This is a genomic window from Endobacterium panacihumi, assembly GCF_050847465.1.
Classification (GTDB): domain Bacteria; phylum Pseudomonadota; class Alphaproteobacteria; order Rhizobiales; family Rhizobiaceae; genus Neorhizobium; species Neorhizobium panacihumi.
Genome location: NZ_JBOZRA010000010.1, coordinates 1 through 57,463 on the forward strand (window position 1 = coordinate 1; position 57,463 = coordinate 57,463).

At 55.8% G+C, this 57,463-nt stretch carries 48 protein-coding genes and 6 pseudogenes (1 of these 54 cut by a window edge); 25 read left to right on the forward strand and 29 right to left on the reverse strand.

From position 1 onward, the window contains the following. The first annotated feature begins 214 nt into the window (after positions 1-214). Positions 215-940, forward strand: a complete 726-nt coding sequence (locus ACRQ1B_RS27080; protein ID WP_432297284.1) for a FadR/GntR family transcriptional regulator — start codon at positions 215-217, stop codon at positions 938-940. A gap of 84 nt (positions 941-1,024) precedes the next feature. Here the strand turns inward: ACRQ1B_RS27080 and ACRQ1B_RS27085 are convergent, their stop codons facing one another. Continuing rightward, positions 1,025-1,273: a hypothetical protein gene (locus ACRQ1B_RS27085; RefSeq protein ID WP_432297285.1), complete on the reverse strand. Its 249-nt coding sequence runs from the start codon at positions 1,271-1,273 to the stop codon at positions 1,025-1,027. Between the two features lie 194 nt (positions 1,274-1,467). Between ACRQ1B_RS27085 and ACRQ1B_RS27090 the strand changes: the two are divergent. Then, positions 1,468-1,647 (forward strand): annotated as a pseudogene (locus tag ACRQ1B_RS27090) (integrase core domain-containing protein); the annotation flags it as partial. A gap of 337 nt (positions 1,648-1,984) precedes the next feature. On the opposite strand, the gene ACRQ1B_RS27095 reads toward ACRQ1B_RS27090, so the two are convergent. Further along, complete coding sequence (locus tag ACRQ1B_RS27095; RefSeq protein ID WP_432297286.1) at positions 1,985-3,052, reverse strand: hypothetical protein; 1,068 nt, start codon at positions 3,050-3,052, stop codon at positions 1,985-1,987. A gap of 339 nt (positions 3,053-3,391) precedes the next feature. Here ACRQ1B_RS27095 and ACRQ1B_RS27100 point away from each other — a divergent pair, with 339 nt between their 5' ends. The 4 genes from ACRQ1B_RS27100 to ACRQ1B_RS27115 all read left to right on the forward strand — a co-directional run bounded on the left by ACRQ1B_RS27100 (position 3,392) and on the right by ACRQ1B_RS27115 (position 6,976). Continuing rightward, positions 3,392-3,754: a winged helix-turn-helix transcriptional regulator gene (locus ACRQ1B_RS27100; RefSeq protein WP_432297287.1), complete on the forward strand. Its 363-nt coding sequence runs from the start codon at positions 3,392-3,394 to the stop codon at positions 3,752-3,754. A gap of 529 nt (positions 3,755-4,283) precedes the next feature. Further along, a complete protein-coding gene (locus ACRQ1B_RS27105) occupies positions 4,284-5,378 on the forward strand; it encodes a vWA domain-containing protein (RefSeq protein ID WP_432297471.1) in 1,095 nt (364 codons plus the stop codon). 40 nt (positions 5,379-5,418) lie between these two features. Then, a complete protein-coding gene (locus ACRQ1B_RS27110) occupies positions 5,419-6,345 on the forward strand; it encodes a sensor domain-containing diguanylate cyclase (protein WP_432297289.1) in 927 nt (308 codons plus the stop codon). 289 nt (positions 6,346-6,634) lie between these two features. Beyond that, positions 6,635-6,976, forward strand: coding sequence for a winged helix-turn-helix transcriptional regulator (locus ACRQ1B_RS27115; protein WP_432297290.1), 342 nt, complete (start codon positions 6,635-6,637; stop codon positions 6,974-6,976). A 138-nt stretch (positions 6,977-7,114) separates the two neighbouring features. On the opposite strand, the gene ACRQ1B_RS27120 is transcribed toward ACRQ1B_RS27115, so the two are convergent. The 4 genes from ACRQ1B_RS27120 to ACRQ1B_RS27135 form a co-directional block, all read right to left on the reverse strand. Continuing rightward, on the reverse strand, positions 7,115-8,059 hold the full coding sequence (locus tag ACRQ1B_RS27120; protein ID WP_432297291.1) for a helix-turn-helix domain-containing protein: 945 nt from the start codon (positions 8,057-8,059) through the stop codon (positions 7,115-7,117). Between the two features lie 263 nt (positions 8,060-8,322). Continuing rightward, on the reverse strand, positions 8,323-10,236 hold the full coding sequence (locus ACRQ1B_RS27125; RefSeq protein WP_432297292.1) for a potassium transporter Kup: 1,914 nt from the start codon (positions 10,234-10,236) through the stop codon (positions 8,323-8,325). A 455-nt stretch (positions 10,237-10,691) separates the two neighbouring features. Next, entirely contained in the window at positions 10,692-11,363 is a 672-nt protein-coding gene (locus tag ACRQ1B_RS27130; protein ID WP_432297294.1) for an RraA family protein, read from the reverse strand. A 31-nt stretch (positions 11,364-11,394) separates the two neighbouring features. After that, on the reverse strand, positions 11,395-12,396 hold the full coding sequence (locus ACRQ1B_RS27135) for a hydroxyacid dehydrogenase (protein WP_432297295.1): 1,002 nt from the start codon (positions 12,394-12,396) through the stop codon (positions 11,395-11,397). Positions 12,397-12,544: 148 nt separating this feature from the next. On the opposite strand from ACRQ1B_RS27135, the gene ACRQ1B_RS27140 reads away from it, so the two are divergent. The 6 genes and pseudogenes from ACRQ1B_RS27140 to ACRQ1B_RS27165 form a co-directional block, all read left to right on the forward strand. Next, positions 12,545-13,246 (forward strand): IclR family transcriptional regulator, encoded by a 702-nt coding sequence (locus ACRQ1B_RS27140; RefSeq protein WP_432297296.1) that lies wholly within the window; start codon positions 12,545-12,547, stop codon positions 13,244-13,246. A 180-nt stretch (positions 13,247-13,426) separates the two neighbouring features. Beyond that, entirely contained in the window at positions 13,427-14,248 is an 822-nt protein-coding gene (locus ACRQ1B_RS27145) for a tripartite tricarboxylate transporter substrate binding protein (RefSeq protein WP_432297297.1), read from the forward strand. After that, complete coding sequence (locus ACRQ1B_RS27150; RefSeq protein ID WP_432297298.1) at positions 14,248-14,706, forward strand: tripartite tricarboxylate transporter TctB family protein; 459 nt, start codon at positions 14,248-14,250, stop codon at positions 14,704-14,706. The genes ACRQ1B_RS27145 and ACRQ1B_RS27150 overlap by 1 nt, the downstream gene beginning before the upstream one ends. A gap of 22 nt (positions 14,707-14,728) precedes the next feature. Next, positions 14,729-16,237: a tripartite tricarboxylate transporter permease gene (locus ACRQ1B_RS27155; protein WP_432297472.1), complete on the forward strand. Its 1,509-nt coding sequence runs from the start codon at positions 14,729-14,731 to the stop codon at positions 16,235-16,237. 70 nt (positions 16,238-16,307) lie between these two features. Next, positions 16,308-17,498 (forward strand): alpha-hydroxy acid oxidase, encoded by a 1,191-nt coding sequence (locus tag ACRQ1B_RS27160; RefSeq protein ID WP_432297299.1) that lies wholly within the window; start codon positions 16,308-16,310, stop codon positions 17,496-17,498. Between the two features lie 55 nt (positions 17,499-17,553). Next, positions 17,554-18,132 (forward strand): annotated as a pseudogene (locus ACRQ1B_RS27165) (IS66 family transposase); the annotation flags it as partial. A 275-nt stretch (positions 18,133-18,407) separates the two neighbouring features. Here the strand turns inward: ACRQ1B_RS27165 and ACRQ1B_RS27170 are convergent. The 6 genes from ACRQ1B_RS27170 to ACRQ1B_RS27195 all read right to left on the reverse strand — a co-directional run bounded on the left by ACRQ1B_RS27170 (position 18,408) and on the right by ACRQ1B_RS27195 (position 30,017). Next, the gene (locus ACRQ1B_RS27170; RefSeq protein ID WP_432297301.1) at positions 18,408-19,442 is read right to left on the reverse strand and encodes an IS110 family RNA-guided transposase; all 1,035 of its coding nucleotides are present in this window, start codon (positions 19,440-19,442) and stop codon (positions 18,408-18,410) included. A 270-nt stretch (positions 19,443-19,712) separates the two neighbouring features. After that, positions 19,713-22,109, reverse strand: a complete 2,397-nt coding sequence (locus tag ACRQ1B_RS27175) for a membrane-bound PQQ-dependent dehydrogenase, glucose/quinate/shikimate family (RefSeq protein ID WP_432297302.1) — start codon at positions 22,107-22,109, stop codon at positions 19,713-19,715. A 658-nt stretch (positions 22,110-22,767) separates the two neighbouring features. Further along, entirely contained in the window at positions 22,768-24,753 is a 1,986-nt protein-coding gene (gene parE / locus ACRQ1B_RS27180; protein WP_432297473.1) for a DNA topoisomerase IV subunit B, read from the reverse strand. A gap of 339 nt (positions 24,754-25,092) precedes the next feature. Continuing rightward, positions 25,093-25,404, reverse strand: a complete 312-nt coding sequence (locus ACRQ1B_RS27185) for a BRO-N domain-containing protein (protein ID WP_432297304.1) — start codon at positions 25,402-25,404, stop codon at positions 25,093-25,095. A gap of 210 nt (positions 25,405-25,614) precedes the next feature. Next, positions 25,615-28,731 (reverse strand): efflux RND transporter permease subunit, encoded by a 3,117-nt coding sequence (locus ACRQ1B_RS27190; RefSeq protein WP_432297306.1) that lies wholly within the window; start codon positions 28,729-28,731, stop codon positions 25,615-25,617. 2 nt (positions 28,732-28,733) lie between these two features. Further along, entirely contained in the window at positions 28,734-30,017 is a 1,284-nt protein-coding gene (locus tag ACRQ1B_RS27195) for an efflux RND transporter periplasmic adaptor subunit (protein ID WP_432297308.1), read from the reverse strand. Between the two features lie 251 nt (positions 30,018-30,268). Between ACRQ1B_RS27195 and ACRQ1B_RS27200 the strand changes: the two are divergent. The 4 genes and pseudogenes from ACRQ1B_RS27200 to ACRQ1B_RS27215 all read left to right on the forward strand — a co-directional run. Continuing rightward, positions 30,269-30,529, forward strand: a pseudogene (locus tag ACRQ1B_RS27200) (transposase); the annotation flags it as partial. Between the two features lie 203 nt (positions 30,530-30,732). After that, positions 30,733-32,094, forward strand: a complete 1,362-nt coding sequence (locus ACRQ1B_RS27205; protein WP_432297309.1) for an IS110 family RNA-guided transposase — start codon at positions 30,733-30,735, stop codon at positions 32,092-32,094. Positions 32,095-32,102: 8 nt separating this feature from the next. Beyond that, positions 32,103-32,987: pseudogene (locus ACRQ1B_RS27210) on the forward strand (IS3 family transposase); the annotation flags it as partial. Between the two features lie 488 nt (positions 32,988-33,475). Beyond that, positions 33,476-34,051, forward strand: coding sequence for a hypothetical protein (locus ACRQ1B_RS27215; protein ID WP_432297311.1), 576 nt, complete (start codon positions 33,476-33,478; stop codon positions 34,049-34,051). A gap of 207 nt (positions 34,052-34,258) precedes the next feature. On the opposite strand, the gene ACRQ1B_RS27220 is transcribed toward ACRQ1B_RS27215, so the two are convergent. Beyond that, positions 34,259-34,858 (reverse strand): TetR family transcriptional regulator, encoded by a 600-nt coding sequence (locus tag ACRQ1B_RS27220; protein WP_432297313.1) that lies wholly within the window; start codon positions 34,856-34,858, stop codon positions 34,259-34,261. Positions 34,859-35,084: 226 nt separating this feature from the next. Here ACRQ1B_RS27220 and ACRQ1B_RS27225 point away from each other — a divergent pair. Then, positions 35,085-36,196 (forward strand): annotated as a pseudogene (locus ACRQ1B_RS27225) (IS3 family transposase); the annotation flags it as partial. Between the two features lie 195 nt (positions 36,197-36,391). After that, entirely contained in the window at positions 36,392-36,682 is a 291-nt protein-coding gene (locus ACRQ1B_RS27230) for an IS110 family transposase (RefSeq protein WP_432297315.1), read from the forward strand. A 5-nt stretch (positions 36,683-36,687) separates the two neighbouring features. Here the strand turns inward: ACRQ1B_RS27230 and istB are convergent, their stop codons facing one another. Together istB and istA are read right to left on the reverse strand one after the other, a co-directional pair. Beyond that, positions 36,688-37,581, reverse strand: a complete 894-nt coding sequence (gene istB, locus ACRQ1B_RS27235) for an IS21-like element ISRel5 family helper ATPase IstB (RefSeq protein ID WP_432297316.1) — start codon at positions 37,579-37,581, stop codon at positions 36,688-36,690. After that, positions 37,578-39,083, reverse strand: coding sequence for an IS21 family transposase (gene istA, locus ACRQ1B_RS27240; protein WP_432297318.1), 1,506 nt, complete (start codon positions 39,081-39,083; stop codon positions 37,578-37,580). The genes istB and istA overlap by 4 nt, the downstream gene beginning before the upstream one ends. 312 nt (positions 39,084-39,395) lie before the next feature. Between istA and ACRQ1B_RS27245 the strand changes: the two genes are divergently transcribed. Together ACRQ1B_RS27245 and ACRQ1B_RS27250 are read left to right on the forward strand one after the other, a co-directional pair. Further along, on the forward strand, positions 39,396-40,070 hold the full coding sequence (locus ACRQ1B_RS27245; protein ID WP_432297320.1) for a transposase: 675 nt from the start codon (positions 39,396-39,398) through the stop codon (positions 40,068-40,070). A 16-nt stretch (positions 40,071-40,086) separates the two neighbouring features. After that, a pseudogene (locus ACRQ1B_RS27250) lies at positions 40,087-40,299 on the forward strand (IS3 family transposase); the annotation flags it as partial. 60 nt (positions 40,300-40,359) lie between these two features. On the opposite strand, the gene ACRQ1B_RS27255 reads toward ACRQ1B_RS27250, so the two are convergent. Further along, on the reverse strand, positions 40,360-41,274 hold the full coding sequence (locus ACRQ1B_RS27255; RefSeq protein WP_432297322.1) for a LysR family transcriptional regulator: 915 nt from the start codon (positions 41,272-41,274) through the stop codon (positions 40,360-40,362). 131 nt (positions 41,275-41,405) lie between these two features. Between ACRQ1B_RS27255 and ACRQ1B_RS27260 the strand changes: the two genes are divergently transcribed. Continuing rightward, positions 41,406-41,912 carry a hypothetical protein gene (locus tag ACRQ1B_RS27260; RefSeq protein WP_432297324.1) on the forward strand — a complete coding sequence of 169 codons (507 nt, stop codon included), beginning with the start codon at positions 41,406-41,408 and terminating at the stop codon, positions 41,910-41,912. Between the two features lie 147 nt (positions 41,913-42,059). On the opposite strand, the gene ACRQ1B_RS27265 is transcribed toward ACRQ1B_RS27260, so the two are convergent. Both ACRQ1B_RS27265 and ACRQ1B_RS27270 read right to left on the reverse strand, forming a co-directional pair. Continuing rightward, positions 42,060-42,590, reverse strand: a complete 531-nt coding sequence (locus tag ACRQ1B_RS27265) for an antibiotic biosynthesis monooxygenase (protein WP_432297325.1) — start codon at positions 42,588-42,590, stop codon at positions 42,060-42,062. Positions 42,591-42,592: 2 nt separating this feature from the next. After that, a complete protein-coding gene (locus tag ACRQ1B_RS27270; RefSeq protein ID WP_432297327.1) occupies positions 42,593-42,916 on the reverse strand; it encodes a DUF3861 domain-containing protein in 324 nt (107 codons plus the stop codon). 57 nt (positions 42,917-42,973) lie between these two features. Between ACRQ1B_RS27270 and ACRQ1B_RS27275 the strand changes: the two genes are divergently transcribed. Continuing rightward, positions 42,974-43,429, forward strand: coding sequence for a MarR family winged helix-turn-helix transcriptional regulator (locus ACRQ1B_RS27275; protein WP_432297328.1), 456 nt, complete (start codon positions 42,974-42,976; stop codon positions 43,427-43,429). 1,003 nt (positions 43,430-44,432) lie between these two features. On the opposite strand, the gene pqqE is transcribed toward ACRQ1B_RS27275, so the two are convergent. From pqqE to ACRQ1B_RS27300, 5 genes are all read right to left on the reverse strand, one after another. After that, the gene (gene pqqE, locus ACRQ1B_RS27280; RefSeq protein ID WP_432297475.1) at positions 44,433-45,533 is read right to left on the reverse strand and encodes a pyrroloquinoline quinone biosynthesis protein PqqE; all 1,101 of its coding nucleotides are present in this window, start codon (positions 45,531-45,533) and stop codon (positions 44,433-44,435) included. A 41-nt stretch (positions 45,534-45,574) separates the two neighbouring features. Beyond that, entirely contained in the window at positions 45,575-45,811 is a 237-nt protein-coding gene (locus tag ACRQ1B_RS27285) for an MBL fold metallo-hydrolase (RefSeq protein ID WP_432297330.1), read from the reverse strand. Then, a complete protein-coding gene (locus tag ACRQ1B_RS27290; protein ID WP_432297332.1) occupies positions 45,787-46,332 on the reverse strand; it encodes a YceI family protein in 546 nt (181 codons plus the stop codon). Before ACRQ1B_RS27290 ends, ACRQ1B_RS27285 begins: the two co-directional genes overlap by 25 nt. Before the next feature lie 277 nt (positions 46,333-46,609). Beyond that, positions 46,610-46,705, reverse strand: coding sequence for a pyrroloquinoline quinone precursor peptide PqqA (gene pqqA, locus ACRQ1B_RS27295; protein WP_132279243.1), 96 nt, complete (start codon positions 46,703-46,705; stop codon positions 46,610-46,612). Positions 46,706-46,929: 224 nt separating this feature from the next. Further along, positions 46,930-49,308: a glucose/quinate/shikimate family membrane-bound PQQ-dependent dehydrogenase gene (locus ACRQ1B_RS27300; protein WP_432297334.1), complete on the reverse strand. Its 2,379-nt coding sequence runs from the start codon at positions 49,306-49,308 to the stop codon at positions 46,930-46,932. Between the two features lie 416 nt (positions 49,309-49,724). On the opposite strand from ACRQ1B_RS27300, the gene ACRQ1B_RS27305 reads away from it, so the two are divergent. Next, complete coding sequence (locus tag ACRQ1B_RS27305) at positions 49,725-50,381, forward strand: TetR/AcrR family transcriptional regulator (protein ID WP_432297335.1); 657 nt, start codon at positions 49,725-49,727, stop codon at positions 50,379-50,381. 149 nt (positions 50,382-50,530) lie between these two features. On the opposite strand, the gene ACRQ1B_RS27310 is transcribed toward ACRQ1B_RS27305, so the two are convergent. The 3 genes from ACRQ1B_RS27310 to ACRQ1B_RS27320 all read right to left on the reverse strand — a co-directional run bounded on the left by ACRQ1B_RS27310 (position 50,531) and on the right by ACRQ1B_RS27320 (position 52,350). After that, positions 50,531-50,836, reverse strand: a complete 306-nt coding sequence (locus ACRQ1B_RS27310; RefSeq protein WP_432297336.1) for a hypothetical protein — start codon at positions 50,834-50,836, stop codon at positions 50,531-50,533. 17 nt (positions 50,837-50,853) lie between these two features. Next, positions 50,854-51,300 (reverse strand): NUDIX hydrolase, encoded by a 447-nt coding sequence (locus ACRQ1B_RS27315; protein ID WP_432297337.1) that lies wholly within the window; start codon positions 51,298-51,300, stop codon positions 50,854-50,856. 393 nt (positions 51,301-51,693) lie between these two features. Next, positions 51,694-52,350: a TetR/AcrR family transcriptional regulator gene (locus ACRQ1B_RS27320; protein ID WP_432297338.1), complete on the reverse strand. Its 657-nt coding sequence runs from the start codon at positions 52,348-52,350 to the stop codon at positions 51,694-51,696. Between the two features lie 193 nt (positions 52,351-52,543). Here ACRQ1B_RS27320 and ACRQ1B_RS27325 point away from each other — a divergent pair, with 193 nt between their 5' ends. Both ACRQ1B_RS27325 and ACRQ1B_RS27330 read left to right on the forward strand, forming a co-directional pair. Further along, positions 52,544-53,086, forward strand: a complete 543-nt coding sequence (locus ACRQ1B_RS27325; protein ID WP_432297340.1) for a TetR/AcrR family transcriptional regulator — start codon at positions 52,544-52,546, stop codon at positions 53,084-53,086. 102 nt (positions 53,087-53,188) lie between these two features. Then, positions 53,189-54,091, forward strand: coding sequence for a DMT family transporter (locus ACRQ1B_RS27330; RefSeq protein WP_432297341.1), 903 nt, complete (start codon positions 53,189-53,191; stop codon positions 54,089-54,091). Positions 54,092-54,517: 426 nt separating this feature from the next. On the opposite strand, the gene ACRQ1B_RS27335 is transcribed toward ACRQ1B_RS27330, so the two are convergent. The 3 genes from ACRQ1B_RS27335 to ACRQ1B_RS27345 all read right to left on the reverse strand — a co-directional run. Continuing rightward, positions 54,518-55,141, reverse strand: a complete 624-nt coding sequence (locus tag ACRQ1B_RS27335; RefSeq protein WP_432297343.1) for a TetR family transcriptional regulator — start codon at positions 55,139-55,141, stop codon at positions 54,518-54,520. After that, the gene (locus tag ACRQ1B_RS27340) at positions 55,138-56,400 is read right to left on the reverse strand and encodes an alpha/beta hydrolase (protein WP_432297344.1); all 1,263 of its coding nucleotides are present in this window, start codon (positions 56,398-56,400) and stop codon (positions 55,138-55,140) included. The genes ACRQ1B_RS27335 and ACRQ1B_RS27340 overlap by 4 nt, the downstream gene beginning before the upstream one ends. 78 nt (positions 56,401-56,478) lie before the next feature. Then, on the reverse strand, positions 56,479-57,463 hold the 3' portion of the coding sequence (locus ACRQ1B_RS27345; RefSeq protein WP_432297346.1) for an efflux transporter outer membrane subunit. It continues 524 nt past the right edge of the window; the window shows 985 of its 1,509 coding nt (coding positions 525-1,509); its start codon lies beyond the right edge, outside the window; its stop codon occupies positions 56,479-56,481.

Consider the following 57,463-nt stretch of genomic DNA (forward strand, 5'->3'; position numbering starts at 1 on the left):
GCCGGCGCTCCACAGACGTGATGACTTCAATCGAATGCTTGGTCATAGGACTACTCCTAGTGTTTGCACTAGGACTTCCGATGTTCGCATCAACCTCGCAAGACGGCCCTCACCGGAGGCTTACCCCGTGTCGCACTGTTCCTAGCTTGCGAAGACTCGAGCTTCATTAACGGCGCCGAAATAGCCGTCGACAACACTTTTACGGCGATTTGATATGTTTTGGTCAGGCCGCCAACTCGAACAGGAGCCGTTTCATGGCGCCGCGTTGCATCTCATTCGCCGCCAGATTCATTTTGGGCTGCTTCTGCCTGAGGAGCAACTGCCGCCGGAGCGAAAGGTCGCCGAGACCCTCGGCATTTCGCGGGTTACCTTGAGAGAGGCTTTCAAGGTGCTGGAAGACCGGGGATACATTATCTCTAAACGTGGTCAGAAGCGGGGAACATTTGTCTCTTCCGCCCCTCGCCTTAACGAAATTGCAAGTCGAGGTCTCCTGGAAGATCCTGGAACGGCATGGCGTCTTCTCGAATACCTGAAAGCGAACCTGATTGCTGCTTCAGAACTTGCGTGCGAGCGTCGCAGTCCTGGAGATCTCAGCGTTCTCGATGGCGTGGCAGAGAAACTGCGATCAACGACGTCCGGCCCGGAGATGCGCGGGGTCCGTTACTCGTTCTTTTCCGCGATCGGGCGAGCTTCGACGAACACGTTCTTTCTTGATTCCTTCAATCTCTCACTGGACAGCCTTTTCTACCCCATTCCAGACCACCGGCTTCCAACTACATTCGAGCTAAACGCGCTAGCATTTCGCCAGATCATTGAGAGCCTGAAATGTCGTGACAAAGCTGCTGCGGAAAAAGGATGCATGACGATACTGGACGAGATGGCGTCGTCAGTGAACGATACGATAGCAAACTGGACTCACGCTGCATCTGCGCGCAATTGATCATTTGATTCTTCAGCGCCCACACTCAAAATCATTCGAGCAATTTCTGGTAGGCAATCTAGGCGACGTTCGCGGTCACGGTCATTAAATGCCAAGTCGAGGGCCTCGACGTATGCTTGAAACTTTTGAAAGCTCATGTTCAAAAACAGCGCCATGAACCGCCAGCCCATGATGCGCGTCGGCGCACTCCCGCGCGGCTGCACTTAGCAAGAAGTATTCAGCGGCTCGCTCGAAATCGGAAAACGCGGCTTCTTCGGCCGCGGCCGCGGCAGCCATATATGCATCGACTGCATTGCCTTTGTCACGAATGACGTCTGTAATCTTACTGAACATTGCATTTACTCTTTTTATTCGATGAGGCACCTCGTTGCCGAAGAGGGAACATTCTGGTCGGACAAAACCCGTTTAAATATACAAACATTGTGAGCCAAAAGTTTTAGAAAATCGAAAATAAACCTCAATGCAGATGCGAAAAAATCTCAACTGATTTATAAGTTAAAGCCGAGACTACATCCGGGCACGCCAGCCCAAGCAGAACCCCCTATGTCGAACGCTACAACCGTACGGTTCGACATGAATGGCTTTACAAATCACCGAAAGCATCGGGAAGGCGCAAGAATTCGAGTTTGCTACGGAGTGGCTATAGACCTGTGCAATGAACGGGCTACATGCGCATTGGCGGCATTACACCTGCACAGAAACTCAAAAATGGCTGCGTGAATTCTTCGATCCAGACTCGCTTAGAACGGGGACATTACCGGGCCATGACAACCATCACAAAGCGTATGTTGCGTGAAAGCCGAAATGATCTGGTGCCAGCCGGACTGTGAAACGAAGGCTGGATGCGTGTGCTGGATACAACCGGGGCCCCCGTTTCTTCGTGATTTGCAGGAAAGCCGCAGGTAGCACCGCCTTCAGTATTAATACGCACAAAATCCCTGGCCTGAAGACCAAATGATGATGGGAGGTCGTCTCAAGGTATTTGCCGGGCCAGGCCTCCAGCAGCCGGCAACGTCATCAAATGGGATAGCTACGAAAGGAGACTCATGCCAGGGATTCGCCGCGCTGGAGGAGGGTAGGATATCGCTGCAGCCCAAACTTAGCAGCAAGCCTGAGCGGCGACGGTTTTTCTGCATCTTCGGCGCCAAAGAACTCCAGAGCCCGAAAATAATCTCGCCCGCCAAAACCGTCGAGCGCATCAATCAGCAGCAGAGAGGCTTTTTTGGCAAGCAGCGGCATGGTGTCCGCGGGAGGTCGTCCAGAATCAATCACCAGCGCGACGGAACTGCTCGACCAATTGAGCCATTTCGGCAGCTCATTCCATTTGCCATCGGCAGCGCAGACCGGGATCATCCATTCTGGATGCCAAATTTCTCGACTCAGGCCCTCCTCGATCAGGGCGCTGACCAGCGCCTGGCGACCATCCAACCATGACTTTCGCCAGCTTGAGGTCAAAACGAGTTTTGCGTTCGCTTTCGTGCAAAGACGAGAGAGCAAGCCGACGCTACTCGGGTCCAGTTGTAGATCCGTTGCGCCCAGTTGCGCTGTAGACGTCTGCTCCGAGTGCTGCATACCCACACAAAACCGGAAGTTTGAAAATGCCACCTCGATATCGACGAAAATGACCCGATCGTGGGAAAATCTGCGTCGCATGGCATTATACTGGTCGTTGAGTTGAACAAACTCCTGTGGAATGGATGCTAGGTCATCGACGAAATCCGAAAGCACGGCACTTGAAACCTGGGGTTTCACATCGCTGAGTTTTTTGCGCAGAAGCTTGAGCTGGTCTACGCCGTCGAAGGATTGCAGCCGTGCCCAGCTGGCCCTGACAGCCTTGTACATCGCAACAGCTTCGACGAATTGCTGTCGGAAGCCTTCGAGATCGTGTTCGCCGTCCGTGTGAAGTTGCGTGAGCGTCTCGCGAGCAAGTCGAACCTTGGCGATGAAAACGTCTCGTTCATTGTTCAGCCAATCCGTAGCGGACCCAAGCAATTTCTCCGCGGCAGGACGCTCCTTCTCAAAAGACCCGTTACTAATCATAGCCAGCCCAATGTCTTTGCATGCAAGCCGCCTCAATTTGTCCATGTCGAAAATCAAATTGCCAAAACGCAACTATTCGCTTTCATAGCAGAAGCTGAGACTCTTTTTCATACGGCAAACGTTGGCATGTAGTCTCTAAAAGAGACCAAGTTGCAAACCGTAAGCTAGATTTCTACTATGACATCGCACGTGCAGAAATCGCTTGCATGTTACCGGACCGTAAGAGCCGGCACCCTTGCGTAGACCGAATATCGAGCGCATGCGTGACAAGCAATTATGTCCTATCAGCGAAGTATCGCTCGGTTCTGAAGAAATTGATCTCTGCGATCAGTGTTGCAAGGATGCAGGTCATCGAATACGAACATGCAAATTCAATAATGAAAGATGATTTAATATCAGAAGGATATATTCATGGCCAAGGCGCGTCATTCCCGGTTCGATTGTAACCCGGGATGTTCGGTGGAAGCGACACTCACGGTCATAGACGGCAAGTTCAAGTGCATCATACTTTATCACCTCCTAGGTGAGACGATGCGCTTCAACGAAATCCATCGCCGGATCGGCAGCATCACGGAGCGCACATTGGCGAATCAGATCCGCGAGCTCGAAAACGACGGGCTGGTTACTCGTACGGTTTACGACAGCACGCCACCGAGAGTCGAGTATAGCATAACTGCTCTCGGCAGGAGCCTTGAAACTATTCTCAAAGCCCTGCGTGCCTGGGGAGACGACAACATTGATCGCTTTGAGAAAACGGCATCCGGCAACGATTGATCTGCCGATGAGGAATCGAGAGGGCACCACCGGTTCAATTTTCGTGAAAACTAAGATGGCCTTAAAAGTCTGGACAAGACGCTGTCAGGCGTCAATCGCGCCATCGGGCGGCAAATATCCGGTGATCATCCAGGAGACGCCAGAGTGCTGTTACACAGTTGATATTGATATCGCCTTTCCCGATCGCAAACACGCGCCTGCGAAAGCTTCGAGGCACCTGAAACAAAAGCATACCAATCGTATGGCTGTTCGGCGCTAAGCGGTACACTCCTTCCAAGGCAAGGCAAGGCAAGGCAAGGCAAGGCAAGGCAAGGAGGCTGTTGTTTGGGTGGTGATCACCGCCAGCCAATGCGGTTGCCGTGCAAGCTTATGGTAAAAAAAATGTCTCTTTTTTTTCCAACTGTTTCATTCACTGGATTTTGAACGGCCCCCCGCATTTTCGAAAAAATTTCGAGCTTGGGGGCATCGGGTGACAGTATCTGGGGACACGATCAAAGCCTTTTTCCGCGACCGTCGTGGAAATTTTGCAGTGATGACTGCAATTCTCTTGCCGGTGCTTCTCGGCGCTGGCGGAATTGCGATCGACGTCACGCGCGCAATGGAGTTGAAGACATCGCTTCAAATAGAGGCCGACGCCGCTATGCTCGCCGCCGCGACCGTACTTGCAAAAAAGAATTATAACCACAACGACGCCAAGGATTTGGCTGCGAGCCGATACGCTGCACTGGCTGCAGCAATCGATTCAGGCTGTGTGAGTAACCCGAGCATCGAAAACCACAAGCAATCGACTTCATTATCAATCACCCAGACGCCGAATGGGGCTAAGGGAAAGAAGTTTGAGGTCGTCTTCGCTGCATCCTTCAAGATGTGTGTGAACCCTTTGACCGCGCTCATCTCAGGCCCGTCTCTCAACATTTCTGTTCGCGCCACTACAGTCAGCGCGACAGCGAGCAAGAACGCGTTTTCAATGCATCTCGTACTCGATCGGTCGAGTTCCATGGAAGAGATTGCCTGCGAAAAGCGTAGCAGTACAAATGCGTGCCTGCAGACGGGCACCACCGTCAAGATCAATGCCCTCAAAGGGTCCGTCAACGAACTTCTCGACGTTGTCGCGGAAGCTGACCCCGAACAGAAATATGCCCGGTTTGCTGCCGTGGAGTTCTCCGGCGGCAAGGGAAAGAGCGTCGCCTTTAATTGGGGCGTTGCCGAAACCCGGAGATTTGCCAAAGCTCTTGATCCGAGCGGAGGCACCAACTCGGCGCCGGCGATGCAGCACGCTTATGACGTATTGAAGGCGACAGGCTATGGATCGGAAAATGCCGCCCATATCGCCAAGGACAATGACGACCCGACAAAATACATCGTCTTCATGACCGATGGCGACAACAACAGCAAAGATTCGGACGCGGCAACCCTTGAAGTTTGCAAACTCGCAAAGGCAAAAGGCATCGTCATCTACGCCATCGCATTCGACATCAAGCAAGGCCGGGCGACTACTCTCCTCTCCTCCTGCGCGACCTCGGACAAGCATTATTACGCGGCCAAGACGGCATCCGAGCTATACGCCGCTTTTCGAGAAATCGGTCTGCGCGCAAATTCGGGCGTCGCGAGAATGACAAACTGACACCCTGCAACGTTTCGTCATCGCGAAAGAGGAGATTCTTATGCCCCATACGTTCAACACCGATGCGGCTCAAGACGAGACCTTTTCCAGGCTGACGCGCCTGATCAGGAATACCCTTGGTGTCGATATCGCAGCTGTCTCAACGATTGACGATGGCGTTCAAAGTTTCAAATCGATCGACGGGCTTAGGTTCGAGCAGATTTCCTTAGAAAACAGTTTCTGCCGCGTAGCTTTCAGGGATGGTTGCACGATCGTGATGCCGGATACGGGCCGCACCGAGGAATTTCAAGACCACAAACTGGTCACTGAAGCTGGACTGAAGGCCTACGTCGGGATCCCTCTGAAAACATCGTCCGGCGCTGTATTCGGCACCATTTGCGGCATCCACAAGACGCCGCGAAAATTTTCTGAACGAGACTTGATCGTGCTAGAGGATATCGCGAATATTGCAGCCAGCGAACTGGAGTTACGCGAACATGCCACTGTGGACATGCTGACAGGGGCATTGACGCGCCGAGCTTTCATGCACGACAGCGCGCGATTGAAGGAACTGCTCAGGCGGAAAGGTTTGGTAATGACGGTCGTAATGGTCGATATAGACCACTTCAAAGCCGTCAATGACAAATACGGACATGCTTCCGGCGACGAGGTTCTAAAGTCAGTGGCAATGATCCTGAAGGTCAATCTTCGAAAATACGATCTTTTGGGTCGACTGGGCGGTGAGGAATTTTGCATTGCTCTCGAGGGCGATATGGAAAAGGCACGCGGGGTTACCGAACGCCTTCGGCAGGCGGTTTCGTCCCTGCAATTCACCTTTGCGGACAGGCAAACGAACGTCACCGCAAGTTTCGGCATTGCGGAGTTTCGCCGCGACGAAGGTTTCAACGACGCGCTCAAGCGTGCGGACATTGCTCTTTATGCCGCCAAGACTGCTGGCCGCGATTGTATCGTGACGGCTACCGACTGATGCCCGCGGCTGGCGCTCACAGGCATCGGCTCCAGCCAATGTCTTATCCCGTCACTGCGCAACTGCCCGCCGCAGGTCGGACGCCGCATTCTTGCCTTTGCTGACAGGACGGTTAACCACAATGAACGGCTGCATCATTCGCTGGCGAGGGGCAATGTTCAAGCCTTAATGCCGGACCAGAGAAGCGTGAAGCGTACAATGTAAAAGTCGAATTCTACATTGCGAAGACAGCCAAAAAGTAGGGAAAGTTCGCCTTGTTCGATTAACAGCAAGCAGGCACGATTTCCTGATGAAGATCCACATTGAAGAGTTCACCTCAGGGACGCGAGACGGTTTAGCAATCGAATCCGCATTGGCCAAGATGGGCGGCAAGTTCAAATGCATAATACTGTCTTATTTGAGCGAAGGCGAAATGCGTTACAACTCCCTACGCAATAAAATTGGCAGCATTTCCGATAGGACTCTCGCAAACCAGCTCCGTGAATTGGAAATCGACGGACTCGTCGCCCGCATCGAATATGACTGTATGCCCAAGAGAGTAGAATACAGTTTGACGGATGCCGGCCAGCAGCTGAAGCCCGTTATGGCTCTCATGCGGGAGTGGGCTGTCACCAATATAAAACACGACTGAGGCCCGCCTGGCGATAACGCATTGGCAGAACACCGTCTTCTCATTCGCAACCGCTGGACTTTGCGAGCAGCAACGGTCTCGGCGATATTGGTAGGAACCGGTTCAGTGCCTGGACAACGGCAACACTGACAGACAAGCCTATTTTTGACTGAGTCGCCATGCCGCAGGTCCCATTCCCACCAGTTGCTTGAATGCTTTGGTCATGTGCGATTGATCAGTAAAACCAAGTTCGTAGGCAATTTCGGCCAAGGGAAGATCGGTATCGCGGAGCATCGTCTTCACATCATCGATCTTCCTGATGCGTTGCCATTCAAGCGGTCGCGTACCGGTCGTATTTTTGAAAAGCTGTGAGAACCAACTTTCGGACATCCCGACGATGCTAGCCATCTCGGGGACGGGTACACGTTGAGTGCGCCCAGGCTCGAAACACGCGAAAATCTTGTCCAGCTGTCCAGGCGTCAATTTTCGTGGTGATACATCGGGTTCCGGAACCGTGATATGAAGCAATCCTGTAATGATGCTACCGACCAGATTTTCCGCATGCAAAGGGTGATGCGTCGGCATGGATATTTCATCAGACAAAAGCTTTGCCAAGGTCATCAGCGAACCCGGCTCGTCCAGATCGATCGGGCGCTTGATCGCCGCAAGCGCGGCAGATTTTCCCAAGGCAGGGGACAGATAACGGGTCAGACGGTCCTTGTGCATGTAGATGTTCAGATGTGAAAAGCGGCGTTTTGCATTGCCAATTATCCACCAGGGAACTCCCGCCGGAATATAGGCGGCCTGCAGGACCGGTCTCTGACGACACGGGGCAGTGCTATCGACCGAGACGCTCTTCCAATTTGAAACTTTGTCGAAGTGGATCACGATTCTCGGGTCGTCGTATCTGAAATACCCCTGCGCGCCCTCCTTGCTGTCGACCTCCAGAACTGCCCCAACAATTCCATCAAATTGACGCCACTTGCCAACATGAACGAGATCAAATCCATCCGCATGAAATTGCATTGAAGGCTGAAAAGTCACTTTAAAGGTCCACGCCGCGATTTTACTATGATCTTTTGTCGAAGCTTTTGTGAGGCTCACATAAATTATCGTAATAGGCCGAACTGCAGACCTCTGCAGGAATGATTGCACCTTGTGCTACTCTTCCGCGGCGTCGTGCAACAGAATCTTGTCTGGGGTTTGTCCAGTGTAGGCACCAATCCGTTGTTCCCTTCAAGGAAATTAAGAGCTTTAGCTTTGCCCAATGGCGCAAAAGTGTTCAGTAAAGTGGGTCAGACTTGTGTGGTAATCGACGTCCCGATACGCCACTCGCCTTTCAAGGGGATAGCCCGGGTACCTGATAATCAAATCGCAACCTGCTCGCCGAGCTCGACCACCCGATTGGGCGGCAGTTTGAAGTAGGCAGAGGGATCAATCCCGATATCCGCCATTGCAATGTAGACATTCTCCTGCCAGTGCGGCAGCCCGGTGTTCGGCGTCGCGATCAAGTTCCTTCTGCCGAGATAGAATGAGGTCTGCATGATTTCGAACTTCAGGCCCTTCTTCTTGCATAGCATCAGTGCCTTCGTCACGTTCGGCTCGTCCATGAAGCCGAATGTCAGATCGATCCTGATGAACCGCTTCGAGAGCTGTGTCACCTCAACGCGTTGGCTGTCGGGCACGTAGGGCTTGTCCTGCGTCCAGATCGTCAGAATGATGTTTTGTTCGTGAAGCACGTGGTTGTGCTTGAGATTGTGCATGAGGACCGACGGCGTCTTGTCGGGCACACTCGTCAAAAACACAGCCGTGCCAGGAACGGTCACGGGCGCGGTTACGGAACTACGTTCGACTGATCCCTCGATCGATGAGATGAAGGCGATCAAAGGGACGTCGTTTCGGGCGATCTTCTCGCGAAGATGCTTCGAACCCTTCGTCCATGTCCACATCATCAGCATGATGACGATCGCCAGCACGAGCGGAACCCAGCCACCGTCATGGATCTTCAGGAGGTTCGCAAGCAGAAAAACCGTCTCGATTGCCAGCAACGGAGACAAAAGGAGTCCCGCCGTGATAGCGGAGTAGCCCCAGACCGACCGCAGGAACTGGAAAGACATCAGCGTAGTCACCACCATCGCTCCTGTTACGGAGATTCCGTAGGCGGTCGACAGCGAAGCGGAATCGCGGAACGAGAAGATGAGTACAATCACTCCGACAAAAAGAACTGCGTTGACCAGGGGAACGTAGATCTGCCCGGTGTTGGTCTCGGACGTGAACTTGATCGCCAGACGCGGCAGGAAACCCAAATGGACGGCCTGACGAGCAAGGGAGAAGGCCCCCGTGATTACCGCCTGGCTAGCGATGACGGTCGCCATCGTCGCTAGGACGACCATCGGCAGAAGTGCCCAGTCGGGATAGAGCAAATAGAAAGGATTGGTAATCGCTTCAGGATGCGTAAGGATCAGTGCTCCCTGACCGAGATAGTTGGCGCCAAGCGCCGGAAACACCAAGATGAACCAGGCAACGCTGATCGGCTTGCGCCCGAAGTGGCCAAGGTCGGCGTATAGTGCCTCCGCCCCTGTAACGGTAAGAAAGACGGCGCCCAGCACGATCAGACCCGTCCAACCCGCATGGGTTATGAACCATAAGGCGTTGATGGGATTGAGGGCTTCTAGGATAGTCCAGTCATCGCTAATATGAATGACGCCTCCCCAGGCCATGGCAAGGAACCAGACAACAGTTATCGGCCCGAAAAACTTCGCGACGGCTTGAGTTCCTTTGGACTGGACAGCGAACAACACAGCCATAATGGCGGCCGACAATGGGAGTACGTAGTCCGAAGCCGCAGGTGTTATGAGCTTCATGCCCTCCAGGGCTGACATCACGGAGAGGGCAGGGGTAATCATTGCGTCACCGATGAAGAGCGCTGCACCGATGAGCCCTGCAAAAAACAGGACCGGCATGTAGCTTCCTGTCTTTTTCATCAGGAGAGCAAGAAGCGACAGCGTTCCTCCTTCGCCGTCGTTGTCGGCACGCAGGAGGAAGAGGACGTACTTGAACGTGACAATTACCGTCAGAGTCCAAATCATCAAAGAGATCAGGCCGACCACATGCTCTTGCTTTACCCCGTTGGCGGTGAATGGTCTGAGGGCATCTCGGAATGCGTAGAGCGGGCTGGTGCCGATGTCACCATAGACGACGCCGACTGCTCCTACGACCAGAGCGGCAAACTTCGGGATATCTGATCGGGTTTCCGGCACGGCTGCGTGGGATTGAGTCATTGCTTCTCCAGGCGCAGGGCCGTGTTCGGATTTCGGCACCATATGGCGCTTCATGAGCCTAATGGCAATTGTGGTGAGTGATCGAAAAAGGCTTAGCGATTGGCCTTGAGCTCAGATCCATACGATCCGTCCCCTAGATACCGACAGAATAGCTCTGAGCAATAAGATTCTTATCCGATGAAGGCGTCCGATTTGGGCATTGTGCCTGCATTCTTCTGGATAAACGTGTCGATGTTCCACGTCGCATGCCGTTCTGGTAAGGCGTGCCCACTCCCGTCTGTCTTTTCGTCCGTGAGCTCCAGGTTGATATGCCGAAATTTCAAGGGGCAGAATGTTCAGAAATACGGTTGCATGCCCCGGCGGGCCGCTGACCAGAACCTGCCCGATGCTTGAACGTAACTCATGTATTCAAGAAATGGCATAAATAGGTGGCCGCAAAGCGACCACCTATTCCTTCAAATTCCTTCGCAGCCCAACTTGGTAAGGGTTGCATTTACCCATGTCCGATCATTTGCGCCGGCCTTGATGTTGGCCATCTGCTTGGTCTCCGCTTCGTGCTTTTTGATTGCGGCGGCGTGAACTGCTTCGACGTCATCTATGCCAACACTCAGAAGGCCATCAGCGTCTCCGCAAACGAGGTCGCCTGGATTGATCACCATTCCCGCTATTGAGATCGGAACATTTACCTCGCCGGGGCCGTCCTTGTACGGTCCGCGGTGCGTAACGCCCGCCGCGAATACCGGGAAACTGCCGGCAAGAAGTTCAGCGCTATCTCGGATTGCGCCGTAAATGACGATTCCGCCCAAGCCGCGCTGTTCCGCATGGGCCACCATCAGTTCGCCGATAATGGCATTTGATATGTCGCCGCCCGCGTCCACGACGACTACATCACCGGGCTCGGCGATGTCGAGCGCCTTGTGAACCATCAGGTTGTCACCCGGACGGGCCTTTACCGTGACGGCTGGTCCAACCATCGTTCCGCCCGTGTAGTATGGGCGCAGTGTCGCCCCTCCTGCGGTCATTCGGCTCATCACGTCACTGACATTGGCAACCGGAAGTGCTCGAAACGCCTCAACCCATGTTGCGTCGACCTTACGCTCGCGCGTGCAAATGCGAAAACCAATCATTCCATTCCTCCTTCGTGAAAAGTTGCGCCACTTACGCAGCGGCGATGAGATCGCGATTGGCGAGAGCCCGGTCGTCAAAGCTTCGGCCTTCCAGCACGTCGATGATGTGCTGGGCGCTTTGGACCGCCATGTTACGCAACGCCGATCGGCTGGCTCCGCCTACATGCGGTGTTGCAATCACGTTGGGCATCGCCCAAAGCGGATTGTCTGTCGCAGGAGGCTCAATCTCAAAACTGTCCAAAGCTGCGCCGGCGATTGATTCGGATTGCAGCGCCTGAATGAGGGCGACTTCATCGACCACTGCGCCGCGTGCGGTGTTGACGAGAAACGCAGTCGGCTTCATCAGCGCCAGCTTTTCGGCGTTGATCAGGTGGTGGGTCTGCTGCATGAGCGGGCAGTGGAGGCTGACAATATCCGCAGCCTTCAATACGGTATCGATATCGCGACTTACAGTAACTCCGTCATTATCGCTCGCGAAGGGATCGTATGCCGCGATCTGCATGCCAAGGCCTCGCGCGAGCGTTGCCGCCCGTTGACCGATTTCACCATAACCAATGACGCCAAAGACGGCGCCTGCCAGGTCGCGGCCCACATATTTCGTCTTCGGCCAACTGCCGCCCTTAACAGCCGTGTTCAAAGGGACGACGTCCTTCATAAGGCTCACCGTTAGCCCGATCGCCAGTTCCGCCACAGACTGGGCGTTGGCCGCGAGCGCCCGCAAGACCGGAATGCCGCGATCAGAGGCTGCCGCGAGATCGATATTGTCTACTCCGCTGCCATGCTTGGCGATCACGCGAAGGCGTGGGGAGGAGGCGATAACCGAGCTGTCGATCTTGCCCTGACGGACAAGGATCGCATCGACCTCCTTCTCTCGGGCGATTGCGGCAAGATCTTCCGATGTGGAATAGGCCGGCGCATAGATAGTTTCGACATCGTGTGAAGCAAGTAAGAACCGAGCCTCCTCGACAAGTTCGGCACCGGTTATCATGACCCGCGCCGCTCGGACGCCTCCCGTTTGGGTTGTCGTACTCATATGCTCCTCCATGCAATCCGATCGACAGGATGTGTGAACGTGGACGTACCCGTTGACGAATGTCATTTATCGCGTATTGTACTGTTTGAAAAGGTGTTGTACTTAGTACAACGTACGAAACGATCAACACCTTTTTGGGAGGAGCCCTATGCCTGGAAATTCAGCCGGCGTCGCAGCGGTTGAGCGCGCTGCATCATTGCTGGAAGCTTTCACCGACCGCGATTACACGTTGTCGTTGGGCGAACTCGCGCGCCGCGTAGAGCTCGACAAGTCCACAGTTCTTCGCATAGCCAGATCGCTGGCCAAATTCGGGCTGCTCGTTCGAAATGACGATGCAAGCTGGCGCCTCGGGCCGAAGCTCATGAAGCTCGGCAACATTTATCAGTCGACCTTTCGCCCGTCCGATATCATCGAGCCGCTGCTATCAGATCTGGTCACGCAGACCGGGGAGAGCGCCGCGGTTTACGTTCGCGAGGGTGACGAGCGCGTCTGCTTGTTCCGTCATGACTCACATCAGTCCATCCGTCATTCTGCGCGTGTCGGCAGCACCTATCCGCTCGACCGCGGCGCGCCGGGGCGGGTCATCCTGGCCTTTGCGGGTCGGAACGGTGCAATCTACGACGAAATCCGCGCGACGGGCTTCTATGCGACAGCTGGGGAGCGCGATCCGCAAGTAGCCAGCCTGGCTGTACCGATCTTCCGCGACGGCAATGCGCTTTTTGGATCGCTCGCCCTCACCGGCCCACCAGACCGGTTCTCGGAAGATGCCATCATGAAAAATCTCGAAATTCTCCAGGTGGCTGCACGGAAGCTTTCCGTCACCATGGGGGGAGAACCCGGCACAACATAACGCGGGACCCGGGCCCGCCGCTATCCAATGGAGGATTGGACAATGAAGCATCTTAAAATCAAAGTCGCATTCGCCGCCGCAGTTTTTTCTGCGTCGGCATGTTATGCACACGCCGAATGGCCGAATGACCGCCCGATCCAGATGATCGTGGCCTTTGCGCCAGGTGGCAGCACGGATGTTATGGCTCGTGCCATTGAACCATTACTGGAAAAAGAGCTCGGTGCCGACATCATCATCGAAAATCGGCCCGGCGCGTCTGGTGAGATTGCCTATACGGCTCTCTCCAAAGCAAAGCCTGACGGGTATACCTTCTCCTACATCAACACACCGGGCTATCTGTCGATGCAGGTCCAGCGCAAGCTCGGCTATGATCCGAAGACGATCAAGCCGATCGTTCGTATCGTCGACGACCCGACCGCAATCGTCGTGCCGGCCGCATCCAATATCAAGACGCTGAAGGATTTCGTCGAGGCCGCCAAGGCAAAGCCCGGCGCCGTCTCCTACGGCTCTTCCGGCGTCGGCACGGACGATCACCTCGCAATCATTCTGCTCGGCGCCGCAACCGGCACGAACTTTACCCACATTCCTTTTTCCGGAGCGGGTGAAACCCGGACAGCTATTCTTGGATCACAGGTTTCCGGTGGCGGCCTCAACATCAGCGAGTTTGCCGGCAATGATACGTCCGGACTTCGCATGATCGCCCACTTCGGCACGGATCGCTCGCCGCAGTTGCCCGATGTGCCGACGGCCAGTGAACAGGGGTTTGACGTTGAGATGACGTCCGAGCGCGGTATCGCCGCGCCGCGTGAACTGCCAGATGAAATTACCCAAAAATTCGGCGCGGCCATGAAGAATGTGCTCGACAATCCTGAATTCCAAAAGCAGGCAAAGCAGCTCGCGCTTCCATTGGCTTATCTCTCCGGCCCGGATTGGGAAAAGCAGATGCCTGATCGCTTGGCTCGGTTCCAGAAGATCTGGAACGAAACGCCTTGGGTGAAGTAATGAGCGTCTCCTCCACAGCAAAGCGGGATTATCCAGATATTTTGGCGGGGGGCGTGATTATCGGGTTGGGAGCGCTTGGCCTTTGGGCCGGGCGTGACCTCCAGTTCGGCTCGGCTGCGATGATGGGGGCAGGATTTCTGCCGGACGTAATCTGCGGAATGCTGATCGCGATCGGCGGTTATGTCCTGATCAAAGCGCTGGGCAAGGCCTACGAACCTTTCGACGAGTCCAACTTCAAACCTCTGATCATTCTCGTCCTAGCAATCGCCGGCTTCGCATTCATGTCGGAAACCTTGGGTTTCGTCGTCTCGACGATCTGGCTAATCGTGATCGGCAGCCTTGCTGATCAGGAATCCCGCTGGCGCGAGATCGCAATCTCAACCGTACTTCTGACGCTCTTTGGCGCTCTCGTCTTCATCTACGGCCTCGGCGTTCAGATGCCGATCCTACCGTTCTGATCGAGGCTGGAAGGAATTACCCATGGCATTTCTTGATGTCCTCATGTTGGGCTTCTCTGAAGCGTTTACCCCGACCAACCTTCTCTTCTGTTTCATCGGTGCATTGCTCGGCACGCTGATCGGTGTGCTGCCTGGCATCGGTCCGACTGCGACTGTTGCGATCCTTTTGCCGGTGACCTTTTTCCTACCCCCACTTGGTGCTCTGATCATGTTGGCCGGCATCTTCTATGGTGCGCAATATGGCGGTTCGACAACCGCGATCCTCGTTAATCTTCCGGGCGAAGCCTCAGCTGTTGTCACAGCGATCGATGGTTACCAGATGGCCCGAAAAGGACGAGCGGGGGCAGCTCTTGCAATTGCCGCTCTTGGATCCTTCTTTGCCGGAACCGTGGCGACGATCGGTCTCGCCGTCGCTGGCCCGACGCTGTCATCGTTCGCGCTGTCCTTTGGTCCCGCGGAATATGTCTCACTGTGTATATTCGGTCTGCTTGCCGCAACCATCCTTGCCCATGGTTCAGTCATTAAAGCCATTGGCATAGTCTGCCTTGGGCTCGTCCTCGGCATGGTCGGTATCGATGTCAACAGTGGCTCGACGCGCCTTACGTTTGGTTCGACCGAGCTTTATGACGGCATCGATTTTGTGGTCATAGCTGTCGGCCTGTTCGGCGTCGCCGAGATCGCAAGCAACCTTGAGTTCAAAGAGGCGCGAGGCGTGCTTCAAAGCACGATTGGCCGTCTCTGGCCGACCAAGCAGGAGTTCAAGGAGAGCTGGGCAGCGGTCCTACGTGGCACGGCGGTCGGCACCATCCTCGGTGTTCTGCCGGGTGGCGGCGCGACACTCAGTGCGTTTAGTGCCTATTCAGTCGAGAAGAAAATTTCCAAGACGCCTGAGAAATTCGGACACGGAGCAATCGCAGGTGTTGCGGGCCCGGAGGCCGCCAACAATGCCGGCGCTCAATCCTCGTTCATTCCGCTTCTCACACTCGGTATCCCTTCCAACTCGATCATGGCGATGATGCTTGGCGCCATGACAATCCACGGGATTACCCCTGGTCCATCAGTCATCCAGAACCAGCCTGAACTGTTCTGGGGCCTGGTCGCATCGATGTGGATCGGCAATGCTATGCTGCTCATCATCAACCTGCCACTGATCGGCATCTGGGTACGACTTCTTAAAGTTCCGTACCGCATTCTTTATCCGGCAATCCTGTTGTTCTGCTGTATCGGCGTCTACAGCGTCAATAATCGTGGCTTCGACGTCGCATTGGTCATCCTTTTTGGCGTGCTCGGATACGTTCTGCGCAAGGCAAAGTGCGAAGCGGGTCCACTTCTCCTGGGCTTTGTCCTTGGGCCGCTCCTCGAGACGAACCTGAGGCGCGCGCTGCTCCTGTCGCAAGGTGATCCTCTTGTTTTCGTCGAGCGTCCGATCAGTGCTGTCCTGCTGCTGATTACTGCAGGAATGCTGCTCACGCTGATCCTTCCCGCGATCCGCAAGGGCCGAAAGGAAGCATTTGAGGCTAGCGAAGACTGACATCACTTGGTCTTGCTGCGGCCGGATTTGCTCCGGCCGCAGTCAATCTTAAGCATGACATCACAAAGAGATGGCGGCAGTGTCGGGATCTAGGAACATCTATGGAGGTCGTCGCCTGTCCGGCGTCCTCAGCCTTGACGATTTCGAAAGAGAAGCACGGCGGCATCTACCCGGGCCGCTGTTCGGCTACATCGTCGGCGCCAGCGAAACGAATGCATCGCTTCGACAGAATGCCGAGGCTTTCCACCGGTTCGCGTTTCGTCCGCGGGTTCTGCGTAACGTATCTAGCCGGAGCATGGAGACGACGCTTTTCGGGGTCCGCTATAAGGCACCCTTTGGTATCGCCCCAATGGGGATCAGCGCAATGATGGCCTATCGGGGAGATGTCATTCTCGCGCAAAGCGCGGCCGAAGCTGGTATTGCTGCCATCATGAGCGGCTCCTCTCTCATACGTATGGAAGATGTTGCTGAGGTTGCGCCGAAGACGTGGCTCCAGGTCTACCTACCGGGCGAGCCCGATCGCATAGATGCACTTGTAGATCGAGTAGCCACGGCGGGCTTCAGGACGCTTGTCCTGACGGTGGACACTGCAGCCCTTGCAAATCGCGAGAACAACATCCGCGCCGGCTTTTCGACGCCGTTGCGTCCGAGCATGCGTCTTCTGTGGGATGGTGTTTGCCACCCTCATTGGACGTTCGGCACTTTCCTCAAGACCATCGTGCGGCATGGCATTCCCCATTTTGAGAATTCCTATGCTACGCGAGGCGCACCGATTGTTGCCTCTAACGTGATGCGAGATTTCGGGAAGAAGGATCATTTGGACTGGAGCCATCTTGAGCAGATCCGCAGCCGCTGGAGTGGCAATCTCGTCGTAAAGGGTATCATGCATCCAGACGACGCTGTGCGCGCGGCCGACGCCGGTGTGGATGGTATCATTCTCTCCAATCATGGCGGGCGCCAACTCGACGGCACGGCTTCCCCGCTCAAGGTGCTGCCGGATATTGCATGCAGGATAGACGGTCGAATCCCTATTATGATTGATTGTGGCTTCCGGCGCGGCACGGATATAGTGAAGGCGCTTGCGCTTGGGGCCAGTTTCGTATTTGTGGGACGACCTTTTCTTTACGCAGCCGCCGTCGCCGGACCTGCCGGTGTGCTGAAGGCAGCCGATATTCTTAAATCAGAAATCAACCGAAACATGGCGCTTTTGGGTGCTACGAGGCTGACAGATCTTTCTCCCGACATCCTCATCGATAACTAGCAAAGAACATTCTCCCGCGAAGATCGGCGCGATCTGCGCAGGGTGCCACCTGCAGCGAACATCTCTGACACGTCGTCCCAAATATCCCTGTAGTGCCTGCACCAATGGCGTATCTCAGGCTCCAGCGCCTGCACGATTGATCCACGCCGGATTGCCGGCAGAGGCGACTATCGCGCATGTGCTGGTCTGCAAATACGCCGATCATCTGCCGCTTGATCGGCAGGCACAGATCATCAACCGACAGGATTAACGATCTCGACCGCTCTGCGCTGGCCGAGTGGGTTTGCCGGGCAGCATTCGAACTGCGCCCAGTCTTCGACGCTCTGATCGCCGCCCTGAAGCGGTCGGCGAAGCTATTAATGGGCGAGACCAGTGCGCCGTTCCTCGATCCCGGCTCGCGCAAGACCAAAACCGGATATTTCTGGGCGCTGGCCGTGATGACCGACCGGGGAGTGGTGGTGCGCCGCCGGGTGTCGCTTTTACCTACGCACCCGGTCGCAGAGGACTACATGCCGAGCGGATATTGCGAGGGTCCACGAGCATTCTTCAGGTCGATGGATATGCCAGATACAATCGCCTGATCACGCCGGATCGTGTCGGCCCTGGCACCCAACTCGCCTATTGTTGGGCACATCTATGGACGCCCCCGACTTTGCAAGGGTAAATGAGCAATTCTGGCGAACCTGCGGCTGCAGTCATCTATTCGGCCTCTAAACGTGTCGCACCCTGGACCCCGGCCTTGATGGTAGATCCGCAAACCAGCTCCCAATCACGCACCACGAGCTCGAAGATCGATGCGCCCAACGGGCTCTGCTGGTTCCCGGTTTAGCCCGGCTTTGCCATCACTTGCTTTTTATCCTCGCAACCACATCGACCAGTGCAGGTCGAATTCGAAACTTGAGCTTACGGTCACGCTGCTCTCATTGTCGCGCCTTTCCCAGGATGCCCATAGGCTCCGCCGAACATGAGCAACGCCCAAACTACGCGAGCAGTTTTATTTGCAATCGCGATAGCCGCAACATTTGCGGGGCGACGTTCCCTTAGCTTCGAAAGCCAAACCCAAGAATGACTGCGCCAGCGCATGATTGAACGGCTGCCATGGATCAACAGCCTCCGAAGGTAACCATCTCCGCGCTTGCTAATTCCGCCAAGGTTCTCTTTACCTCCCGTGGAATGCTGCCTCGGGACCAGCCCAAGCCAAGCCGTAAAATGCCGACCCGATTTGAAGTCGGACGGCTCTCTCATGGATGACACCAAGGCCGTTGCCGCAACCACACCGACGCCAGGAATCGTCATCAATCTCCGGCAAGCATCACTGCCCTTCACGATCCTCATAAGATCTTGATCGATGCGGAAGAGCTTCGTCTTCGCCTCCCTCAGTTGTTCGACTAGATAGCGCAAGGCGTGGCGAGCGACGGCGGGTAGTTCGTCAAATTCTTCGTCCTCGATCAGTTTTGTAAGAAGGCCAATGTTGTGAGCGCGGTTGGGAGCAATGATGCCGAATTCGGCAAGGTGGCCACGGATTGAATTGATGAGCTGTGTCCGTTGACGGATCAGCATCTCCCTAACTCGATGCAGGACCAGAACTTCCTGTTGCATCTCCTCCTTGACGGGCACGAAGCGCATCGTCGGTCGGGTGACTGCCTCACAGATCGCCTCCGCGTCAGCCGCATCGCTCTTGTTCGTCTTCACGTAGGGGCGGACGTATTGCGCCGGGAGAAGACGAACGTCGTGACCAATGTCACGAAGTAATCTGACCCAGAAATGAGAACCCGGGCATGGTTCGAGCGCGACGAGAGCAGGTGGGAGTTTCCTGAAGAATGCTTCTACCTCCTCCCGTTTGAGCCTGCGCCGAATGACGGCTTTACCGGCAGCATCGGCACCATGAACTTGGAAAACAGACTTGGCGATATCTAGACCAACAACACTGACATGAGCTTCCATGATAAGCCTCCTGGTTGATACGGCTCCATCATCGCTCGCGGCTGGCTCCGGCGGAAGGGGGCGTCCATACCATCACGCAAGGTGCAACCTGGTTGAGATCATGCCCAACGGCACAGCCCGTTCTGGCAATCGATGTACGAGCAACCCAGTCAATCGCACTGCGCCTCCCAAAATAGGCGATCGAAATAATTCCTGTTTTTATGGACGGCGCATGATCGCGATAGCCGCCGGATGCAAAATGCGATCCGGCGGCCTTTTGGTTTTATCGGATCACTTATCCGGAAGGGCGTAGGCGATGAAATAATCGCCGGGAGGTGTTTCCATGAAATGGTGTCCGCCTGCGAAGATCACCAGATAAGCCTTGCCTCTTTCCTCGTAGATCATCGGATTAGCCTGGCCTCCAGCTGGAAGCTCCGTCTTCCACAAAACTTTACCGGTTTCGCTGTCATAGGCACGCAGATAGTTATCTGTCGTTGCCGCGATGAAGGTCAGGCCTGAGGCCGTCATCACCGCGCCGCCATTGTTTGGGGTGCCGATATCCAGAGGCAGCAAAGTGGGAACGCCGAACGGACCATTTCGCTCTGCCGAGCCGAACGGCTTGTCCCACACGGTTTTGCCGGTGCTCAAATCGACGGCACGGATACCGCCATAGGGGGGTTGCGTGCACAGCATCTTGGTGAAGGGAACACGCCAGCCGGCATTGACTTCAACCGCATAAGGCGTGCCGATCGCTGGGCCAGGACCTTCCGCGAGCGGGCCCTTTCCTCGCCGCGGATCGTTGGCCGGGAATACGCCGCGCTGCTCTGCCACTGCACGCGGCAGGAAATTGTTGTAATTCGCGGTATTGCTGTAATTCGCAATCAGCAGATTTCTCGTCGGATCAATAGAGATCCCACCCCAATCAGAGCCGCCATTATAGCCTGGAAACTGGATCCAGGGCTTGTCAGCAGTTGGAGGCGTGTACATGCCTTCATAGCTCGCCTGACGATACTGAATGCGGCAATAGAGCTGGTCGATCGGTGACATGCCCCACATCTGAGTTTCGTCCAGATTGGCGGTACGAAGGTTGGCGAAGCCAGAATACGGCTGCGTTGGCGAACGCTGTTCAGGCTCCACCCCGCCTTGCGGCACGGGCAGGTCTTCGACCGGGAAGACCGGTGTGCCATCACGCCGATCCAGAACGTAGATGTCACCCTGTTTCGAAGACAGGACCATTGACGGGACAGTGCCCTTGTTGGTCTTCAGGTCGATCAATGTCGGCTGCGTGCCCAGATCATAATCCCAGACGTCCTTGCGAACGGTTTGGAAATGCCAGCGCGGTTTGCCCGTTGCCACGTCCAGCGCCACGACTGAGCTGGAATACTCGTTCATCTCGCCTGTGCGCTGTGTGCTGTAGAGGTCGCCGCCGGCATTGCCCATCGGCAGATAAACCAGGCCAAGTGCGTCGTCACCCGATACGGGAGCCCAGCTGTTGGGCGTGCCGAGCGTATAATGCTTGCCGTTGGCGGGGGTGGTCGTGGTTTCCGGGCTACCCAGATCCCAGGCAAAGCGCAGTTCGCCGGTGATCGCATCAACTCCGCGGATAACGCCCGATGGAGCTGCGGTCACCTGGTTGTCGGTCACGCGCTGGCCTGTCACGATAACGCCACGCACCACGATCGGAGCGGATGTGATCGTTGCCCAGGTGGGCACGAACTCACCGTCCATCAGGCCGGCCTTCAGATCGACCGAACCCCGGTTGCCGAAATCCTCGCAGGCCTGGCCCGTTTCTGCATCGGCAGCAACAAGTCGCATGTCGAGCGTTCCCTCGATAATACGAGCGGCGCAAGCTTGGCCGGGGGCAGCATCGGGATTTTTGTAGTAGACCACGCCGCGGCAGGAGTTCGTGTATCCGGTGTATTTCGGATCGACACCGGGGTCGTACTTCCAGATTTCTTTGCCGTCGGCTGCATTCAGCGCTACCAGCTCGTTCTTGCCGGTGCACAGATAGATGCGGTGGCCGACCTTAAGCGGTGTGGTCTCCTGAGCGTATTTCTTCAATACCAGGCCGGAGCGATAAACCCAGGCCTGCTTCAGGTCCGCGACATTCTCCTTGTTGATGGAGGTTACGGGCGAAAAATGCATTCCACTACGCGTTCCGGCCCATTCCGGCCAGTCAGTGCCGGTCTTTTCAGGGGCGGGGTCGAGGCTCGCCTCGGTTGCTGCCACAAAGGAAACCGCAGCATCGCGCGAACCTACACTCATCCAGACAGCACCGCCGACAACAACAGCGAATGCAACCGAAACGGTGAGACCATTGAGAATGCGTCTGCGGCCATTCGTACGCGAAAGAGCGCCAAATGCTAACATTGCCAGCACGAAAAGGACGAAAGGTCCCGTAAGGCGAGGCAGCAAGGCCCATCCATTTAGGCCGGCTTCCCAAAACGACCAGATGGCAGTTAGCGCGAAGACAATAGAATATAGCCAGATACCAGCCACGTTTGCGCCAATCAGCAGGATGCCAGAGGCCACAAGACCAAGGCCAGCGGGAAGATAGTACCAAGATCCTCCAAGGCTTATCAAGTATAAACCGCCTGCTGCGAGCACCAGCCCGATCAGCAAGAATAGAAATCCAAGAAGTGCGACGGCCCATTCGCCGCCACTTCTTGGACGTTTTAACTCAAACATGTTGGTCTCCTGTTGATTTCTTATGTGAAGGCATGCCGCTTAAGCCGAAGGGGATTTGTTCCACCTATCGTCGCGACAGTGCCTTGTGGGAATGGTCATGACATCAGAGATCAGCTCTCTCTCTGAAGCAGCTCGCGACTGCAGGCGTCCTGGGCTCTGACTTTGCCGAATTCCCGGGGGGAGAAATTCGTTCAAATCCCATGGTATGATTTTACGCGCTGCGCGGGATGCTGTTGGCAAATCGCATGAATTGGGGTTGCGCTGGGGGAGGATGTCATTGTTATACCAGTGCATGCGCTTCGTTCGTTATTATCTCCCGAGTGATCTCTGGAGTATTTTGCCGCGCGGCATAAAACCGCATTTTCACAAACTATGATCATTCGTATATAAATTCCGATCTGACTGTCGGATGGCGGATGGAAGACTATTTTCAGCTATTTTCCGTACGACCCGGCATGTGGTGATTGGCAGTGTCATGCGACGTCGATTGCTTCGCCGTGCATCTGAAAATCCTGCTATAAAAGGTCGACGGCAACGATGCTGACTTCCTCCATGGATGCTTTTTACTGTCGTGGCGAAGTAACGCATCATCAATTTGGCACAACGCGATGCTGTTGGGAGAGGCATCCAACTCATCAGCGGAAATCAACATTCATATTCACAGCTCTACTAACGTGAGAGAGTCGGGTAGCGCTGATCTCTCCTGTATGAAGGCAAACCGAGCTTCAGGCTTAGAACCCATAATGTTATCGACAGCCTGCATGGTGTCGTCATCGTCGCCATCGGAGACCCGTATTTTCAGCAGCGTGCGGTTGGCAGGGAACATTGTGGTGTCTCTTAGTTGCTCAGGCATCATTTCGCCAAGACCCTTAAATCGCCCTATCTCAAACTTTTTTCCTCGAAAGATTGTCGCCAGGAGTTCGTCACGATGACTGTCATCGCGGGCATACATGCTCCGGCCGCCTTGGCGAATGACATAAAGAGGTGGCACGGCTAGATAGAGGTGGTTGCCGCGGATCAGCTCCGGCATTTCCAGATAAAAGAAGGTAATCAGCAGCGAAGCGATATGCGCGCCGTCGACGTCGGCGTCGGTCATGATGATGACGCGTTCGTAACGAAGATCTTCCTCGCGGTATTTCGAGCGTGTGCCGCAGCCGAGCGCCTGAATGAGATCGGCGATCTGCTGGTTGGCGGACAGCTTTTCGCGGCTGGCCGAACCGACATTGAGGATTTTGCCGCGCAGGGGAAGGATCGCCTGGTTCTTGCGGTTGCGCGCTTGTTTGGCAGACCCGCCAGCCGATTCTCCCTCGACGATGAACAGTTCGGCACCTTCGGCGGTGTTCTGCGAGCAGTCGGCCAGCTTGCCGGGCAGGCGCAGCTTGCGCACCGCCGTCTTGCGGTTGACTTCCTTTTCCTTGCGGCGGCGCATGCGCTCTTCGGAGCGCTCGATCACCCATTCGAGCAGTTTTGCGGCTTCGTTGGGGTTGCCGGCAAGGTAATGGTCGAAGGGGTCACGCAGCGTATTTTCGACAAGGCGCTGCGCCTCGACGGTCGCCAGCTTATCCTTGGTCTGACCGACGAATTCCGGTTCGCGGATGAACACGGACAGCATGCCGACGGCGGAAATCATCACGTCATCGGTGGTGATGTCCTTGGCGCGCTTGTTCTGCGTCAGGTCTGCATAGTTCTTCAGGCCCTTGGTCAGCGCGATGCGCAGACCGGCCTCATGCGTTCCACCTTCCTGCGTCGGGATGGTGTTGCAATAAGAGTGTAACTGCGGATCACCGCCATACCAGGTGATCGCCCATTCCATTGCGCCGTGACCGCCGGTCTTTTCCGTGCGACCGGAAAAAATGTCACGGGTGACGGTGAATTCCTTGCCGAGCGTCGCGGCCAGATAATCCTTCAGACCACCCGGAAAATGGAAGACGGCCTTTTCGGGGATCTCGCCACCTTCCGGAACGACGCCGGGATCGCAGCTCCAGCGAATTTCGACGCCGCCGAACAGATAGGCTTTCGAGCGCGCCATGCGAAAGATGCGGCCGCCATCGAATTTGGCGCGATCGCCAAAGATCTGCGGATCAGGATGGAAACGCACGCGGGTGCCGCGACGGTTATGCACATCGCCGAGTTCCTGCAGCCCGCCCTGCGGCACACCACGAGAAAAGACCTGCTTATAGAGCTTGCGGTTACGGGCAACCTCGACTTCGAGAACGTCCGACAAGGCATTGACGACCGAGACGCCGACGCCGTGCAGACCGCCCGAGGTCTCATAGGCGTCGCCGTCGAACTTGCCGCCGGCATGCAGCTTGGTCATGATCACTTCGAGCGTCGACTTGCCGGGAACCTGCGGGTGGTTTTCCACCGGGATGCCGCGACCGTTATCGCTGACGGTCAAGAAACCTTCGGCATCGAGATGCACTTCGATGAAATTGGCGTGGCCTGCCACCGCTTCGTCCATCGAGTTGTCGATGACTTCGGCGAAGAGGTGATGCAGCGCCTTTTCGTCTGTGCCGCCGATATACATGCCGGGGCGCACGCGCACCGGCTCCAGGCCTTCCAGAACACGGATCGACGACGCGCCATAGGCACTTTGGGTATCCGTTAGGGGGGCGGCCTTTTCGTGCGATGCAGTTGTTAGCAGCGGTGCCGAGCTCCGCGTGGCCTTTCTGGGTGAAAACAAGTCGCTCACATATCCATCCTCAATACACTTCAATTAACATACATTACAAACGTATGTAAAGGGGAGCTTGTGTTCTGCCCCACATTGTGCGTTGCCGCCTGATCTGTGATCGATGGTCCATCGATGAAGAACGGCTGTCTTTCTATGGAAACTACGATGGAGCTTCTCCCAATCGAATAGCTGGGGGCACACCGTCATCATCCTGCTCGAGACTGAACGCCTTCTGGGCGTCCGAAAAGTTCGATGACTTCATCGCTTCCGCTCCAGTCCCAGCCGGTAACCTAGCGGGAAAAACGCGAATCAAAAATGATCCAGTTTTCGGGGGGCAGAGCAGTTCAGATCACTGCAGCTCTTGACAAGCATTGTCGCGCCTTGCCGCGACACAAAAACCATTCTGGAATAGCCGCGGCCTTCAAAAATGTCGGGCGCTTCTTCTCGACTCACTACGCGCAGATGATCGCTTGGTACAAAGCGCAACTGGTGACTCGCTCCTCTCCTTGAAACGTCAATTCCGAACGATCTCAAGAGATCCACCATCGAAAACCACAGTTCCCCGTCAATAATCAGGGTGCGGACATCGGATTTTGACCAACGATTTTTTTGATCAGACATGCATCATACTCTTGAAAGTTACCAGCCGGAGTCGTGGAAACGGCGATCGACTGAGCCTGCAGGCAGGCTATAACGAGGGAGATGGCGAGAGAGCCGCTGGGGAAGTGCAATGGTGCTCATCGCGTGATGAGGTCTTCTCCCTAAATCCACAGATGAAAACACCGCGACCCAAAACGAATTTGGAGCCGCGGGCTGTATTTGGGTTCGTCCTCAGTTTTGGCTTCTTCTGAAGAGTCTGTCGATCACCACGAAGAAGACGGGCACAAACATGATCGCCAGGATGGTACCCGTTGCTGTGCCAAAGAACGTTGCATAGCCGATTGCATGCCGTGCGCCAGTTCCCGCACCTGTCGACAGGATAAGAGGAAGAACACCCAAGCCGAAAGCGATCGACGTCATCAGAATAGGCCTGAAGCGCTGTTTCGCAGCCTCACACACAGCCTCAAGCGCGGTTTCGCCCAATTGAGCCATCCGCTCGCGGGCGAATTCGACGATCATGATCCCATTCTTACCGGTCAGGCCTACGACTGTCAGAAGTCCGACTTGGAAGTAGACCCCATTTGACTGGTCTCCGATCAAAGCTCCCAGAAGAGCTCCCAACACGCCGACTGGCATCGCCAGCAATACGGCAATGGGGACAGTCCAGCTCTCGTACAGCGCAGCCAGGCACAGGAACATCGTCGCTAACGCAAGGCCGTAGAGCGGCAATGCGCCTGCACCGGCCTCTTTCTCCTCAAGCGACTGCCCCGTCCACTGGATGCTGAAACCCTTCGGAAGTTGCTCCGCGAGCCTTTCCATCTCTGCCAGAGCGTCGCCTGATGAAAATCCGCTTGCCGGAGACCCCTCAAGCTTCATCGCTGGCAGGGCGTTGTAACGGCTGACTTGTTGAGGACCGAAAGTCCAATCCTGAGACGCGAAGGTGGAAAAATCGACAAAATCACCATTCGCGTTCGGAACTCGCCACAGCGAGAGGTCGTTCGGATCCGTCCGCGCGTCAGGCTCACCTTGAACATAAACACGCTTCATGCGTCCATCGTACAGAAAGTCATTAACATACGAACTGGACCACACTGTCGTGAGGAATGAGCCAACGTCAGCGGCGGTGATGCCGACTGCGCCAGCTTTTCTCCAATCGATGTTAAGTTGAAACTGCGATGAGTCCTCTACGCCTGTCGGGCGCACTGCGGTGAGCTTGTCGCTTTGCGCGGCAAGTCCGAGCAGGGTATTTCTTGCGTCCACTAACTCTTGATGAGACTGACCCGACTCGGCCTGCAAAAACGCCGTGAAACCGTTGGAGTTTCCAAGCTCTAACACAGGCGGGGGAACGACGGGCACAACAATTGCCTGCTGTATTCCGCCCATTAGAGGGCCAAATGCGCGGGCTGCGATTGCCTGTGCTGAGTTTCCTACACCCTTGCGAACGTCCCAATCCTTAAGCTTCACGAACATCATAGCCATGTTCTGGCCCTGCCCGGCAAACGAAAAGCCCTGAACAGAGAAGATCGCATCCACATTATCTTTTTCAGCGGTCGTGTAATACTGCTCGACCTGCTTCAAGACGGCTGCAGTTTTTTCGCTCGTGGTACCAGGGGGCGTCTGGACGATTGTGAAGAGTGTTCCCTGATCCTCATCCGGCAGAAACGACGTCGGGGTCCGTTGGAAAAGAACCACCATGCCCACAGCAATTAGCAGGTAGATAAGAAGCATGCGAACAGGGCGCCGCGTCGCCCACCTCACGCTCGCTCCGTACTTGTTAGTCAAGCTGGAAAAGTTGCGTTCGAACCAGCCCGTAAAGGCCGGACCGATACCGCGCTTTTTCTCCGTGGAATGAGGCTTCAAAATACTCGCACACAAGGCGGGCGTAAATACAATAGCCACGAGCACAGAGAGTCCCATTGCTGAGACGATAGTAATCGAGAACTGTTTGTACATTTCACCGGTTGAGCCACCGAAGAAGGCCATCGGTATGAAGACAGCGGAGACAACCATGGCAATCCCGACTAGAGCACCCGTGATCTCCGTCATTGATTTTATGGTTGCTTCCTTCGCATCGAGATGTTCCTCACTCATGATGCGCTCGACATTCTCGACGACCACGATCGCGTCATCGACCAGGAGGCCGATGGCTAGTACCATTGCCAACATTGTCAGTGTGTTGATGGAAAAGCCGAATGCGGCCATCACACCAAACGTCCCCAAAAGCACCACCGGCACTGCCAATGTGGGGATAAGCGTTGCTCTCACGTTGTGCAGGAAGAGAAGCATGACGAGTACCACGAGGATAATCGCTTCGACCAGCGTATGTAAGACGGCCTCAATCGAGAGAGAAACGAATGGCGTCGTGTCATACGGGACGACGTAACTTACGCCTGGCGGCATTGCCTCGGCAAGTTGGGCTACTCGCGCCTTTACAAGAGCTGCGGTTTCAAGAGCATTCGCGCCCGAAGCCAGCTGAATCGCCATACCAGTAGAACCCTTGCCGTTATAAAGGCTCGTTATCTCGTAGTTTTCTGCTCCGAGCTCCGCGCGCGCTACATCTCTCAGAAGAACGAGACCACCGTCTGTGTCGGCTCTCAGCACTACGCTTTCGAAGTCTGCCGGGGTTCTCAAAAGCGACTGTGCAGTGATGGTCGCATTGAGGCTTTGTCCGGCTGGCGCCGGCATTGCGCCGAAAGAGCCGGCAGAGATCTGCGCGTTCTGCGCAGTAATGGCAGAAACGACCACCGTGGGAGAGATGTTGTAGTACTTCAGTTTTTGCGGATCGAGCCAGATGCGCATCGCGTATTCGGATCCGAACACCTGAACCTTGCCTACACCCTTGAGGCGCGAGATAGGCTCAACCATGTAGGAGTTCAGATAATCTGCAAGGTCGATCGCTGTCTTTGAACCATCTTCGGAAACTAGCGCCACAACCATCAGGAAGCCGGTAGCTGATTTCTCGACGGTCACACCCTGACGCGTCACCTCGTCCGGCAGATTCGCTTCGGCCTGGCTTAACTTGTTCTGGACCTGGACTTGAGCAATATCTGGGTCAGCGCCCAACTCGAAGGTCAATGTGATCGTTGCAAGTCCGGTCGAGGTCGTAGATGAGTCGATATAGCGAAGACCGTCGAGTCCCGTCATTTCCTTCTCAATGATCTGAACGACAGTATCGGCGACGGTTTCTGCAGAAGCACCGGGATAGGTTGCGCCGATGACGATAGAAGGTCCGGCAATGGTTGGATATTGGGAAATCGGCAACTTCAGGATAGATAGCGTACCAAGGCCCATAATGATGATGGCGACCACCCATGCGAAGATGGGCCGGTCAATAAAAAAGCGTGCCATGGTTATTTGCTTTCCTGCGCGGGCTTGGATCCGTTAGCCGCAGCGTCGATCACTTGGACTGGAGCCCCAGGAGCAATTTTCTGGAAGCCGGAAGTAATAACGGCATCCCCCTCCTTAAGACCTGCTGTCGTCACGAGTTCATTCCCGGATGTTGCAAAGATAGTCAGGTTCCGCTGCTCGACCTTGCCATCGGCAACGATCCAAGCGAATGGCGAGCCATTGGTCTTTCTCATGACGGCGCTCTGCGGAACCAGGATCGCGTTCTTTGCTTCAGCCTGAGGAAGCTCGACCTCGACATAAAGGCCAGGTAGCAATAATTGCCCTGGATTTTCGAAGCTAATCCGAAGCGTGACCATTCCAGTTGTTGGCTCAACTTTAGGCTCTGCCGCCGTGAGGTTGCCGGTGACAGAGGATGTCGTGCCGTCCGGAAGAACCAAGGCTGCCTCAGCGAACTTGCCAGTGCCTCCTGCGTCCACTTGCGCATGCCACCTAAGGAGATCGGTGGCGGACTGAGTGACGTCGACATAGATGGGGTCCAACGTCCGGATTGTCGTCAAAGCTAACGTCTGTTGCGCTGCGACGAGAGCGCCTTCGGTGGTCGTCGAAAGGCCAATCTTGCCGTCGATCGGAGCCCGAATGGTCGTTCGATCGAGGTCGATCTCAGCGGTTCTTAAGTCCGCTTGAGCCTTTTGCAGCGCGGCCGCGGCCCGGGTCTGTTGTGCGGCCGCAGTGTCACGATTCGATGCAGAGCCGCTTTTGTTGCTAAACAGATCCGCTGCGCGACGTGCGTCCACAACGGCCAGATCGAAGTTCGCTTTTGCTTCCGCCAAGGCGGCATCAGCAGACGCTACAGCACTCGCGTAATTTTGGTCATCGATTTTATAGAGCGGTTGGCCTTTTTTTACATCGGCTCCCTCCTCAAACAGTCTTTCCAAAATTATGCCGGAGACCTGAGGGCGGACCTCTGCTTCAGTGGACGCCTTGATACGACCTGGCAGGCGGGCCTTCAAGGTGAAGTCGGTTGTTTTCGCTGCAACCACGTTGACCGGAGTTGGCCCTGCAGCGGCCTGAGCGAAGGTAATCGATGGCGTCACTACCATCGTGGCAGCAACTAGCAGACCCTGAGACAGGTCTGAACGGCGTAGAGAAAGCGACAAGTGGATGACCTCACTTAAAGTGTGGCAGGTCGGCTTATCAAAAAGATGAAGACGCACCATGCATTCAATAAACATACGGGATGGTTGTAAAAGTGTTTTTTTTGAGTTTTGGCAAGCGAAAATTTCCAATTACCCTACTTTTAGCGTTCTGGTAGGTTGGACTGCGACGTCAAAGTTTCTGTACGGCAACCAATCGCGCGGCCGGGGCCAAGCGCATTCATCGCACTCGCCAATCAGGCGTATCTCAACACTATGCTTACAAGCTATTGGAGCAGATAGAGCTCCTGAGTAGCGTGCTAACTCGTCCTCGGCTGGCGGTACTGAATAGCCCCTAGATTTGTAGACGCCTTCTTTCCTAATTTTGAGGCAAGAAGAGCATCATGAGCAAATCGAATTTCAGCGAAGATTTTAAGCGCGACGCCGTGCGTCAGATCACGGAGCGAGGCTATCCGGTTGCGGAGGTTTCGCAGCGCCTCGGCGTCAGCCAGCATTCGCTTTACGAATGGAAGAAGAGGTTTGCCGCGTCGAACGCCAAGGGCAACGACGAGGCCGAGGAGATCAGGCGGCTGAAGAAGGAATTGGCCCGCGTCACCGAGGAGCGAGACATCTTAAAAAACGATCACGGGCTTCGGTCCGCCTGTGCGCGATAGAAACAGGTCGTGCTACGATAGCAGCCGGAGGGGAGTTGCCGACTGCTTATTGGAGGCGTTCGACCCCGTTAAAAAACGTGGCACATGGGCTGTTGCGAACTTGAGAGTGGTGACGCGGCTTTGGCGGCGATCCCGGTTAGGAAAATGACGAACTTGCGCGGCCCAGCCCCTCCCGAACCAAAGGAGGAGAAGCCATGCCCAAGACGAGATCATCTACCCCGCAGAGCCTCACCCGCATGAACCCGAGCGCAGCTGCCATCGACATCGGGTCCACAATGCATATGGCGGCGGTCAATCCGGACAGCGACGACATGCCAATCCGTGCTTTCGGCACCTTCACCCATGACCTGCATGATCTCGCCGCCTGGTTCCGATCCTGCGGTGTCACGAGCGTGGCGATGGAGTCGACCGGCGTTTACTGGATACCGGCTTTCGAGATTCTGGAGGAGCATGGTTTTGAGGTAATCTTGGTCAATGCGCGTTACGCGAAGAACGTCCCAGGGCGGAAGACCGACGTCAACGATGCGGCATGGCTTCGCCAGTTGCATTCCTATGGTCTGCTACGCGGCAGCTTTCGTCCCAATGCCCAGATTGCTACTTTGCGTGCTTATCTGCGCCAGCGAGAACGGCTGGTCGAGTATGCGGCAGCTCATATCCAGCACATGCAGAAGGCTCTGATGGAGATGAACCTTCAGCTTCATCATGTTGTCTCGGACATCACCGGCGTGACCGGTATGAAGATTATCCGGGCAATCGTGTCCGGCGAGCGCGATCCCGACGCCCTGGCATCATTGCGTGATGTTCGCTGCCACTCTTCTGTCGAAACAATCCGAGCATCTTTGATCGGTAACGATCGTGATGAACACGTGTTTGCGCTTTCCCAATCGCTGGAGCTATACGATTTCTACCAGGTGAAGATGTGCGAATGCGACCGCAAGCTTGAGGCAGCGATAGCTTCCATGACCGCCGAACTTGAAGCTCCTCTCACCCCACTGCCAAAGATCCGGACGAAGACCAAGCAGACGAATGCACCGTCTTTTGATGTCCGGGCCGCTCTATACGGTCTTACGGGCACCGACTTGACGCAGATTCACGGCCTCGGCTCCTCGCTCGCCCTCAAGCTCATCGGCGAATGCGGAACGGATCTGCGGGCATGGCCCACCGCCAAGCACTTCACATCATGGCTCTGCCTTGCGCCCGGCAACAAGATCTCCGGCGGCAAAGTGCTTTCCTCCAGGACCCGACGATCCTCCAGCCGAGCGGCTGCGCTGTTGCGATTGGCGGCAACTACGATCGGAAGAAGCGACACTGCCCTCGGCGCGTTTTACCGACGTTTGGCAGGGCGTATCGGAAAGCAGAAAGCCGTGACGGCGACGGCACGCAAGATCGCTGTCCTCTTCTTCAATACCCTGCGTTTTGGCATGGCATATCGTGATCCTGGTGCAGCGGCATATGACGAGCGCCATCGCAGTCGAGTCCTGGCAAACCTGCAGCGCCGTGCTCGTTCGTTGGGATATCAGCTTGATCCCATCCCCGATGCGGAGAATGTTTCTTAGGAAGCGGCCGCGTATTTCGCCAGGGATGCAAAGTGAAGTACGCGTTCATCGCCCTGCATCGCTTGCAGTTTTCCGTGCGGACGATGTGCCGTCTTCTGCGGGTTCATCCCAGCGGATTTTACACCTGGCTGAAGAACCCGCTGAGCATGCGAGCCAGCGAGGACAAGCGACAGACCGATCTACTCCTGAAGGCATGGGAAGAAAGCGGCAAGGTCTACGGTTATCGAAAGCTGCACGATGATCTTCTCGATCAGGGAGAGGTGTGCTGCCCGAACCGGGTCGCTCGTCTGACGCGTCTCGCCGGGATCAAGGCGCAGATCGGCTACAAACGCCGTCCCGGCATCTATGGCGGCAGGCCTGCCGTCGCTATCAAGAACACGCTCGACCGGCAATTTGACGTAGCGGCTCCCGACAAGGCCTGGGTGACGGATATCACCTACATCCGAACCTGCGAGGGCTTCGCTTACCTTGCGGTTGTCATCGACCTCTATTCCCGCCGGGTCATCGGTTGGGCGATGCAGAGCCGACAGACCACGGACGTCGTATTACAGGCTCTGCTCATGGCGGTGTGGAGGCGAAAGCCGAAGGACAAGGTGCTGGTTCATTCGGATCAGGGTTCGCAGTTCACCAGCATGGACTGGGCATCGTTCCTCAAGCACCACAATCTGGTTCACTCGATGAGCCGACGTGGCAACTGCCATGACAATGCGGTGGCCGAGAGCTTCTTCAATCTTCTGAAGCGAGAGCGGATACGTCGCAAGGTCTACCGCTCACGCGATGAGGCTCGCCAGGATGTGTTCGACTACATCGAGATGTTCTACAACCCGAAACGCAAGCACGTCAGAAACGGAATGCTGTCGCCCATCGAGTTCGAGAAGCAGCAGAAAATCTAACCCGGGGGTGTCTACGAAACTCGGGGCTATTCATACTGTGCTAAAGGACCTTTCCAGAAAAGTACCGGGAATGCCTGAACTGATTTCGATGCGGCTATCTTTGGTGTCTATGGCAAACGTAGCTGGTTGCGAGGATTAGCCTTAGATAGGCGATCGCGCCATCTCATATGGATGATGAGTCAATCGTTTCCGGCTTCGTCATGGCACATTCAACACAGCTGCCTGAATTAGGCGTGACAGTCAAACTAACGGCAGTGCTCGGTTATTGTTGTAGCGGTAAGCGGATCAGGCCGCGTATTTAGTGGATGAGCGAACCTCAATGGCGGCTGCGTGAGGCAGCGTCTTTGCATCATCCTGCTGCACCACGGCTTCTGCCGGTTGGAAATAGGCAACCACACCCGTCAGCATTGAAAGAAAATATATACAAACAGTCTGATTGTATATATAGTGGGCGGTCAATTGGCCGAACTGTTTGGTGAAATCAGCGTATGTTACTGGTGAAAAAATTGGTTATGAAAAGGCGGCGGCGGTTGGAAAATAGTGGGATGAGCGTGACGGATTGGCGCCGCTTAGAAACGCTTGGCGCAATGGTCATCGTTATTGCTCTGATGGCCCTCGTTTTAGACGACGCAAAAGGATATACGAGGGGGCTGGTCGGCATCTGCGCAGGCATTCTCATCGCGGTTATCTCGTTTCGTGTCGGTCGCCGCACATCTTCCGTCCCACTTGGATGGATCCTATTGGGGCTCTCGCTTAGTGCCTCGGGTTGGTGGTTGGGGCGGAGCGGACAAAGCGCGCAAATAGACGGCTCGTTTTTAATGCTTCAGTTGTTTGGCGCAGGTGTCTTCTTACTCGAAAGCGTCTGCAGCCCCAACCGTGCATCGAGAGCATGGCTCGAGGCAGGAGCGATAACCTTTGGGATTGTCGTGCTGGGAAGCTACCTGTTTACCGTCCAGGGCATCGGACTGGAGCCAAATGCGTCATTGGCGATCAGCGTTCTCCTAGTCGGATCTTCCATTTTTTTTTCCAGCCGACTTTCGATAAAACGGCACCAATCGGTTTGAGCTTGGCCGACGTTTTAGATGCAGAGCGAAGGCATGTCGCATCTAAACTGCCTCGTATCCTGCTGCTGTGAAGAAAGTTTGCGCAGTCGGCGACTGAGAAGAGATAATCATATTGCCGAAAGCTTTGGTTAAGGGTGGCGGCGCAACGTATATCAGAACGGACGGACAAGCCGTGGGTCACGAGAAAGCGAAATCTGCCTTTGTGTCTTAGCGTTGCCTCCAGCCCTCAAAGATCATTGAGATAATCTCTTGCCCGTCCGGCGCTAGAAGAAAGTCCGATTTTTCGAGAGCCCATTCCGCAATAAGCCCATTGATCGAAGCAGCGAGAGCTGTGGCTGCGGCCTTTGCTGTCCATGGCCTCGCCAAATCCCCACGCTTCTTCGCTTGCTCGAAAATTTCCATAAAAATCGCATGGATATCGGTTCGGAAGCAATCCTCTTCCTCATCGTTATGACTAAGGTCGAGATATAACATCGCTTTCAGGAGGCCGCGCGCCCGCGGATCCGCGCTCATCATGCCAAACATGTCAGTGACGGCCTCTTGAAGAAGGGGCAGTGCAGCGCATTGAGGGCCGGAGGATAAATTGTCTAGCAGTTGCTGGAACGGCAGACGCGTTTCATCCCTAAGAGAGAAAAGAATACTTTGCTTGCTGCTAAAGTGCCATTTAATAGCGCCTCGGGTAACTCCAGCATCTGCGGCAATATCTTCGAGTTTGACGTTCTCGTATCCCTTTGCAAGAAAATGTCGCTCAGCAGATTTAAGGATTTGCGCCCGGGTTTCCGCGGCCTGCGCCTTGGTGCGCCTCATGAATTTTCTCCCCTGTTCTTATATACATACCAACTGTATATAAGATTATTCTCTTAACCTGACAGCCTTTGCCAAGCTTCGCAAGTCTTTTCAAGTGCTGGGAGCCATTGCAATCATAAAGAACTAAACCGTTTCGCCAAGCGATTGCTCAAGCATGCCATCGTTGTCCAGTATGAACCGCACCGGGTTTGCCGGAGGCTCCAACTTCTGAGAGAGTGGAGCCGGATTGAGCAAGACAACGAACAAGTTTTCACCCGAAGTCCGCCAACGCGCCATCCGTATGGTGCTGGATCACGAGGCAGAGCACCCGTCGCGGTGGGCGGCCGTTTCATCTATTGCGGGCAAGATCGGTTGCTCGCCAGCCACGCTGCATGAATGGGTGAAGAAGACCGAGGTCGACAGCGGCAAACGAGCAGGCTTGCCGAGCGACGCGGCCGAGAAGATGAAGGCTCTTGAGCGGGAGAACCACGAGCTTCGTCAGGCCAACGAGATTTTGCGCAAGGCGTCTGCTTATTTCGCGATGACCCCTTTCGGCGAATGCGCGCATTCGCCTTTCGGGTGAGAGGAGGCTCGACCGCCCCTTCAAACGATGATCTCGTTCATTGACGAACACCGTAGCGTGTTCGGGGTCGATCCTGGCGAAGATGAACAACTACCAGAGCTCGGCAGGGCATAGGGAGCATTCTGGTGAGGCAATATGCTATCCGGTCGGGAGCATTCTTCGATGAGGCAATACGAATCTCATCTAGATTGCCGCTATGCAGACCGCCTGTCGGTTCGCGCCCGCAGCGATATCGGCTGAAGATCGAGATACGCCGGGTGTTCAACGAGAACTTCCAGGTCTACGGCGTGCGTAAAGTCTGGCGGCAGTTGCAGCGAGAAGGCTACGCCATCGCCCGCTGTACGGTCGCTCGGCTTATGAGGTCGATGAGCCTGCAGGGGATCATTCGAGGAAAGCCGGTCCGCACGACATTCTCGGACAAGGCAGCCCCGAGCCCACTTGACCGGGTAAGCCGCCAGTTCAAAGCCCCAGCACCAAACAGGCTGTGGGTCTCGGACTTCACCTATGTCGCGACCTGGCAGGGCTTCGTCTACGTGGCCTTTGTGATCGACGTCTTTGGCCGGCGCATCGTTGGCTGGCGGGCGAGCCGGACGGCACATGCGAGCTTTGTCCTCGATGCCCTCGAACAGGCACTTCATGATCGGCGTCCCGCTCATGGCGGCGGGCTCGTGCACCATTCGGACAGGGGCGTTCAATACGTGTCCATCCGGTATTCCGATTGGCTGGCAGAAGCTGGCATCGAGCCGTCTGTCGGAAGTGTCGGCGACAGTTATGACTGTGAATGTGCTATTGCAGCCTGATGGCCTGACCCAAGTTATGATTGATCGCGTGTCATTGCGTTGACGTGTCGACCATCAGGTTGCCCCGGCACTGGGCGAGACGTGACTTCATAGGAGCTTGACGGTCAGCGTACCATCACAATCCTGTCCTCTTCGATCGGTGCCTGGGTCATTCTAACGGAGAGGCACCCAATGGATCACATCATAGTCGGCGTCGATACCCACAAAGCCAACCACATCGCCGTTCCCATCAATGGGCACGGTGCGCGTTTGGGCACCATCACGATTCCAGCAACTCGGAAAGGATACTCGAACCTGCAGGCCTGGGCATCCGAGCTTGGCCACATCAGAGCCTTCGGTATTGAGGGTACCGGTTCCTATGGAGCTGGTTTGTCCCGGGAGCTGCTGGCTCATGGACATACGGTTCTCGATGTGATGTATTGCGCGGCAATCAGGATGAGACGCGGGCGACAATCTGGATGAGATTCTTAGGTCGCGGTCGGGATCAAGTTATCACGCTGATTGCCGCTGACAAGTTCTTCGTCATTTTCTGATTGCCGCTCCGCGACAGGCAAGGCTGAGGTCCTGATTGTCGCGAAAGAGGCTGGTCGGCCCCGTTGGCGCTTTTCCTCGAGCGCTGTTCTGCGGCGATAGCTTTCGACGTTCATCTCGAAGATCGTGGCATGGTGCACAAGCCGGTCAACTGCTGCGAGTGTCATGGCAGGATCGGGAAAGACCCGGTTCCACTCCCCAAACGGCTGGTTGGCGGTGATCAAGATAGACCTGTGCTCGTATCGTGCCGAGATCAGCTCGAAGAGCACGCTTGTTTCCGCCTGATCTTTGGTGACGTAGGCGAGATCATCGAGGATGAGCAAGTCGTACTTGTTGATTTTGTCGATAGCAGACGCAAGCTGCAGTTCCCGACGAGCGACCTGCAGCTTCTGGACGAGATCGGTGGTCCGGGTGTAGAGGACCCGCCATCCGTTCTCGATCAGCGCAAGGCCGATAGCAGCAGCGAGATGGCTCTTTCCTCCGCCGGGCGGACCGAACATGAGGATGTTAGCTCCCTTGGCGAGCCAACTATCGCCGGCGGTAATTGCCATGACCTGCGCCTTCGAGATCATGGGTACGGCGTCAAAGGCGAAGCTGTCCAAGGTCTTTCCGGGCGGCAGGTGCGCTTCGGCGAGATGCCGTTCTATCCTGCGATTGGCACGCTCTGCCAGCTCGTGCTCGGCAATAGCCGACAGGAAGCGAGCTGCTGGCCATCCTTCCCGGTCTGCCTGTTCGGCAAATTGCGGCCACAGCATTTTGATGGTCGGTAGCCGAAGTTCGTTGAGCATGATGCCGAGCCGTGCTTCGTCGATCACGTGGGTGTTGATCATGCGGCTTCTCCCGTCCCGATCAGGGCCTCATAACCGTTGAGCGATGCGAGCTGCACATGGACTGTCGGCAGCTTGGCTGGATCCGGGCCGAAGAGTGTTCGCATGGCGACCAGGTCCGGTAAATCGCCGGCGTCCAGGGTCCTGGCCAATTCTTCGGCAAGTTCGCGCTCGCAACCGCGGTCATGAGCCAATGCCAGAAGCTCAACGGTGATCTTGCAAGCCTGTTTGTCGGGAAGATGCTCGATGAGGGCTTCGAAGGCCTTGCGGTATTCCTGACGCGGGAAGAGCTTGTCGCGATATACGAGGCCGCGGAGCGCCATCGGCTTTTTGCGCAGGGAATGGATGACGTGGTGGTAGTTGACGACCTGATCGTGCCGCCCGTCGGGGTGGCCGCGTCCGCGGCGCAACGTCATCAGATGCGTACCGCCGACGAAGACATCCAGCCGATCGTCGAACAGGCGAACTCGTAACCTGTGGCCGATCAGGCGGGATGGCACGGTGTAGAAGACCTTGCGCAAGGTGAAGCCGCCGGTCCGGGACACCGTGACGACAATCTCTTCGAAGTCCGTGGTCCGGCGCTCGGGCAGCGCCTGCAGATGGGATCGTTCTGCATCAATGCGCTTGCCATGGGCAGCATTGCGACGGCTGACGATCTCATCGACAAAGGCGCGATAAGAGCCGAGGTCGTCGAATTCCTTGGTCCCCCGCATCAGCAGGGCATCATGAACAGCGCTCTTGAGATGGCCATGAGAGCTTTCGATCGAGCCGTTCTCATGTGCGACGCCTTTGTTGTTGCGCGTCGGCGTCATTCGATAATGGGAGCAAAGCTGGTCGTATCGGTGGGTGAGATCGACCTTGGCATCGGCGTCAAGGTTGCGGAATGCCGCCGACAGACTGTCACTCCTATGATAAAGCGGCGTGCCGCCCACGGACCACAGGGCATTTTGAAGCCCTTCGGCCAGCGCGACAAAGCTCTCGCCGCCGAGAATGACGTGGGCATGTTCGAAGCCGGACCAGACAAGCCGGAAGTGATAAAACAGGTGATCAAGCGGCCGGCCGGCAATTGTCACGCCAAGGCCGCTAGCGTCGGTAAAATCCGACAGGCCCAATCGGCCCGGCTCATGCGTTTGGCGGAAGATGACTTCCTGCGCTTCGCCGTGGACAGCACGCCAAGACCGGATGCGTCGTTCAAGCGTACGGCGGATACCTTCAGACAGTTCTGGATGTCGGCGCAGCATCTCGTTGTAGACGGCGACGGCACGGATGCCGGGAGCAGCCTTCAGCAGCGGGACGACTTCAGTCTCGAATATCAGCTCCAAGGGGTCAGGGCGGCGGCGTCCTCGCGGCACTTTGCCCTGCGATGGCAATTGCACCTCCTTGTCGAGGCGGTATGCAGTGGCTCGGCTGATCGACGCTTTTGACGCGGCGACCTCTACGGAATGCGCTTGTCGGTACTTCATGAAGAGTCTGATCTGATGATCGGTTACATGGCGACCCGGCACAAACTGGTTCTCCAATCCAGAAACCGCAAATGTACCGGACGGACCGCGATCATGAGACGCCGAAAATCTGCGCCACGCCGGGGTATGACTACGATCGGGCTACGCCCTCACTCCGTCACACCCCGGCGCGAGTCTCATCCTGATTGACGCTGAATCTCACCTAGATTGCCGCTACGCAATGTGATGCGGCCTAACCGACAACTCCGTTACCTTCACGGCAAATCAGATGGCCTCGACGCCGAAAGCGCGGCACGATCGGTTCTGAACGGGCAAGCGACCGCTCTGGCAAAGGCCCAAACTGGGACATCGGAAATGATCCGACACATCAAAGTTGCCCAGGACAGCGCTGTAAAGGCTAAGTCGCAAGCAATGATCACTTTGCGAACGTTGATAATAAATGCGCCATCCGACCTGCGTGATGCGCTCGATCAGATCAAAGGGCCAATCGCCTTGATCCGTCACATAGCCGCGTTTCGACCAGGCGAGATACTATCGCCGAACTCGTCGGCGAAAGTTGCTATGCGGGCCATCGCCCGTCGTTGGTTGATGCTGCACGAAGAAAACACAGAGCACGAACGTGAGCTCGACCGCATGGTCACCGACAAAGCTCCTGCATTAATGACGTCGTTCGGCATCTCGACGATGACAGTCGCCGAGATGTTGATCTTGATCGGCGACAATCCCGAGCGCATCAAATCGGAAGCCGCGTTGGCGAAAATGTGCGGCGTCTGCCCAATTCCGGCGTCCAGTGGCAAGACCAACCGAATGCGGCTCAATCGAGGTGGAAATCGCCAAGCAAATGCCGCCGTCTATCGTGTTGCAGTCGTTCGAATGCGTGACGACGACAGAACCAAAATATACGCGTCGCGTCGAACCGCGGAAGGCAAGACCAAGCGAGAAATCGTTCGATGCGTAAAGCGATACATCATCAGGGAGATATACCGATATCTCTGCACGCCGTCTGCTTCCCAACTCTCTGGACCTTGACAGATATAGGAGCATCAATGTCCTCGCCGAAACGATCAACGGTCTCTACAATGCCGAGGTCATTCATCGGCGCGGACCATGGAGGAACTTCGAAGCGGTGGAATTCGCCACTCTGGAATGGGTCGACTGGTTCAACCACCGACGACTTCTGGAGCCCATCGGAAACATACCGCCAGCCGAAGCTGAAGAACGCTACTACGCCATGCTGGACGAACCGGCCTGGGAAGCGGTGGAGCTGCGGGGTGTCTCAGTCGGCGCCTCAAGGCTTATCGTCTCGCAGAAATGGCTGCTAACCCACAGGCTGCCCGAGCCAGGTTCCAGATGTCAAAACCTCGGAGAGTGTCTGGACCACCATTTTGCGTCCTGCCTGAACGGCCTGCGAATGCGTTCGAGCCGCATTTTCGTAAAGCGCCCAGGTCAGGAACTGCCCCTCAAGCGGTGCCCAGCTGATCGCATCGCCAAGACCATGATTGTAGACTGCAGATGCCGGAACCACGGTGTAGCCGATACCTCGTCGTGCCAGATCTAGACTGAGCGTCAGTCCGTCGGTCTCGACGGCGATCCGCGGGGTCAGTCCCTCACTCTCGAGGCTTTGTTCGATCTGGTTGCGCAACAGGCTGGACCGGCCGGGAAGTATCAGCCGCATGGCGTGGAGCCGCGACAGCGACACCGGATGGTCTGACTGAAGCCCATCGTTCAGGGCGCCAACGAGGACGAGCGGTTCGCGTGCGAGCGCCCTCTGGCGGTAGCCGCCACCGGGCGAAGTGCTTGCCGGAATGATGCAGAGATCGAGCAAGCCGGCGGCCATATGGTCCAGCAGCAGATTGCTGACCCCCTCGTAGATGCGCAACGCGATGCCGGGATGCTGGATGGACATCTTGGCGACGAATGTCGAGGCAAAGACGTTTTCCCAGCCGTAGTTGATGCCGATCGCGAGCTGCCCGACAGCCTTCTCGCCGACTTGCTCCTTGAGGATCGTGAACTGCCGCAACAGCGGGCGTGCCCGTTCCGACAGCAACTCCCCCGGGCTCGTCAATGTCACGCCGCTTCGCGTGCGGTTGAACAACGCCGTTCCCATCTCGTGTTCCAGCAGGGCGATGTGGCGGGAAAGCGCCGGCTGAGACAAGCGGAGGTCGGCTGCCGCTCGGTTGATGCTGCCCAACTCGGCTACTCTCAGAAAATATTCCAGCAGGCGGAGATCCATGCCATCGATACTCCGAAAAATGGATAACACTTATAGTTGATGAGCATTATCTGAATAACTTCAGGCCCGCTATATCTTTCTCAGCAACCGAGCGAGCGCTCGGGTAGCATTATCAGCACTTGGAGATCATCATGAGACACTTCGCTGTTACGACCCTTTTGGCTGTGGTCGTGTTCACCCTGCCTGCGATCGGAAACGCGCAGGCGCAGCCGGCCGCTACGGTGGCAAGCACGCTGCCGAGCGACATCTCGGCGCATGTCCAGGACATGTATGTCCGCGTTATTCTGCCAACCACCGAGGCCGCGCCGCTTATCAAGCGCTACGAAGAGCATCTCAATGGTCACGTGGCCTACGACTTCAACTGGCCGGCCGAGAACCTGCGGGTGGTTGGGCTGGCATCGCCGTTCGGGAATCTTTCCGTCGAATTTACCGACAAGCCGGAAGCGCTGGACCAGTTCCGCAAGGACACCAGATTGATGTATGTCGTCGATGACGTTCCTTCCGTCCTGGCTGCTGCCGAACGTGATGGGCTTCCGGTCGTTCAGAAGCTGGCCCGCACGCCGGTCGCCATGCAGGGCCGTTTTGAGTTGGTCCCCGGCTTCGATGTCGAAATCATATCGATGCTGCCGGCCAAGTGACCGAACAGAATATCCGGATGAGTCTCCACCTTGGGTGCAGAGGCTATCTTCTAGAGGCCGGACGGCTGGTGGGCGAGGGTACCTCTCAGCAGTTGCTAGGCAAGGCCCACGGCGGATGACAGAGTCGTGGGCAAAACGTAGCCGTCATTACCTATGAAGGAACCACCCCATCCAACGCAAAAGATGCGGCAACGCGACGAAGAACATCGTCATGACGATCAGGGCCGTGAAAATGACCATGCGGGGTATGAACGGGAAGATTTCCAGATGAGGAAGCAGAAACCAGACATACAGGGAAGCGATGGGGAAGATGCCCATCCAGATGACGAAGGCCATACGCCAACGTGCCGGTTGCCGGGGAATAAGGCCTGCAGCTGAAAACCAAAGATCGGTGGTATTGAAGGTCCTGTATTCAGGCTCGTGGTCGGACACCTGCGCAATCCGCTCGTGCCATTCGCAGGCGACCTCTGAGTTGTGCCATGACTCCAGTTCGGCCTGAGAGGCAAAGCTTTGCACGAAATGAAATTCCTCCCCCTCGACCCGTGGCGGTATCAGGGTGGAGAAAAGGTAGCCCTTGGCTTGCGCGCATGCCTTCAGCATCCCGCGTGCGAGCGCTTCATATTCCTTTTCGAAGCCGGGATTTGCACGGCGGTGAACGATACGTGTCACCTGCGACATCTTCACGCTTCCTTTCCAGCCTTCAACGTCTTGATACTCCGGATGAATGCTCCCAGATGCGGGAAAAACTCTGCAAAAACGGGGTCGTCTTTATGTCTTATGGCGACTTCGGCAAGAAGCTTGAGACCGACACAAAATTCGAGAACCTCGGCATCGGGGACCACCGCATTGTCTCGCGCGCGCTGGATGATGGCGGCCAGGTCGTCATGGTTTTCAAACTCGAATTCGCAAACGTGCCTGTCGACCGGATTGCCCCGCTGGTCGAAAAGATGGGTGAGCGACAAGCGATAGGCGTGAGGCATGTTGTTGCCCTTTCTGATATCCATGCGGCCATATAGCTGATAATGTCACCTATTGTTTAATAGGTGACAAAGTCAACTAAAATGTTAGAGACCAACGCCGTCGATGTTTCCATTGTGGAGCTTTTAAGCGGAATTGCTCGCCAGTTTCGCGAGCGATTGCGGCAGGCGTCCGAAGGCTCGGGAATGAAAGCAACGCCATTTCAAAACGAGATCATCGCCTATCTCGGCCGAAACCCTGGGCTTGGCGTCATGGGCCTTGCCGATCTCTCGGGGCGGGACAAGGCTCAGGTAACGCGAATTATCGCAGATCTAGAAACACTGGATTTGGTGAGCCGTAAGCGTTCAGGGTCTGACCGGCGCGCCAGTAAGCTAAGCCTCACTGAGAAAGGAGAGACTATATTTCGTCAGGTGCTTATGAAACGCAATAATCTTGCAACCACCATGTTGGATACGCTCACCCCGGATGAACGGCTTACGCTCGAGAATCTTCTCATGAAAATGCGCTCAGGCTTGGCAGCTGGCGAACATAGCCGCTGATCGTAAAATTCGAACTCATTAGGACGGGGAGATCAGTCCGGCTGATCTTGCCCCGGGAAGTGGAGAGATTTTCTTGATATGAAAGGAAACTGTAATGCCGAAGAAAGTGCCATTTACGAAGGAATTGAAACGTGCATCCACGGCCACTCCTGCCTGAGATCCTTCTTCACTCCGATAATGGCACGCCTTCCGGAAAGGAGTTCCATGGAGCTAAACCTGTCGGCAGCATCCTTGGTGTAGCAGCAGGTCAGCCGCCCCATGTACTTGGTCGATGCCCCAGCTATACAACGCGTATGTGTCCTCCCATTCCCGCTTCTGGCCCGTAGGGGAAAGATTTCCGGGATAGACGTGCCTTGGCGCATCGGCTTCGCTGCCGGTCACATGTCGCCGATCGCCACTGTCCAGATCTTCTCGTGAACAGGGAATGTCCAAGTCGGGCGCTGTTCCTTGATGCCTTCGATCTAGGACATTTGCATTTTCAGTCCAAAAACAACCCAGCGATCGTTCGTTAGGGCACGGGTAAGGTTGATGAAAAGAACTGAGCCGAACGCCAGTTGGGTGCTACCGACGATCCGGCCCGCGATATGCGGGCCACCAGTCAGCAATTCAACGTGTCAATAAGCGTTAGACATAACGCCTGACCCCAAGCCTGTCCTCATGCAGGTGCTTTAGCCTTTCTGCTTAAACCGACTGTCCGGTCGAAAGTGGGGGCAGTTTACCCGGTCAGTCGTCACGAAGGAACGTTTCATCGTCCGCTGCACTGGACGCGGCCTCGCCGTGCAGGCTTGCATCCCACTGATTTCATAAAGGGCGGTGTTGTCGTTACCAGGATCTACCGTAGCTTCGGCACATTGTCGCAAGAGGTAAAGGTTGCGAAATCAGCCGCAAGGAAGACTGCGTCGCTACGTCCGGTGATCGCGTCGTCTTCTTCGCAGCCTGATCCGTTTCTTCTCGCTGCTGCCTTTAAACGTGATCGATTATTGGAAAAAGCAGCAGTTCAGGATCACCGTCCACGATAGACGAATGCCGGCGGCTCAGCGAGGCTGTCGGCTTCGAATTGCTCGGTGAGGAACTGGCGAAGCGGCGAGCGTATGCAGACAGGATCAGTCGCCGAGGCGTCGCCTGCCAGCGCCATCGCCTGACAGCGGCAGCCACCAAAATCGATCGCCTTGCGGTCGCAGCTGCGGCACAGTTCCGGCATCCAGCTATCGCCGCGATAGGCGTTGAACGCCTTGCCCTCGTACCAGATTTCATCGAGCGTCCTGTCGCGGACATTGTCGAAGGTCAGCGAGGGAATGGTCTCGGCCGCATGGCAGGGCAGGACCTTGCCGGACGGCGTGACGTTGAGGCCGGTGCGGGCCCAGCCGCCCATGCAGGCCTTGGGATAGGAGGCGTGGTGGTCGGCGCCGACATAGTCGATGACGATGATGCCTTCGAGGCGCTTGCGGGCGTCCTCGACAAAGGCGTTCGCCTTGAGGAACTGTTGCCTGGTCGGCATCAGCGCCTGACGGTTCCTGTCGGCCCAGCCGCGGAACTGAACCGTGGCGATCTCGATGCGCCGTGCGCCGAGCTTCACCGCCAGATCCAGCATGTCGCCCATCTGGTTCATGTTCTGCTTGTGACAGACGGCATTGACGGTAAGCGGAATGCCGGCCGCATGGGTCCATTCGGCCACCGCGATTTTTCGCTCGTAACCGCCCTTGTAGCCGCCGACACGGTCGGCAAGCTCTGGCGTCGCGCCCTGGATAGACAATTGAAGATGGTCAAGCCCGGCACCTGACAGTTCGGCGATACGTTTTTCTGTCAGTCCAATGCCGGAAGTGATGAGATTGGTATAGAGGCCAGCCTTGGCAGCCGTCGCCGTCAATTCGACGAGATCGCGGCGGGACGCCGGTTCTCCACCGGACAGATGCAGATGCAGCACGCCGAGGGCGGCCGCCTGTTTGAAGACCGAAATCCACTCCTCGGTGGACAGCTCGGTCTTGACGCCTTCCAATTCCAGAGGATTGGAGCAATAGGGACATGCCAGCGGGCACCGATGCGTCAGTTCGGCAAGCATGGCGATCGGGGCAGGGATACGGATGCGCTTGACCACGCCATCCACATCCTTCCATTCGCTTGTCGGCCGCACTGTCACATGCTCGGTCACGATTGCAACTCCAGCATCCGGCGCTTGGAAAATTCTCCGACGAAAGCGATATAGTAGGCGCGCTTGCCGCTGACCAAAAATTCGATGCCGATCGTCTGCTCGCCTTCCAGGCCCAGTTCAGGCTCACCCTCTTCCAGATAAAGCGCCACCTTGCCGGGCACGGCGAACATCCGCGCCTGAAGGCCGGGAATTGGCGAAAAATCCTCGTCTAGACGGACGGTGCGGCGCGCCACATGACTTCGTCACCGACCGACTTGATCTTTGGTGCAAGTCCCCACTCGCTTCGCTTGAAGGTCATTTCGGCGGAAAAGCCGATCTTCGGGCTGTCTTCGGCCGGTTGCCGCGCCATCGAGCCGTTGAAGGTGACGTTGAGCGTCGCAGGATGAGTTTCGCCACGCAATGTCAGATCGCCAGTGACAGTCCCGCGATGTGCATCGATCGCCGTAACCTCGCGCGACACAAAGCGGATTGGTTTACCGGCCAGAAACCGATCTTTGGCACCGATCTCCTTGTCGAAATCCTCGCGCTCGGGAAACGGGAAGTTCGTCTGAACGGAGAGGGGGTCGATGGTGGCGATGACGGAAGAGATGTCGGGACGTTCCGCACTCCATTTCAACTCGGCCGTCATACGTGTGAAACGTGCAGTATAGTTGGAAAGGCCAAGATGCTTTACCTTCCAGATCACGCTGGAATGTGCCGGGTCTGCAAAATAGATGCCGGAAGGCGCCGGATCACCGGTTCCATCGGCGGCCATGGCTGTGCACGAAAAAAGCGTAGCGCTTGCAGCAATCAACAGGGCAAGCCGTTTCAATGACATCTGAATTTCGCTTTCAATTCGATTCCGACCGCTAGTGCGGGTTCGCATCGCATCCGGGCGCCTCGCTGTGCAACGCACATTCGAGAGCGAGATTTGGCTTGTTGGTCACCGGCGGCATCAACTTCAGCGCGTTGCAACTGACACTGTCAAAAAATGCCGCCGGTAGATTTTGTACACGCCCGTCCTGATTGTTCAGAATGCGGACGTCGGGTTATCAGAACAGGACAGGCTCATCGCCATCCGGCTGTGCATAGCGGTTGATTTCCATTCCGCAGCTGACTTCAGTAAACTTCGGTGCAGACCATTTCATGTTGAAACTCCTTGTAAGACTTAGCGGCGCGGCCGATCTAGGGTTTTTCGCAGGTTCCGGTTGAGAGGATCCTGTTCTCACGCACATGTTTCGTGGCTTGCACTCAACATGTCTGGTTCACAGCAAGGATGAGAGCTGGCAGCAGCCATAGCTATCAGTTTGCCGCGGATTGCGCTTGGGGCGGTCGAAAATGACCGTCCCAAGTGCTTGGTCTCGTTGGGGCCTCAGGGAAGGGTGTAGGCCATGATGTAGTCACCGGCCTTGGTCCCGACGGAACCATGGCCACCGGCAACAATGACGACATACTGCTTATCGCCGGTCGTGTAGGTCATCGGCGTCGACTGACCGCCGGCCGGTAGCCGTGTTTCCCAAAGCTGCTCGCCGGTTGTCAGGTTATAGGCCCGGAAGTAGTCGTCTACAGCCGCGCCGAGGAACGCGACGCCTGAACGGGTGATCATCGGACCGCCAATGCCTGGAACGCCGAGCTTGATGTTCAGCGGCAACGGGGTCATGTCGCGAACGGTGCCGTTGCGCAACTTGTAGACCACGTTTTCTCCACGCAGATCCGCGCCGGCAACATATCCCCATGGCGGAGCGACGCAGGGAATGCCGAGAGCCGACAGGAACGGTCCCATGAATACGCCGTAGTCGGCGCCATCATTTCGGTTCAAACCCTGCTCGCTGGCCTTCTCGTCCTCACCCTTAGGCGGGATGGTGTTGGCAGGAACGAGACGCGACGTGAAAGGCAGGTAGGTCGGCATGCCGAACATGACCTGGCGTTCCGGATCTACGGCTACGGAACCCCAGTTGAAGGTGCCGAAGTTACCAGGATAGACGATCGTGCCCTTGAGAGACGGGGGGGTATATTGGCCTTCATAATCCAATGATCGGAACTGGATGCGGCATGCGAGCTGGTCGAGCATTGTTGCTCCCCACATGTCGGATTCCTGCAGCGTCTTCGGTCGGAAGGTCAGCTTGGTGATCGGCTGTGTCGGAGACGTCCACTCGCCGGGGATGGCGCCACCAGGGGCCGGCAATTCTTCGCGTGGGGACAGGGGCTCGCCGGTGCGGCGGTCCAGAACCCAGATATCGCCTTGCTTGGTCGGACCGACCAGCGCTGGAACAACCTTGCCTTCACGGGTGAGATCGATCAGCACCGGCTGAGCCGGAACGTCCATGTCCCAGAGGTCGTGATGAAGCGTTTGGCGGACCCAGCGCTTCTGGCCAGTCTTGATGTCGAGCGCGACGATGGAGGAGGAATGTTCTTCTACAGCCGGTGAGCGATCCGAACCCAACTGGTCGGGAACGCGGTTGCCCATCGGGACGAAGACGAGGCCGAGCGTCTCGTCATAGCTGAAGACAGACCAGCTGTTGGGAGAGTTGGTGGTATAGTGTTCTCCAGCAGCCAGATCGATTGGCTTGCTGACGTCGGGATTGCCGCTGTCCCAGTTCCAGACTAGTGCGCCGGAATCGACATCAAAGGCGCGGATGACACCGGACGGTTCCTTGGTGGAGAAGTTGTCGTTGACCGCGCCGCCAATAATCAGCTTGCCGTCAGCGGCAACCGGTGGCGATGTCGAATAGTAGTAACCCGAGGGGTTGTACTGCATGCCATTGGTGAGATGGAGAACACCGTTTTCCGCAAAGAAAGAGCATACTTTGCCGGTGTCGGCATTCAGCGCGATCAAACGGGCGTCTGCTGTCGGAAGATAGACGCGACGGGGGCATTCTGCGAGCGCCCGTTCGTGCAGCGCAACCTGTTCAGGTGTCGAGCCGGCCGGTGCTGCAAGGGGCGTTTCCCACCACGTTACGCCGCGGCATGTCTGATGCTGTCGATCCGGATCCATGCCGGAATTGGCGTCATAACGCCAGTTTTCCGTGCCCTTGGCGGCATCGAGGGAGATGGCAAGATTGTGCGGTGTGCAGACATAAAGGCTGTTGCCGATCTTGATTGGCGTGACCTGATAGGTCGTTTCGCCAACGTCGTCCGGACGTCTTACATCGCCGGTCTGGAATTGCCAGGCCAATTTGAGGTCCTTGACGTTGCCGGGCGTCACTTGCGTCAACGGCGACCAGCGCTGACCAAAGCCAGTGCGGCCATACTGATGCCATTCGCCATCGCCGGCCTCGTTGCCGGTGTTGACCGCAGAGCGCATCGGCGTTGCGACCTCTTGCGTCAGCTCGCCGTGGATCGCTGAGGGATCCTTGAACATGGAATAACCCGCAACGGCTGCGGAGGCGATGACCACACTCGCAAGCGGCAAGGGGAAAGTTACCGCAAGGTTGCGTGACGAGAGCTTTTTCCAGGTTACTGGCAACAGGAGAAGGATGCCAATCACGACTGGGATGCCGCCGCGCGGTCCAAGCTGCCACCAGTCGAAGCCAGTTTCCCAGATGGCCCAAGCCAGCGTAGCGCCAAGGAGAATGGCAAACACGGTCAATGCTTCCGCGCGCCGGCGCAGCAGAAGGAACCCGGTCAGCAGGAATCCGATCCCGACGATTGCGTAATATGCAGAGCCGCCGAGCACGAGAAGCCACACGCCACCAGTTGCAAGGGCAACGCCCAGCAGCAGGAGGACAGCAGCAAGAATAGTAACAACCATAACGGCGTTACTCCTTTCATGGACAATAGGGAATTAGACGCCGGGAGGGGTTAACCCTGACATCTGTTGACTAAGATCAATGGAAGCACGCTGGACCGTGCGGTATTGATGGCTGATTCCCCAACTGGCGTTCGATACGGTTATCCTCGAGTGAACCCATCACAAGGAGGTTCACAAGCTTGGCTCAGTCCAAGAGATCACATGTTATTGTGATTGTTAGACAGATATCCGGGATAGGTCGCGTTTCGCGCTAGCACTCCAAAGCACATCAATGGTAATGGGTGTTACCATCGTGCGACAATGTGTCAAGCTGGAATCTGAGCTCGACACTCAGGATTTAGCGGCTGTTGTGAAGTTGCGCTGAATTTGCAAACAATTCCAAGTGCAAGGATTGCGTTCATGTAGGGAGGTTTAGATTGGCCGGAGAGATGGATAGTGGAAAAAAATGTCTGCGCACAAGGAAACCGAGGCGGCTTGTCCCTATTGCCAAGCAGGAATCAGCCATTGTCGCTGTTGCTGCCGAACTGTTTCTTGAGCGTGGATTCAGAGGAGTGTCGATAGATGCGATAACCTCCATTGTCGGTGGCTCGAAAAGAGACATTTACGCCTTGTTCCGAGATAAGGAGAACTTGTTCGATCGCTGTGTTTCTATGCTTGTGGCAGAGAGGGCTGCACCGCTCGATCACGTGTTACCTACAGAAGATATCGAAGCTTGTCTTATTTCCGTGGGACAGTTGATCATCGATATTTTTCTTCAGCCGAGAACTCTAGCCTTACATAGGCTGATGGTCGCTAACGGCGATCGCACATTGTCTGCATCGAAGTCATTTCTGCAGGGTGGTCCGCAGCGAGCGTACAACGCCGTATCCGAGCTGCTGCGATACTACTCGCTGTCCGGCAGATACGAAATCCTCGATCCGGACGCGTGTGCCATAATCATAGTCAGCGGTCTCACTGCGGAGTTACAGATACGCGCCCTCATGGGCGAGAGTATTGAGCAATTGGAACGCGAGATCAAGGCGAGCCTCGTAATCCGCCAGTTTCTGAATGGCGTTTGCGCAAGCATAACTTGAATAGTCATCCCTTCACAGCAGAAGTTTGTACACCGCGATCTGAACCCTTCAAACTGAATCATTTTTGGCTAAGGTTTTTCGGTGCATTTTCTTGTCTCGGACGCTATGATAAAGGTGTTTATGTTGCTGAGATCTGCGGAAGGCCGGGATTAGCTATACTGGCTGGATCGCCGTTTCGCGTCACTTAGGCGGTCATCAATCTTACCTTCCAGGAGCTCGATGAGGGCAACCGTTTCTCCCGCTGCAGCCGTGAACTGCAACAATGGCATCCTAGCGATCTCTTGTGCTCGAGATCTACGATTGACGGTCTTCAAGATTCTTTCATCGACATTTATCATGCCGAGGTGCTCTTCCAATTCTGAAACTCGGTTGAGCGCAGAAAAGACAAGCACTTCACGAGCTTCGGTATCCTCTTTCACCAAGACGAGCGATGAGAACGGCGAAGTTTCAGACATCGAGCAGGCCACCTAGTTCAGTATGGAATGATTGAGAGAATGAAGTCGCGCAGGCCTCCGTGACCTGCAGCCGACGCGGCATCGGCAAGCGCAAACCATTCGCGCGACCGCAACCCCTTTTCAGGGTATGTCTCGACAATCGACGTTACGTCGAGCCGATGAATGATCACCCTGTATTGATTTGGACTGTTGTCCTTCGAGTAGAGGAAAGATCCGACGATCTTTTCCGAGATCTCGCCGCGTACGCCGGCTTCTTCAAAGGCTTCACGCATAGCTGCCTCGTGCGACGTTTCACCAGGCTCGATATGGCCCTTTGGCAGGCCCCATCTGCCATTGCGTCGACTTCCGACAAGCATGACAATTTGATCGCCTTCCGGCGATGAACGCAGGCAGAGTGCGCCTGCTTGCTCAGTGACGACGTGATTAGAGTCTTCGCAGCTTCTTCCCTTGGAAGCTTGTCTCATGGTTTGATCCACCTCACAGGATTTTCGCAGTGTGTCATTTTGCCGACAGGAAGGATTGCATCAATTGCCGCAAAGTTAGGCTGCCCGGTCGTTGTCTCAGACAGAAACTTAATCGCAGACACCGTAGAAGGTCAGGATGTCGGCTAGGTTTGCCAAGGAGGTAAACCAGTGGGGCAGCCCGGCTGGGAATGTCTATCGTCATCGCCTCTAATGGGACCACCGCGACCAACTCGCACTTCGATTTGCTTGTCTATTTCGCGGTACATCAGTCAGCGTGATTAGCGGATTTGATCGATAAAATAGAAGCAGCTCAGCGAAGGTGCAGGTTGACCCGAAAGCATAGATTCCAATGAACGGTTCGCGAAAGGAAAAGAATGTGACATCCGCCACATCCTAAGGAGAAGGCCTGTCGAGAAAGAAAACCATTTGGTCGCGCGTAAGCACTTTAAACTGAGCCACGATGGCGGGCCCCTCTCCTTGGGGAACGTTGAAGGCGAGGCGCAAGACGGCGCCCAACATATATAGGGTCAGGAAAATCAGTCGGCGATATTGCTCTTGCAGTTCCTCCGGCACGAATCGCAAGGTCGCGACGTAGAAAATCTCTGCGCGCGCTGCAATGTGTTCGATCTCTTGTTTTCCTAAAAATTTGCTGGCTCTGACTGCACTCAGTACGTCTACCACGGCAGGCTCATCACAGACTTTTTGGTACAAATTTTCGATCGTGTTTCCAAACGCTTCTATTGCTTCCTTTGGCGTCTCGATCTTCGTCACTGCCTTTTTGATCAAGCGCTCGACCTGGATTGAATAAGTTCCGAAAACCGCTCCCAATACAGCTTCCTTGTCAGAAAAGTACTGGTAAACTGATGCAATTGGGCCACCTGTGCGGGCGCCGATCTCCTTCATTGTGACAGCATCAATACCCTTCTCGTTGATGAGTTCTCTCGTTACCTGAAGTATCTCGCTGATCCGTTTGTGACTGCGTTCCTGACGTGGAAACCTACGAAGTTTACCGCGCAATCTGGCATTTAGCTTATTCTTGTCGTCCACCATCGGTCCTTTGGATTGCATATTTGTAGATCGATAGGCTGGGCACCTTTCGCTCCGGAATTGGTTGTCGTTTTCGACACTTCCAGCAGAGACGATCAACCTGCGACAACTTTTACGTTTGTGAACCCAAAAGTGGCCTTGGTAAGCACGCCAATCTGACGTATAAATACATACGTTTAGAATTAAAAGGCAAGGGATGGGCCGCGAGAAATTGATAGATCGCAAAGCGTTGTTGGATGCCGCCGAAAACATTATCCATCAGCGCGGCGCAGGAGGACTGACGATAAATGCCGTCGCAAAGGCCGTTGGCATCACAAAGGGTGGAGTGCAATACTGTTTTGGAACCAAGGATGCTCTCGTCGATGCGCTCTTCGAACGATGGGGAGAATCGTATGACGGTTTGTTTGAGAAAACCGTAGGAAAGCAGTCCACGCCGCGTCAAAGGCTCGTCGCGCATATCGAGGCAACTTCCCAAGCGGATCAGACAGCAGGCGCAAAAGCAGCAAGTTTGCTGGCTGGTCTGATGCGACCTCCGGGCCAGCTTTCGTCCACTCGAGAATGGTATGCTTCCCGTCTGCACGGTGTGGAATCGACTTCCACCGAGGGGAGGAAAGCTCGGCTTGCGTTTCTGGCAGCGGAGGGTGCATTTCTCCTCCGCTATATGGGGTTTATGGAAATGGACGAGGAAACATGGACAGAGGCGTACGACGACATTCGCGGCTTGATCGAGCAAGACTGAAGCACTTCTTCAAGAGCACCGAAAACGCTCCCGGCGTCGGTATGCGTTAACTGATCGTGTAGCTCAGACGCGATTTAGCTCGGGAAGAGGCAGGAATAACAATTGTCTGGATCAAAATCGTTGATAGATGGGCCGACTGCAATCTTGATCGCAACCGCGCTCATGTCTTTCCAAGATACGGTTGTACAGGCATCGAGCGCTAACCTTCCTCTTTGGCAGCTTTTTCTTCTTCGCTCCATGATCGCGATCCCTTTGATCGTTTTCCTCATCCGGCGGTCATGGAAGCAATGTCTGCGAGCGGCCTTGGCGCCGTGGACGTTGATTCGATCTATCTTGATCGTGGCAATGTATGTCTGCTTCTACGCCGCTCTTCCTGTTATCGATCTTTCGGTCGTGGCAGCGGTATACTACACCGGGCCATTGTTGATCGTTGCCTTCTCGGCTCTGCTGCTCGGCGACCGGATAGGACGCGCTCAATTCTTCGCCATGGCTGTCGCATTTTGCGGCGTTCTTCTTGTCATCAGACCGGATCAGGACAGCTTTTCTGTCGCCGCGTTGATCCCTCTGCTATCCGCATTGCTATATGCTTTTGCGGCGGTTGCGACCCGGGCGAGACTTGCCTTCGAAAATGCCTGGTCGCTGATCCTGTCCCTCAACATTGTTTTCGTCGTGGTCGGTGGATGCGGCGTCTGCATTTTAACGATACTTCAGCCGGAGCAGTCCTATCCTTTTCTGCTGATGTGGTGGACACCCGTAGGCAGCGTGGAAATTCTAGTTCTCCTCACGCTGGCAGTGATTTCCATCGGCATCCATCTTTTTCTGGCACGCGGGTATCAGCTCGGACCAATGTCGGTGGTTGCGGGGCTGGATTTCTCGTATCTGGGATTTGCAGCACTCTGGGCGTTTTGCCTGCTCGGGACACTGCCTGCGTGGCCAACGGTGGCGGGGACCGTTTTTATCGGACTTGGCGGCCTTTGGGGTCTAGCCAGCAATCGAGCGAGATAGAGGGCATCAGAACGAACAGAGCCAGCCGATTCGCTTGAAACAAAATATACCCCATCGCCAATAGCCGCGATGGCACCGAGCAAAATGAACGACAATGACGAATGTGGCTCCCACGAAAGCACCAACTTGTCGATACCGAATCTCATCTCCATTGAGGCGCGGCGATTTTGCAAGAACAAAAATCTGCTCGCCAAAGGCGTTAGCCTTTGGGCTATGGGTCGGATCGGTCATATGCTTCACGGCAATGCGGCGCAAGCCATAGTGTGTCTATCGGGGCAATATCACTGGCTGTTGACTATCAGTAGTAAGTCAGACGAAGTCATCGGGAGACTGCTGCTGGCGGCGCTTGAGTGCCGATATCTCCTGCCTTTTGCCCCCAAATACAGATATGAGGAAAACGTCGCCGTTTCCCAATACAGTTCTCGTTCAATGGAGGCAGGTAAGCTGTTTCTTCGGTTCTGCGGACATGGATGCGAAAAGCCCCTGGATGCAGTAGCGGTGATCGCAAGCTCCAAAATCAGCCAGCGTCACATCGCGACGAATAGCCTGCATCATCAGGAAGGCAGCCTGTGCAGCAGAGATGCTGCTCCAGGTCGCCGCCAGTCCTTTCCACAATGACACTGCCTTGATGGCATCGACGAGATCGGCTCGCAGGAGTAGTTCCGTCGTTTGAATTGTCTTTCCAATGGAGGCAATATCGCCGACAAAAGTCGTCCGCTCGATAATCGTCAACTGTCGACGAATTGCCGCGTCTTTCGTCATTCTGTCCAACCACGACAGTGTTGCCAGCTCAATGGCGGCAAGATCCTTCCAATTCGCTGATGCAGCGCGCGAGGGGCGGAGGTAATTGGCTATCGCCTCGGCGAGAACGAAGTGCAGGAGTTCAGCCTTGGATGAGAAATGATGGTGCACCGCGCCGCGCGTTACGCGAGCGGAATCCGCAATTCCGGCAAGGGTTGCCTCTGCGTATCCCATCTCCGACATGACGCACTCTGCGGCTGCGATGATGTCGAGCCTAGTTCTGGCCGCTTCTTGCTGAGTTTTCTTCATGGAGATCCGTTCCCGCCTGTTAGGGCATCTGCAACGGTTGCCGGAGCATAGATAATCATCGATGCTGCCTTGGTTATCGGTGACGTTCCTCCAGCAGATGCTTGTTCATGATCCATGGCAACCAGGTTCTCGGCCAAGTGACTTCCCTCCGATATCAGCGCGATGAGCGATGGAGACGATGCGAAGGCGCTATGGCCGCCTCCATCGACTTCGCTTGCATCCATGACCGAGATCCCTCGACGACGCATCCGTTCAATCGCAGTTCCATCACCCAGCCGCGCACCGCCGGTCAGAACCGATGAAACACCGAGCGCGTTGTCGCGGCGCGATACGACGACAGACATCGGAAGGGGAGGGCCAATTTCGGCAAGCTGGTTTTCGAAGACGTCAAGGTCTATATCCGGAGCGGCAAGAACGATGTGATTGAGCCGTTTGAGTGTCTTCCGCTCTTGCGAAAGAGCTAATGTGCGAAGTGCTTCCATGGTGACGAAACCGCCCATGGAGTGTCCGATAATGTAGACCCTCTTAGCATCGGTTGTCGCCGCAACTTTGAGAAGTTCTGCAAGTCCCCGGCGGGCAAAGTTGGCGCTGTCGCGATCATATACGTACAAATCGAGTGCACCTGCCGAAGGCCAGGCATAATGAACCATGACGGAGTTTATACGGTAGTCATGCGCGAATTGGGCGGCCCTGAAAGTGCTGTCGGCAAAATTGTTGTTATATCCGTGGATGAATATGACGACCTCCTTGTCTTTGGAGGATTTCGTCGCAAGCGCTGCGTCAAGTTCATCCTTGAACTGGCGCTGGCCGGAGAATTTGACCATCTGCCTGGCTACGAAATGCTTCGCGCTGTCAGGCTTATATCGGGTTTTCTCCACCAGTCCCGGATTGTGGAATATAGGAATGCCAACATCGATTCGTGAAAAGCTCACTGTGCTCGATCTGCCTTCTCCGTAAGGGTTGGAGAGTTTCCCACTTTCCTTCCGGCTGGTTGCGACAAAGATGGGCACAATGGCTTTCGGTTCTGCCGAAACGACACCGGCGGCCTTTGCTGCCGCAACGGACGAGACAGTAGCATTCGGGCCATGCCACAGCACCGATCGTTGGGAGACGCAGGAATTCAGTAGCGCGCACGCGACGATGAGCGGGCACAACCGAGTAAGAAAACCCAGGTAGCTGCTATCTGGCTTTGCCGCCGAAACAGGATTTTGGTCATTCACTGGATCACCTTGGTCGGAATGAAAATCGCTCGCTTGCATGTGCTGTCGCCAAGGTTTCGGACCTTTGGAAACTGACGCCCGGAGCAGAAATCTCCCGGGCGCTGTCTGAAATGTGCATTATGCGCCGCCAGCCGGCTTACGACTGGCTGTTCTCACAGTGTCACTGTTCCCGTTGGCCTTGTCCGTTGAGAGCGTTCCTGCCCAGCCGCCGCCCAGTGCCTTGTTCAGCGAGATGTAGGCCGATGTGACGGCAAGCTGGCTGTCGATCAGGGCGCCTTCCGCCGTGTAGAGCTGACGTTGGCCATCGAGCAGGTCGAGATAGTTTAAGGTCCCGGTGTCATACTGCGTGCGGGCGGCGGCGTCTGCTCGTTTGTAGGCCGCGACAGCGACGGCGAGTTTGGCACTCCGTTGCCGTTGCTGCGAAAGAGAGACGATCGCATTTTCGACGTCTTCCATGGCTGTCAGAACGGAGGCCTCGTAGGTTGCGAATGATTGGTCTCGCGCAGCGCGCGCGACATCCACTGACGCCTTGAGCTGGCCACCTTTGAACAAGGGAACCGTAATGGCCGGACCAATCGCCCAACCGATCGTGGAGTTTTTGGCGATGTCGCTGACATGGAGAGCCTGGGATGCGATGTTGCCCGTAAGGCTGATGGCCGGATAGCGAGCGGCATCTGCCACGCCGATTCGTGCCGTCGATTGCGCAAGCTGGCGTTCAGCCAGACGCACATCGGGACGCGACAAAAGCACGTCGGCCGGAATGCCGACGGGGAGGGGAAAACGCGGGCGCGGAATAGGCTTGGACTTCGCAAGCTCAGCGGAAAGAGTTGCCGGAGGCAATCCCAGCAGAACGCCGAGGCGATTGACCGCAATCGTACGCGATATCTCGTAGGTCGGAGTGTCCGCCTCGGTTGAAGCCGCCAACGCTTCCACGCGGGCGACATCTGCGGTCGTACCCGACCCGCCATCCAGCTTGGCTTTGGTCAATGCTGCAGTCTGACGCTGCGAACGTGCAGTTCTTGCTCCCAACGCCAGTCTCGCCTGCGCCGCGCGTACCTGTACATAGTTGGAAGCAACGTCGCCAACCAGAACCAGCAGGGTG

What these genes read in the sequence shown, in the direction of transcription:
- ACRQ1B_RS27270 (WP_432297327.1), bottom strand. Translation starts at nt 42,916, where the DNA reads ATGGATATCAGAAAGGGCAACAACATGCCTCACGCCTATCGCTTGTCG.
- ACRQ1B_RS27170 (WP_432297301.1), bottom strand. Translation starts at nt 19,442, where the DNA reads ATGGAAGCTCATGTCAGTGTTGTTGGTCTAGATATCGCCAAGTCTGTT.
- ACRQ1B_RS27315 (WP_432297337.1), bottom strand. Translation starts at nt 51,300, where the DNA reads ATGAGACAAGCTTCCAAGGGAAGAAGCTGCGAAGACTCTAATCACGTC.
- ACRQ1B_RS27115 (WP_432297290.1), top strand. Translation starts at nt 6,635, where the DNA reads ATGAAGATCCACATTGAAGAGTTCACCTCAGGGACGCGAGACGGTTTA.
- ACRQ1B_RS27135 (WP_432297295.1), bottom strand. Translation starts at nt 12,396, where the DNA reads ATGAGTACGACAACCCAAACGGGAGGCGTCCGAGCGGCGCGGGTCATG.
- ACRQ1B_RS27085 (WP_432297285.1), bottom strand. Translation starts at nt 1,273, where the DNA reads ATGTTCAGTAAGATTACAGACGTCATTCGTGACAAAGGCAATGCAGTC.
- ACRQ1B_RS27100 (WP_432297287.1), top strand. Translation starts at nt 3,392, where the DNA reads ATGGCCAAGGCGCGTCATTCCCGGTTCGATTGTAACCCGGGATGTTCG.
- ACRQ1B_RS27335 (WP_432297343.1), bottom strand. Translation starts at nt 55,141, where the DNA reads ATGAAGAAAACTCAGCAAGAAGCGGCCAGAACTAGGCTCGACATCATC.
- ACRQ1B_RS27320 (WP_432297338.1), bottom strand. Translation starts at nt 52,350, where the DNA reads ATGGTGGACGACAAGAATAAGCTAAATGCCAGATTGCGCGGTAAACTT.
- ACRQ1B_RS27215 (WP_432297311.1), top strand. Translation starts at nt 33,476, where the DNA reads ATGTTACTGGTGAAAAAATTGGTTATGAAAAGGCGGCGGCGGTTGGAA.
- istB (WP_432297316.1), bottom strand. Translation starts at nt 37,581, where the DNA reads ATGATCAACACCCACGTGATCGACGAAGCACGGCTCGGCATCATGCTC.
- ACRQ1B_RS27290 (WP_432297332.1), bottom strand. Translation starts at nt 46,332, where the DNA reads ATGGCCGCCGATGGAACCGGTGATCCGGCGCCTTCCGGCATCTATTTT.
- ACRQ1B_RS27145 (WP_432297297.1), top strand. Translation starts at nt 13,427, where the DNA reads ATGGCTCGTGCCATTGAACCATTACTGGAAAAAGAGCTCGGTGCCGAC.
- ACRQ1B_RS27265 (WP_432297325.1), bottom strand. Translation starts at nt 42,590, where the DNA reads ATGTCGCAGGTGACACGTATCGTTCACCGCCGTGCAAATCCCGGCTTC.
- ACRQ1B_RS27245 (WP_432297320.1), top strand. Translation starts at nt 39,396, where the DNA reads ATGATCCGACACATCAAAGTTGCCCAGGACAGCGCTGTAAAGGCTAAG.
- ACRQ1B_RS27300 (WP_432297334.1), bottom strand. Translation starts at nt 49,308, where the DNA reads ATGGTTGTTACTATTCTTGCTGCTGTCCTCCTGCTGCTGGGCGTTGCC.
- ACRQ1B_RS27150 (WP_432297298.1), top strand. Translation starts at nt 14,248, where the DNA reads ATGAGCGTCTCCTCCACAGCAAAGCGGGATTATCCAGATATTTTGGCG.
- ACRQ1B_RS27160 (WP_432297299.1), top strand. Translation starts at nt 16,308, where the DNA reads ATGGCGGCAGTGTCGGGATCTAGGAACATCTATGGAGGTCGTCGCCTG.
- ACRQ1B_RS27205 (WP_432297309.1), top strand. Translation starts at nt 30,733, where the DNA reads ATGCCCAAGACGAGATCATCTACCCCGCAGAGCCTCACCCGCATGAAC.
- ACRQ1B_RS27220 (WP_432297313.1), bottom strand. Translation starts at nt 34,858, where the DNA reads ATGAGGCGCACCAAGGCGCAGGCCGCGGAAACCCGGGCGCAAATCCTT.
- pqqA (WP_132279243.1), bottom strand. Translation starts at nt 46,705, where the DNA reads ATGAAATGGTCTGCACCGAAGTTTACTGAAGTCAGCTGCGGAATGGAA.
- ACRQ1B_RS27140 (WP_432297296.1), top strand. Translation starts at nt 12,545, where the DNA reads ATGCCTGGAAATTCAGCCGGCGTCGCAGCGGTTGAGCGCGCTGCATCA.
- ACRQ1B_RS27080 (WP_432297284.1), top strand. Translation starts at nt 215, where the DNA reads ATGTTTTGGTCAGGCCGCCAACTCGAACAGGAGCCGTTTCATGGCGCC.
- ACRQ1B_RS27190 (WP_432297306.1), bottom strand. Translation starts at nt 28,731, where the DNA reads ATGGCACGCTTTTTTATTGACCGGCCCATCTTCGCATGGGTGGTCGCC.
- ACRQ1B_RS27340 (WP_432297344.1), bottom strand. Translation starts at nt 56,400, where the DNA reads ATGCAAGCGAGCGATTTTCATTCCGACCAAGGTGATCCAGTGAATGAC.
- ACRQ1B_RS27230 (WP_432297315.1), top strand. Translation starts at nt 36,392, where the DNA reads ATGGATCACATCATAGTCGGCGTCGATACCCACAAAGCCAACCACATC.
- ACRQ1B_RS27325 (WP_432297340.1), top strand. Translation starts at nt 52,544, where the DNA reads ATGGGCCGCGAGAAATTGATAGATCGCAAAGCGTTGTTGGATGCCGCC.
- ACRQ1B_RS27125 (WP_432297292.1), bottom strand. Translation starts at nt 10,236, where the DNA reads ATGACTCAATCCCACGCAGCCGTGCCGGAAACCCGATCAGATATCCCG.
- ACRQ1B_RS27185 (WP_432297304.1), bottom strand. Translation starts at nt 25,404, where the DNA reads ATGTCTGATCAAAAAAATCGTTGGTCAAAATCCGATGTCCGCACCCTG.
- ACRQ1B_RS27130 (WP_432297294.1), bottom strand. Translation starts at nt 11,363, where the DNA reads ATGATTGGTTTTCGCATTTGCACGCGCGAGCGTAAGGTCGACGCAACA.
- ACRQ1B_RS27110 (WP_432297289.1), top strand. Translation starts at nt 5,419, where the DNA reads ATGCCCCATACGTTCAACACCGATGCGGCTCAAGACGAGACCTTTTCC.
- ACRQ1B_RS27255 (WP_432297322.1), bottom strand. Translation starts at nt 41,274, where the DNA reads ATGGATCTCCGCCTGCTGGAATATTTTCTGAGAGTAGCCGAGTTGGGC.
- ACRQ1B_RS27275 (WP_432297328.1), top strand. Translation starts at nt 42,974, where the DNA reads ATGTTAGAGACCAACGCCGTCGATGTTTCCATTGTGGAGCTTTTAAGC.
- ACRQ1B_RS27310 (WP_432297336.1), bottom strand. Translation starts at nt 50,836, where the DNA reads ATGTCTGAAACTTCGCCGTTCTCATCGCTCGTCTTGGTGAAAGAGGAT.
- ACRQ1B_RS27155 (WP_432297472.1), top strand. Translation starts at nt 14,729, where the DNA reads ATGGCATTTCTTGATGTCCTCATGTTGGGCTTCTCTGAAGCGTTTACC.
- ACRQ1B_RS27175 (WP_432297302.1), bottom strand. Translation starts at nt 22,109, where the DNA reads ATGTTTGAGTTAAAACGTCCAAGAAGTGGCGGCGAATGGGCCGTCGCA.
- ACRQ1B_RS27260 (WP_432297324.1), top strand. Translation starts at nt 41,406, where the DNA reads ATGAGACACTTCGCTGTTACGACCCTTTTGGCTGTGGTCGTGTTCACC.